At 70.2% G+C, this 55651-nt stretch carries 50 protein-coding genes, 1 tRNA gene and 4 pseudogenes (1 of these 55 cut by a window edge); 27 read left to right on the top strand and 28 right to left on the bottom strand.

Features of this window, described 5'->3' with window-relative positions:
- A pseudogene (locus ABZ434_RS24455) lies at nucleotides 1-1259 on the bottom strand (FAD-linked oxidase C-terminal domain-containing protein); it reaches 108 nt to the left of the window's first position.
- Between the two features lie 182 nt (nucleotides 1260-1441).
- Between ABZ434_RS24455 and ABZ434_RS24450 the strand changes: the two are divergent.
- Nucleotides 1442-2287 carry a pentapeptide repeat-containing protein gene (locus ABZ434_RS24450; protein ID WP_359140672.1) on the top strand — a complete coding sequence of 282 codons (846 nt, stop codon included), beginning with the start codon at nucleotides 1442-1444 and terminating at the stop codon, nucleotides 2285-2287.
- A 15-nt stretch (nucleotides 2288-2302) separates the two neighbouring features.
- On the opposite strand, the gene ABZ434_RS24445 is transcribed toward ABZ434_RS24450, so the two are convergent.
- Nucleotides 2303-2827 (bottom strand): SRPBCC family protein, encoded by a 525-nt coding sequence (locus tag ABZ434_RS24445; protein ID WP_359140669.1) that lies wholly within the window; start codon nucleotides 2825-2827, stop codon nucleotides 2303-2305.
- A 225-nt stretch (nucleotides 2828-3052) separates the two neighbouring features.
- On the opposite strand from ABZ434_RS24445, the gene ABZ434_RS24440 reads away from it, so the two are divergent.
- Nucleotides 3053-4423 carry a radical SAM protein gene (locus ABZ434_RS24440; protein ID WP_359140666.1) on the top strand — a complete coding sequence of 457 codons (1371 nt, stop codon included), beginning with the start codon at nucleotides 3053-3055 and terminating at the stop codon, nucleotides 4421-4423.
- Between the two features lie 371 nt (nucleotides 4424-4794).
- On the opposite strand, the gene ABZ434_RS24435 is transcribed toward ABZ434_RS24440, so the two are convergent.
- Entirely contained in the window at nucleotides 4795-5691 is an 897-nt protein-coding gene (locus tag ABZ434_RS24435) for a LysR family transcriptional regulator (RefSeq protein WP_359140663.1), read from the bottom strand.
- 114 nt (nucleotides 5692-5805) lie between these two features.
- Between ABZ434_RS24435 and ABZ434_RS24430 the strand changes: the two genes are divergently transcribed.
- Complete coding sequence (locus ABZ434_RS24430; RefSeq protein WP_359140660.1) at nucleotides 5806-6678, top strand: oxidoreductase; 873 nt, start codon at nucleotides 5806-5808, stop codon at nucleotides 6676-6678.
- 132 nt (nucleotides 6679-6810) lie between these two features.
- Here the strand turns inward: ABZ434_RS24430 and ABZ434_RS24425 are convergent, their stop codons facing one another.
- Nucleotides 6811-7545 carry an NAD(P)-binding domain-containing protein gene (locus tag ABZ434_RS24425; protein ID WP_359140795.1) on the bottom strand — a complete coding sequence of 245 codons (735 nt, stop codon included), beginning with the start codon at nucleotides 7543-7545 and terminating at the stop codon, nucleotides 6811-6813.
- 119 nt (nucleotides 7546-7664) lie between these two features.
- Between ABZ434_RS24425 and ABZ434_RS24420 the strand changes: the two genes are divergently transcribed.
- The 9 genes from ABZ434_RS24420 (at nucleotide 7665) to ABZ434_RS24380 (ending at nucleotide 17752) form a co-directional block, all read left to right on the top strand.
- Complete coding sequence (locus tag ABZ434_RS24420; protein WP_359140657.1) at nucleotides 7665-8216, top strand: glycoside hydrolase family 25 protein; 552 nt, start codon at nucleotides 7665-7667, stop codon at nucleotides 8214-8216.
- 266 nt (nucleotides 8217-8482) lie between these two features.
- On the top strand, nucleotides 8483-8902 hold the full coding sequence (locus tag ABZ434_RS24415) for a MarR family transcriptional regulator (protein WP_359140792.1): 420 nt from the start codon (nucleotides 8483-8485) through the stop codon (nucleotides 8900-8902).
- 35 nt (nucleotides 8903-8937) lie between these two features.
- A complete protein-coding gene (locus tag ABZ434_RS24410; protein ID WP_359140654.1) occupies nucleotides 8938-9207 on the top strand; it encodes a hypothetical protein in 270 nt (89 codons plus the stop codon).
- 422 nt (nucleotides 9208-9629) lie between these two features.
- Nucleotides 9630-10763, top strand: coding sequence for a multiple monosaccharide ABC transporter substrate-binding protein (gene chvE, locus ABZ434_RS24405; protein ID WP_359140652.1), 1134 nt, complete (start codon nucleotides 9630-9632; stop codon nucleotides 10761-10763).
- Nucleotides 10760-12331 carry a multiple monosaccharide ABC transporter ATP-binding protein gene (mmsA, locus tag ABZ434_RS24400; protein ID WP_359140649.1) on the top strand — a complete coding sequence of 524 codons (1572 nt, stop codon included), beginning with the start codon at nucleotides 10760-10762 and terminating at the stop codon, nucleotides 12329-12331. The genes chvE and mmsA overlap by 4 nt, the downstream gene beginning before the upstream one ends.
- A gap of 5 nt (nucleotides 12332-12336) precedes the next feature.
- On the top strand, nucleotides 12337-13572 hold the full coding sequence (gene mmsB, locus ABZ434_RS24395; RefSeq protein ID WP_359140646.1) for a multiple monosaccharide ABC transporter permease: 1236 nt from the start codon (nucleotides 12337-12339) through the stop codon (nucleotides 13570-13572).
- Nucleotides 13573-13600: 28 nt separating this feature from the next.
- Nucleotides 13601-14770 carry an aldose epimerase family protein gene (locus ABZ434_RS24390; protein ID WP_359140642.1) on the top strand — a complete coding sequence of 390 codons (1170 nt, stop codon included), beginning with the start codon at nucleotides 13601-13603 and terminating at the stop codon, nucleotides 14768-14770.
- Nucleotides 14771-14881: 111 nt separating this feature from the next.
- On the top strand, nucleotides 14882-16411 hold the full coding sequence (locus ABZ434_RS24385; protein ID WP_359140639.1) for a carboxylesterase family protein: 1530 nt from the start codon (nucleotides 14882-14884) through the stop codon (nucleotides 16409-16411).
- Between the two features lie 174 nt (nucleotides 16412-16585).
- Nucleotides 16586-17752, top strand: coding sequence for a S1 family peptidase (locus tag ABZ434_RS24380; RefSeq protein ID WP_359140636.1), 1167 nt, complete (start codon nucleotides 16586-16588; stop codon nucleotides 17750-17752).
- Between the two features lie 287 nt (nucleotides 17753-18039).
- Here ABZ434_RS24380 and ABZ434_RS24375 read toward each other — a convergent pair whose 3' ends face one another.
- A complete protein-coding gene (locus ABZ434_RS24375; RefSeq protein WP_359140633.1) occupies nucleotides 18040-18480 on the bottom strand; it encodes a GNAT family N-acetyltransferase in 441 nt (146 codons plus the stop codon).
- Nucleotides 18481-18630: 150 nt separating this feature from the next.
- Here ABZ434_RS24375 and ABZ434_RS24370 point away from each other — a divergent pair, with 150 nt between their 5' ends.
- Entirely contained in the window at nucleotides 18631-18918 is a 288-nt protein-coding gene (locus tag ABZ434_RS24370) for a DUF2087 domain-containing protein (protein ID WP_359140630.1), read from the top strand.
- A gap of 230 nt (nucleotides 18919-19148) precedes the next feature.
- Here the strand turns inward: ABZ434_RS24370 and ABZ434_RS24365 are convergent, their stop codons facing one another.
- Together ABZ434_RS24365 and ABZ434_RS24360 are read right to left on the bottom strand one after the other, a co-directional pair.
- On the bottom strand, nucleotides 19149-20027 hold the full coding sequence (locus ABZ434_RS24365) for a sigma-70 family RNA polymerase sigma factor (protein WP_359140627.1): 879 nt from the start codon (nucleotides 20025-20027) through the stop codon (nucleotides 19149-19151).
- 111 nt (nucleotides 20028-20138) lie between these two features.
- Nucleotides 20139-20234: pseudogene (locus ABZ434_RS24360) on the bottom strand (LLM class F420-dependent oxidoreductase); the annotation flags it as partial.
- Between the two features lie 249 nt (nucleotides 20235-20483).
- On the opposite strand from ABZ434_RS24360, the gene ABZ434_RS24355 reads away from it, so the two are divergent.
- On the top strand, nucleotides 20484-20639 hold the full coding sequence (locus ABZ434_RS24355) for a hypothetical protein (RefSeq protein WP_359140624.1): 156 nt from the start codon (nucleotides 20484-20486) through the stop codon (nucleotides 20637-20639).
- A 250-nt stretch (nucleotides 20640-20889) separates the two neighbouring features.
- Nucleotides 20890-20963, top strand: a tRNA-Met gene (locus ABZ434_RS24350).
- Between the two features lie 46 nt (nucleotides 20964-21009).
- On the opposite strand, the gene ABZ434_RS24345 is transcribed toward ABZ434_RS24350, so the two are convergent.
- Together ABZ434_RS24345 and ABZ434_RS24340 are read right to left on the bottom strand one after the other, a co-directional pair.
- On the bottom strand, nucleotides 21010-21726 hold the full coding sequence (locus ABZ434_RS24345; protein ID WP_359140621.1) for a class I SAM-dependent methyltransferase: 717 nt from the start codon (nucleotides 21724-21726) through the stop codon (nucleotides 21010-21012).
- An 83-nt stretch (nucleotides 21727-21809) separates the two neighbouring features.
- Complete coding sequence (locus tag ABZ434_RS24340; protein ID WP_359140618.1) at nucleotides 21810-22652, bottom strand: oxidoreductase; 843 nt, start codon at nucleotides 22650-22652, stop codon at nucleotides 21810-21812.
- A gap of 68 nt (nucleotides 22653-22720) precedes the next feature.
- Between ABZ434_RS24340 and ABZ434_RS24335 the strand changes: the two genes are divergently transcribed.
- Nucleotides 22721-23395, top strand: a complete 675-nt coding sequence (locus ABZ434_RS24335; protein WP_359140616.1) for a DNA-binding response regulator — start codon at nucleotides 22721-22723, stop codon at nucleotides 23393-23395.
- 112 nt (nucleotides 23396-23507) lie between these two features.
- Here ABZ434_RS24335 and ABZ434_RS24330 read toward each other — a convergent pair whose 3' ends face one another.
- The 4 genes and pseudogenes from ABZ434_RS24330 to ABZ434_RS24315 all read right to left on the bottom strand — a co-directional run.
- Nucleotides 23508-24524 (bottom strand): NADPH:quinone oxidoreductase family protein, encoded by a 1017-nt coding sequence (locus ABZ434_RS24330; protein WP_359140613.1) that lies wholly within the window; start codon nucleotides 24522-24524, stop codon nucleotides 23508-23510.
- Nucleotides 24525-24570: 46 nt separating this feature from the next.
- Nucleotides 24571-24936: a MerR family transcriptional regulator gene (locus ABZ434_RS24325; RefSeq protein ID WP_359140610.1), complete on the bottom strand. Its 366-nt coding sequence runs from the start codon at nucleotides 24934-24936 to the stop codon at nucleotides 24571-24573.
- 91 nt (nucleotides 24937-25027) lie between these two features.
- Complete coding sequence (locus tag ABZ434_RS24320) at nucleotides 25028-25213, bottom strand: hypothetical protein (protein WP_359140607.1); 186 nt, start codon at nucleotides 25211-25213, stop codon at nucleotides 25028-25030.
- Between the two features lie 23 nt (nucleotides 25214-25236).
- A pseudogene (locus tag ABZ434_RS24315) lies at nucleotides 25237-25371 on the bottom strand (helix-turn-helix domain-containing protein); the annotation flags it as partial.
- Between the two features lie 102 nt (nucleotides 25372-25473).
- On the opposite strand from ABZ434_RS24315, the gene ABZ434_RS24310 reads away from it, so the two are divergent.
- Both ABZ434_RS24310 and ABZ434_RS24305 read left to right on the top strand, forming a co-directional pair.
- Nucleotides 25474-26052, top strand: coding sequence for a DinB family protein (locus ABZ434_RS24310; protein ID WP_359140604.1), 579 nt, complete (start codon nucleotides 25474-25476; stop codon nucleotides 26050-26052).
- 308 nt (nucleotides 26053-26360) lie between these two features.
- Nucleotides 26361-27461 carry a winged helix DNA-binding domain-containing protein gene (locus tag ABZ434_RS24305; RefSeq protein WP_359140602.1) on the top strand — a complete coding sequence of 367 codons (1101 nt, stop codon included), beginning with the start codon at nucleotides 26361-26363 and terminating at the stop codon, nucleotides 27459-27461.
- 241 nt (nucleotides 27462-27702) lie between these two features.
- On the opposite strand, the gene ABZ434_RS24300 is transcribed toward ABZ434_RS24305, so the two are convergent.
- The 4 genes from ABZ434_RS24300 to ABZ434_RS24285 form a co-directional block, all read right to left on the bottom strand.
- On the bottom strand, nucleotides 27703-28176 hold the full coding sequence (locus ABZ434_RS24300) for a carboxymuconolactone decarboxylase family protein (protein WP_359140599.1): 474 nt from the start codon (nucleotides 28174-28176) through the stop codon (nucleotides 27703-27705).
- A gap of 256 nt (nucleotides 28177-28432) precedes the next feature.
- Nucleotides 28433-29005, bottom strand: a complete 573-nt coding sequence (locus ABZ434_RS24295; RefSeq protein WP_359140596.1) for a GNAT family N-acetyltransferase — start codon at nucleotides 29003-29005, stop codon at nucleotides 28433-28435.
- A 284-nt stretch (nucleotides 29006-29289) separates the two neighbouring features.
- Complete coding sequence (locus ABZ434_RS24290; RefSeq protein ID WP_359140593.1) at nucleotides 29290-32664, bottom strand: pyruvate carboxylase; 3375 nt, start codon at nucleotides 32662-32664, stop codon at nucleotides 29290-29292.
- A gap of 376 nt (nucleotides 32665-33040) precedes the next feature.
- Nucleotides 33041-34114 carry an alkene reductase gene (locus tag ABZ434_RS24285; protein ID WP_359140590.1) on the bottom strand — a complete coding sequence of 358 codons (1074 nt, stop codon included), beginning with the start codon at nucleotides 34112-34114 and terminating at the stop codon, nucleotides 33041-33043.
- A 115-nt stretch (nucleotides 34115-34229) separates the two neighbouring features.
- Between ABZ434_RS24285 and ABZ434_RS24280 the strand changes: the two genes are divergently transcribed.
- Both ABZ434_RS24280 and ABZ434_RS24275 read left to right on the top strand, forming a co-directional pair.
- Entirely contained in the window at nucleotides 34230-34607 is a 378-nt protein-coding gene (locus tag ABZ434_RS24280; RefSeq protein WP_359140587.1) for a MerR family transcriptional regulator, read from the top strand.
- 228 nt (nucleotides 34608-34835) lie between these two features.
- Nucleotides 34836-35453 carry a TOPRIM nucleotidyl transferase/hydrolase domain-containing protein gene (locus tag ABZ434_RS24275; protein ID WP_359140584.1) on the top strand — a complete coding sequence of 206 codons (618 nt, stop codon included), beginning with the start codon at nucleotides 34836-34838 and terminating at the stop codon, nucleotides 35451-35453.
- Nucleotides 35454-35503: 50 nt separating this feature from the next.
- Here the strand turns inward: ABZ434_RS24275 and ABZ434_RS24270 are convergent.
- Nucleotides 35504-35654: pseudogene (locus tag ABZ434_RS24270) on the bottom strand (GDP-mannose pyrophosphatase); the annotation flags it as partial.
- Nucleotides 35655-36163: 509 nt separating this feature from the next.
- On the opposite strand from ABZ434_RS24270, the gene ABZ434_RS24265 reads away from it, so the two are divergent.
- Both ABZ434_RS24265 and ABZ434_RS24260 read left to right on the top strand, forming a co-directional pair.
- Complete coding sequence (locus ABZ434_RS24265; protein WP_359140582.1) at nucleotides 36164-36610, top strand: SRPBCC domain-containing protein; 447 nt, start codon at nucleotides 36164-36166, stop codon at nucleotides 36608-36610.
- Entirely contained in the window at nucleotides 36607-36972 is a 366-nt protein-coding gene (locus tag ABZ434_RS24260; RefSeq protein WP_359140579.1) for a metalloregulator ArsR/SmtB family transcription factor, read from the top strand. The genes ABZ434_RS24265 and ABZ434_RS24260 overlap by 4 nt, the downstream gene beginning before the upstream one ends.
- 158 nt (nucleotides 36973-37130) lie before the next feature.
- Here ABZ434_RS24260 and ABZ434_RS24255 read toward each other — a convergent pair whose 3' ends face one another.
- Nucleotides 37131-37412, bottom strand: coding sequence for a hypothetical protein (locus ABZ434_RS24255; protein ID WP_359140576.1), 282 nt, complete (start codon nucleotides 37410-37412; stop codon nucleotides 37131-37133).
- 492 nt (nucleotides 37413-37904) lie between these two features.
- Here ABZ434_RS24255 and ABZ434_RS24250 point away from each other — a divergent pair, with 492 nt between their 5' ends.
- Nucleotides 37905-39200 carry a right-handed parallel beta-helix repeat-containing protein gene (locus ABZ434_RS24250; protein WP_359140573.1) on the top strand — a complete coding sequence of 432 codons (1296 nt, stop codon included), beginning with the start codon at nucleotides 37905-37907 and terminating at the stop codon, nucleotides 39198-39200.
- Nucleotides 39201-39335: 135 nt separating this feature from the next.
- On the opposite strand, the gene ABZ434_RS24245 is transcribed toward ABZ434_RS24250, so the two are convergent.
- The 4 genes from ABZ434_RS24245 to ABZ434_RS24230 form a co-directional block, all read right to left on the bottom strand.
- A complete protein-coding gene (locus ABZ434_RS24245; protein ID WP_359140570.1) occupies nucleotides 39336-40712 on the bottom strand; it encodes a VWA domain-containing protein in 1377 nt (458 codons plus the stop codon).
- Nucleotides 40713-41025: 313 nt separating this feature from the next.
- Entirely contained in the window at nucleotides 41026-42192 is a 1167-nt protein-coding gene (locus tag ABZ434_RS24240; RefSeq protein WP_359140567.1) for an alanine--tRNA ligase-related protein, read from the bottom strand.
- Nucleotides 42193-42525: 333 nt separating this feature from the next.
- Entirely contained in the window at nucleotides 42526-43194 is a 669-nt protein-coding gene (gene thpR / locus ABZ434_RS24235) for an RNA 2',3'-cyclic phosphodiesterase (RefSeq protein ID WP_359140789.1), read from the bottom strand.
- Between the two features lie 35 nt (nucleotides 43195-43229).
- The gene (locus ABZ434_RS24230; RefSeq protein ID WP_359140564.1) at nucleotides 43230-43844 is read right to left on the bottom strand and encodes a TetR/AcrR family transcriptional regulator; all 615 of its coding nucleotides are present in this window, start codon (nucleotides 43842-43844) and stop codon (nucleotides 43230-43232) included.
- 114 nt (nucleotides 43845-43958) lie between these two features.
- Between ABZ434_RS24230 and ABZ434_RS24225 the strand changes: the two genes are divergently transcribed.
- Both ABZ434_RS24225 and ABZ434_RS24220 read left to right on the top strand, forming a co-directional pair.
- The gene (locus ABZ434_RS24225; RefSeq protein WP_359140561.1) at nucleotides 43959-44252 is read left to right on the top strand and encodes a hypothetical protein; all 294 of its coding nucleotides are present in this window, start codon (nucleotides 43959-43961) and stop codon (nucleotides 44250-44252) included.
- Nucleotides 44253-44346: 94 nt separating this feature from the next.
- Nucleotides 44347-45882, top strand: a complete 1536-nt coding sequence (locus ABZ434_RS24220) for an MFS transporter (protein WP_359140558.1) — start codon at nucleotides 44347-44349, stop codon at nucleotides 45880-45882.
- Between the two features lie 129 nt (nucleotides 45883-46011).
- On the opposite strand, the gene ABZ434_RS24215 is transcribed toward ABZ434_RS24220, so the two are convergent.
- The 3 genes from ABZ434_RS24215 to ABZ434_RS24205 form a co-directional block, all read right to left on the bottom strand.
- Entirely contained in the window at nucleotides 46012-47217 is a 1206-nt protein-coding gene (locus ABZ434_RS24215) for an MFS transporter (protein ID WP_359140786.1), read from the bottom strand.
- A 127-nt stretch (nucleotides 47218-47344) separates the two neighbouring features.
- Complete coding sequence (locus tag ABZ434_RS24210; RefSeq protein WP_359140555.1) at nucleotides 47345-48346, bottom strand: alpha/beta hydrolase family protein; 1002 nt, start codon at nucleotides 48344-48346, stop codon at nucleotides 47345-47347.
- 60 nt (nucleotides 48347-48406) lie between these two features.
- The gene (locus tag ABZ434_RS24205; protein WP_359140552.1) at nucleotides 48407-50029 is read right to left on the bottom strand and encodes a phosphodiester glycosidase family protein; all 1623 of its coding nucleotides are present in this window, start codon (nucleotides 50027-50029) and stop codon (nucleotides 48407-48409) included.
- A 471-nt stretch (nucleotides 50030-50500) separates the two neighbouring features.
- Between ABZ434_RS24205 and rph the strand changes: the two genes are divergently transcribed.
- A complete protein-coding gene (gene rph / locus ABZ434_RS24200) occupies nucleotides 50501-53098 on the top strand; it encodes a rifamycin-inactivating phosphotransferase (RefSeq protein ID WP_359140783.1) in 2598 nt (865 codons plus the stop codon).
- Between the two features lie 220 nt (nucleotides 53099-53318).
- Here rph and ABZ434_RS24195 read toward each other — a convergent pair whose 3' ends face one another.
- Both ABZ434_RS24195 and ABZ434_RS24190 read right to left on the bottom strand, forming a co-directional pair.
- Nucleotides 53319-54323, bottom strand: a complete 1005-nt coding sequence (locus ABZ434_RS24195) for a MerR family transcriptional regulator (protein ID WP_359140549.1) — start codon at nucleotides 54321-54323, stop codon at nucleotides 53319-53321.
- A 3-nt stretch (nucleotides 54324-54326) separates the two neighbouring features.
- Nucleotides 54327-54995 carry a HEAT repeat domain-containing protein gene (locus tag ABZ434_RS24190; protein ID WP_359140544.1) on the bottom strand — a complete coding sequence of 223 codons (669 nt, stop codon included), beginning with the start codon at nucleotides 54993-54995 and terminating at the stop codon, nucleotides 54327-54329.
- A gap of 364 nt (nucleotides 54996-55359) precedes the next feature.
- Here ABZ434_RS24190 and ABZ434_RS24185 point away from each other — a divergent pair, with 364 nt between their 5' ends.
- Complete coding sequence (locus ABZ434_RS24185; protein ID WP_359140541.1) at nucleotides 55360-55530, top strand: hydrophobic protein; 171 nt, start codon at nucleotides 55360-55362, stop codon at nucleotides 55528-55530.
- The last annotated feature ends 121 nt before the right edge of the window (nucleotides 55531-55651 follow it).

Below are 55651 nucleotides of genomic sequence, written 5' to 3'. Positions count from 1 at the left end.
GCCGCGCATCTTCAGCAGCCCCACCCCGTGTTCACCGGTCACCGTGCCGCCGAGCGCGATCGCGTCGTCCAGGATGTCCTCGAAGGCGTCCTGGGCGCGGGCACGCGCGGCCTCGTCCCCGGGGGGCGTGATGATCAGGGGGTGGAGATTGCCGTCCCGTGCGCGATGTTGGCGACGAGGATGTCGTGCCGGGCGGCCGTCCGCTCGATCCGGGCCAGCATCTCCGGCACCGCGGTCCGCGGCACACAGACGTCCTCGGTCAGCACCGGACCGAGCCGCTCCAGTGCCGGATAGGCCAGTCGCCTGGCCTGGAACAGCGCATCCGCCTCCTGCTGGTCCGTGGAGACCGCAGCCCAGGTCGCACCGGCGCGCTCGAAGCAGTCCCGGACCAGCTCGGCCTCGGCGTCACCCTCGGCGCCGGGGGTGTCGACGCGACCGAGCAGCACCACGTCGGCGTCCGCCGAGAGCCCCATCTTCTTCCAGGCGTCGACGGCGGCGAGGCAGTGGCGGTCGACGAGTTCGAGCGCCGACGGAATGACGCCGGACGCGGTCACGGCGCTCACCGCCTCGCCCGCGGCCACCACGTACGAGAAGTACCCCGCCACCGTCCGTTCCTGGAGCCTGGCGGGCCGCAGACGGACGGTGATCTCGGTGATCACCCCGAGCGTCCCCTCGGAGCCCACCATCAGCCCGGCCAGGTCGTAGCCCGCCACGCCCTTCGCGGTCCGGCGCCCGAGCGAGACGACTTCGCCGAGTCCGTTGACGATCTCCAGGCCCAGTACGTAGTCGCGCGTCACGCCGTACTTGACGCAGCACATGCCCCCGGCGTTCGTCGCGACGTTCCCGCCGATGGTGGACCAGGGCGAACTCGCCGGATCCGGCGGGTACCACAGCCCGTGCTCGGCGCTCGCCGCGCGCAGATCGTCGTTGACCACGCCGGGCTGGACGACGGCCAGCCGCTCCGCGCGGTCGATGGCGACGATGGCGTCCATGTCCTCGAAGGACAGGACGATCGCCCCGTCCACGGCGTTGGCGCCCCCGGACAGACCGGTACCCGCGCCGCGCGGTACCAACGGGATGTGGTGGGCGATGCAATGGCGCACCACATCCTGCACCTCGCGGGTGTTCTGCGGGCGCACCACGGCCAAGGGCGTTCCGTACGGTGCCCATTCGGCCTCGTCGTGCTGGTACCGGGTCAGGCCCGCCGGGTCGGTCAGGACCCGCTGGGCCGGAATGCTGTCGACCGGTGCGTTCGCCACGATGGTGGCCACCTCCCAAAAGATGTATGACCCATCATTATGGTCCGCGGTACCTCCGGAGCGCGGGCGGGCCCCGGGCGCCGCGGTCGTACTCGCCCGGAGCACCTCGTGGCGGGGCGGAGTGCCCGACCTGGATAGGCTCGACCGGCCATGAACCACGCACACCAAAGGACTCTCCTCCCGTGCCCGACAACGAACGAGCCCCCGGCACCGAGCACGGCGGCCGTGCCGCCCTGCGCGCAGACTGCGGTAACTGTTTCGGACTGTGCTGCGTCGCGCTGACCCTCACCCGTTCCGCGGACTTCGCCGTCAACAAGGAAGCCGGCGACCCCTGCCGCAACCTCACGGACGACTTCCGCTGCGGTATCCACACCCGGCTGCGCACCGAGGGCTTCGCCGGCTGCACGGTGTACGACTGCTTCGGTGCGGGCCAGAAGGTGTCGGCGGAGACCTTCGGCGGACGGGACTGGCGTGCGGCCCCGGAGAGCGCCCGGCAGATGTTCCAGGTCTTCCCGGTCGTGCGGCAGCTCCACGAGCTCCTCTGGTACCTCACGGAAGCTGCTTCCCTGGCACCGGCCCGCTCCCTGCACGGAGAGATACGGCGGAGCCTCGAGGAGACCGAACGCCTCACCCGCCTCGACGCCGACGCCTTCGCGGACCTGGACGTGGCGGCGCACCGCGACGGTGTCGCGGCCCTGCTCGCGCGTACCAGCGAACTCGTGCGCGCCACCGCGCCCCGGAAGAAGAAGCGCAGCCACCGGGGTGCGGATCTGATCGCCGCGCGCCTCGGGGGAGCGGATCTGCGGGGCGCCGACCTGCGCGGCGCCTACCTCATCGCGGCGGACCTCGCCGGCGCCGACCTGCGGCTGGCCGATCTGATCGGCGCGGACTTCCGGGACGCGGATCTGTCCGGCGCCGATCTGGCCGGGGCGCTCTTCGTCACGCAGTCCCAGCTCAACGCGGCCAAGGGGAACGGCGCCACCCGGCTGCCCTCCTCGCTCAACCGCCCCGCGCACTGGGACAAGTGACAGAACGCCACCACGTCATACTTGGGGGGCCTCGTCGGCCGGCGAGGCCTCCAGGGCGGCCTTGAGCCGCCGGAGCGTGGTGCTGATGTTGCGCCGCTGGAAGTCGGCGAACGTGTGCCCCCGGGTCGCGGCCCGGTCGAAGGCGTTGGCCAGGAAATCCGGCCAGGCGCGGCGGTCGTCCATCCAGATCTCGGTGACCCTGGTGCCGGCGTCCACGGCCTCGAAGCGGTACTCCCAGGTGGCGATGGCGCCCGGCAGCCTCGGCCGTTTCGCCCCGATGGCGTGGACACGGAAGGCGAAACGTTCACCTGGGTCGGCCGCCGTCACCGTGCACCGGGTCGTCCAGCGCATGGACCCGCGCTTGTTGCGGCCCTCGAAGACCATCCCGACATACGCGCCCCGACGCTCGCCGAGCACCCTCGCGCCCCGGTTCTCCGGACTCCAGCGTCCCATTTCCGTGGGGTCGCTCAACCGGTCGTACACGAGCGAGGGTTCGGCGCGGACCACGATGCTGTCCGAGACGGACATGGTGCGGGGCATGAGGCACTTCCGTTCCGCGGCCGACTGCGGCAACCCCGGGGCGTCGGAACGGCCGCACGGCCGACGGGCTCCCGGGCACCACACCCTACTCACCGGTCACATAGGGTCCGGCGGTGGGTTCCGGCCGTTCCGGAGGGCGGGAGCGCGAACGCTTCGGGGCCCTGGTTCGTTGGAACAGGCGGCGAACCCGGAACACCCGCCACGACAGGACCCAGGAGCCCGCACATGCCCAGCCGTACCGACCCCGGCAGCACCGACACGAGCCGTACCCGCCTGATCGAGCGGCTCATGGAGCAGTTCCCGCACGTGCCGCGGGAGGCCGTCATCAAGGAGGACCTGCTGCGCGGCGGCCTGGCCTTCGACGAATCCGCGCTCAGCGACAACGAGGGCGGTGACGTCAAGCCCAAGTCGTACTTCATCTTCTCCTTCGACCACGGGACCCTTCCCGAGCTCGGTGCCGCCGCGCTGCGCCGCCCGCCCGAGGAGATCGTGCTCACCGGCGGCCCGTACGAACTACGGCGCACCGTCGTCTCCGTGCGCGTCAACCCGGCTTCCCCGTACCGCGTGGCGGCCGACGGCGACGGAGTGCTCGGCCTGTACCTCGACGGCCGGCGGATCTCCGACGTGGGTCTGCCCCCCATGCCGGACTACTACCGGCACACCCTTGGCAACGGCAAATCGGTCATGGAGGTCGCGCCCACCATCCAGTGGGGCTACCTGGTCTATCTGACGGTCTTCCGCGTCTGCCAGTACTTCGGCGCGAAGGAGGAGTGCCAGTACTGCGACATCAACCACAACTGGCGCCAGCACAAGGCGGCGGGCCGCCCCTACACCGGAGTGAAGCCCGTCGAGGAGGTCCTGGAGGCGCTGGCCATCATCGACCGGTACGACACGGCGAAGACCTCCACGGCCTACACCCTGACCGGCGGTGCCATCACCTCCCACATCGGCGGACGGGACGAGGCCGACTTCTACGGCCAGTACGCCAAAGCCATCGAGGAACGCTTCCCCGGCCGCTGGATCGGCAAGGTCGTCGCCCAGGCCCTGCCCAAGGCCGATGTCCAGCGCTTCCACGACTACGGCGTGCAGATCTACCACCCCAACTACGAGGTGTGGGACCCCAGGCTGTTCGAGCTCTACTGCCCCGGCAAGGAGCGCTACGTCGGGCGCGACGAATGGCACCGCCGCATCCTGGACTCCGCCGACGTCTTCGGTGCCCGAAACGTCATCCCCAACTTCGTCGCGGGCGTGGAGATGGCCGAGCCGTTCGGCTTCACCACGGTGAAGGAGGCGATCGACTCCACCACCGAGGGCCTGCGGTTCTTCATGTCGCACGGCATCACCCCGCGGTTCACCACCTGGTGCCCCGAACCGACGACACCGCTCGGCAAGACCAACCCGGACGGTGCGCCGCTGGAGTACCACATCCGGTTGCTGGACGCCTACCGCTCGACGATGGAGGAGTACGGGCTCACCTCGCCTCCCGGGTACGGGCCGCCCGGTCCCGGGCGCGCGGTGTTCTCGGTCAGCTCCTTCATGGACAGCCTCCCGGCCCGCCAGGAGGACGACCGGGCCGAGGCGGATGCCGCGTCATAGCGCTGCCAGGCCATGTTCCGCCTGCCCGCCTGCCCGCCTGCCCGCCTGCCCGCCTGCCCGCCTGCCCGCCGTGCGCGAGCGCCGGGGCGCCGCTCGCCATGCGGTCCTGTCCCGACGGATTCGTCCACCGCTTCCGCCCGGGCGACGAACGGCGCGCGTGCTTTGCCGAAGTGACCTGGAGTCCCTTTCACGGGATGGCTGTCCGGACACCGGCCGCATCCCCTCGGACGGACGGGAGGAGCGCCGGGTGCCTCGTCACGCAGACCGGGGGCGCCCCGATGGGGCCCGTCAGGCCGTGACGGACCGAGCAGGCCGGGGGACCCGGGCGGAGCCGCCGGCACGTCGAGTGCCGGCGGCCGTCCCGTGCGTTCTCAACCCCTGGCCGGCCCCGACGCGGAGAGCCCCCGCACCACATCGGCGAAGCCCCGGACCAGCGCGTTGTCGGTCTCCTTCGCCCAGGCGAGCACGACGCGCAGGGGTTCCACGTCCGTCAGCGGGACCCAGGCGAGATCGGGGCGCGCGTAGTACCGCGCCATACTCAAGGGCGCGAAACAGATGGCAGCACCCTCCGCCACCTGCTCCAGCATCTCCTCGACGTTGTCGTTGGTCGGCCCCCACCGTGGACTCGAACCGTCCGGGCGGGGGTTGACGGCCCACCAGTCCACCCACTCCCGCGGCGCACGCTGCGTCCAGAGCAGAGGCTCGTCCCCGACCTCCAGCACCGACACGCCGGACCTGGATGCCAGCGCGTGTGTGGAGGCGAGCCCCACGACCCGCGGCTCCGTGTGCACCAACTCGCTGTGCAGCCCGGTCAGATCGTTGGGCAGCCAGACGAAGGCCACGTCCGTCAGGCCGTCCCGGAGCGCATCGGCCTCCTGCCCCCAGTCGTAGCGCTTGGGTGCCACCCGCACCCCGGGATGACGCCGGCTGAACTCCGCCCGTGCCCGCGTGGTCAGCTCGTCGGCGCCGCTCGCCTCGAAACCCACCCGGAGGACCCCTGTCTCGCCTCGTGCGTGCCGCTCGGCCGCAGCAGTCACCCGCTCGGACTGGCGCACCGTGAGCAGGGCCTCGGTGACCACATCACGTCCCGCGGCGGTCGCCGAGACTCCACCGGCGTGACGGTCGAAGAGGCGCACCCCGAGTTCGGACTCAAGAGTCTTGAGGGCGTACGAGAGGGCCGGCTGGCTGACGAACAGCCGCTTCGCGGCCCTCCCCAGGTTCCCTTCCTCGGCGATCACGGTGAGGTAGTGCAGCTGACGCAGCTCCATCCAGCGATCATAAAGCCCGTTTATCGGTCCAGTTGGTCTTTGTCTTGGACGTCCCAGCAGGCGGATGACATAACTGGATCACTGCAACACCAGCAGGACAAACGGGAGTTGGACATGAACGCCGAACACGCAGCAGCCACCCGCGGCAACGCCCCGGGCCGGGTCTGGCTCATCACCGGGGCCTCCTCCGGCTTCGGCCGCGCCATCGCCACGGCGGCCCTCGCCGCCGGGGACAGCGTCGTCGCCACGGCTCGCAAGCCGGAGGCGCTGGAAGACCTGGTGGCCGCGCATCCCGACCGCGCCGTCGCCGTCCAGCTGGATGTCACCGACACGGCACGCATCGCGGACGTGGTGGCGGAGGCCGTGCTCCGGTACGGCCGGATCGATGTGGTGGTCAACAACGCGGGGATGGGGCTGGTGGGCGCCGTGGAGGAGACCAGCGACCGCGAGCTGCGCGATCTCATGGACCTGCACTTCTTCGGGCCGGCCGCGCTCGTGCGTGCCGTGCTGCCGCACATGCGTCGCAACGGTTCCGGCGCGGTGGTCCAGATGAGCAGCATGGGCGGCCGGTTCAGCTTCCCCGGCGTCGGAGCCTACTCGGCGACGAAGTTCGCCCTGGAGGGCCTGTCCGAGGCGCTGGCCGTGGAGGTGGCCCCGCACGGCATCAAGGTGCTGGTCGTCGAGCCCGGTTCGTTCCGCACGGGTTTCGCCGGGGGCGGCGCCCTGCGCCAGTCACCAGCCCTGCCCGCCTACGAGGAGACGGTGGGCCCGGTCCGCAGCAATCTCCCGGATTCCGACGGCAAGCAGGAGGGCGACCCGCACAAGGCGGCCGCTGCCATCCTGACGGCCCTGGCCGCCCAGGACACTCCGCTCCGCCTGCCGCTCGGCAACGACGCGACCGACGCGGTCCTCGCGAGCCTCGACGCCTCCCGCGCGGAGGTGCTGGCCTGGGAGGAGGTCAGCCGCAGCACCGGCTACGAGGACTGATGCAGGGGGGCCGCACCGGCCCGCGCCCCCCGCCTGACGCCGGGCGGACGCAAACCGCGCGGCAGGGGCGCGGGCCCCGACATCCCTGCCGGTGCGGCCCCGCACCCCTGCCGCATGTGGGCGCGGCGGGGCTCAGGCCCGCCACTCGGCGGTCCGCTCGGCGGACGCCGACGCCAGAGCCTTCTCGATCTCCGCGACATCGCCCCGATGGCCGTACACCGGCGTGCCCGGCTGCTGGCGCCACGACTCGTCGAGCCCGCCCGCGTCCACCGTGTCGAAGCCCAGCTCGTCGATGAGGTCACGGACCGTCTGCTTCGCCGCGGCGTCGTCCCCCGCGACCGGCAGCGCCTGACGGCCCGTGCTGCCCGTGGGCCGGCCGTTGGAAAGGATGTCCTGCGCGTAGGTCCCGTTGAAGGCCTTGACGACGGGGTGGCCGATCTGTTCCTGCGTCCAGCGGCTCTCCGGCAGGCCGTCCTCGATCGCCGCGATCAGGCCGTCACGCTCGCGCGGGTAGTAGTTCCCGGTGTCGATGACCACGACGCCCTCCGCGGCGCCGTCGAGGAGGCCGTCGGGCAACGCGGGGACGGCCTTGAGAGGCACCGTGACGACCACGACCTGGGCGCCCTTCGCCGCCTCCGAGGCGGTGACCGCGGTCGCGCCGGTCTCCTCGACCAGCGCGGTGAGGGTCTGCGGACCGCGCGAGTTCGCGACGGACACGTCATGGCCGAGCGCGGTGAACCGCCGGGTGAGGTTGCCGCCGATATTCCCTGCTCCGATGATGCCGATCTTCATGGTTCCAACCTTCCGCCGGTGCGAGCAATACGTGAAATGGGGTCCCGTCGGTTCACCAACTCCTGTCGGCCGGATGCTATTCCGCGCGCCGGCGCACTGGTTTTCCCGGCCCGCCGGACGGGTGGGAGCCGCGTGCTGCGGGCACGTATCAGAGGAGTAAGCGGAATCACCGGACCATGTGTGAGGCGGTACCCATGCTGCACGGTGTCGACGTCAGCGCCTATCAGGCGTCGTTCGAAACGGACGGAGTGGACTTTGTCTTCATCAAGGCCACCGAGGGCCGTTCGTACATCAATCCACGTCTGGCCTCGCAGGCGAAACGTGCCCGTGACGCGGATTGCGTGGTCGGGTTCTACCACTTTCTGTGGCCCGGGAATATCACGGCACAGGCGGAGTACTTCCTGAGCAAGGCACCGGAGCGGGCGGGCGAGCTGCTGGCCGTCGACTGGGAACAGAACGGCGAGGGCACCCATGCAAGCAATGCCGAGAAGGACCGCTTCATCCGCGAAGTCAAACGGCTGCGCCCGGACCACAAGGTCCTGCTCTACTGCAATCGCTACTTCTGGCTGAACAACGACACCACGTCGTATGCCGGGGACGGCCTCTGGATCGCCGATTACGTCACCGCCGGGAAGCCCCGGATCAAGGCGTCCTGGCGCATCCACCAGTACACCGACGAGCCGCTGGACAAGGATGTGTCAGCCTTCTCCTCGCGTGCCGCCATGCGCACCTGGGCGCGGGGGTAGCGAGAGGCGGAGCGGGTGGAGCAACGGACGAAGGGGCGAGTCGCCTCGATCCGCGCGGCCGGCCGGTGTGCGTGCCTCCGGCTGTCGCCGGGGCCGGGCGGCAGGTTCCCCGCGCGCGGCGGCATCGGTCCTGCCTGAGCGCGTGCCGGTGTGGGGAGGTGCGGGGCAGAATGATGGGTGCGTACCCATCATTGGTAAGTGCCTACGATATACAGGTGAACGAGAACGAAACGCCGCCCAGCCTCCTGGGGCTCACGACCTATCTCATGTCCAGGACGGGCAAGGCCGCGCGAAGCCGCCTCGCCGAGCGGCTGGCCGACCGGGGCCTGCGGCTCCGACACATGGCGGTACTGGCCGCACTGGTCGATTTCGGCCCCCATGTGCAACGGGAACTGGCGGCGCGGCTGACGATCGACCGCAGCGACATCGTGAAGATCATCGACGAACTGGCTGCGGCCGGACTGGTGGACCGGGCCCGCGACCTGACCGACCGGCGGCGCGTGAGCGTCACCGTGAGCCCGGCGGGCCGCGCGCTGTTCGACCGCCTCCAGGCTGATGCGGCTGCCGTGCAGGAAGACGTTCTGGCCCCGTTGAACGCGCGCGAACGTGCGCGGCTGACGGCCCTGTTGACGCGAGTTCACGGCCATCTTCAGGGCGGCGCCGGGACTCGGCGGCCAAGTCGCTGACCCATTCCGCGCCGCAGGTGCGGCAGACTTCCTCGGTGACCACTGCCGCGGCTCAGCCGCCTCGTGACCGTGCGCTCGGGCGCGGGATCTCCACCCTGATTCCGCAGGCCGCGACCGCGACGCCTGCCGAGCAGGCGGCGGCCGTTCTTACGGCCATGCAGAGCGTTCCGGTGCGGGTGGGTGTGCTCCAGGCTGCCCTCGTGCTGCTGGAGGAGCGGGTGCGTACCACGGGCGACGAGGCGGAACGCGCCGCTGCGGCGACCACCGTGGCCATGCTGCGCAGTGCCATCGGCCAGGCCGGCTGACCACCTTCGACGCCCGGCCGGGGTCGCTGCGGCCGCCGCCTCGAGGTGGTACGCGATGCCGCCGGGCGGGTGCGCCGTGCGGGCGGATGCGGTCCGCCCGCACGGGCGGGGAGGAACGTCGAGGGCCAGGGTCCGGCCGAAACCGCGGCCTGCCGGTGGGAGTTGCCGAGACGGTGCCTGCCTGACCCATTGACAGTCTCCCTGCTCCCTCACTACCGTCACGCCAACATTTCGAACGCATGACGAGATTTCGAACGACGGCCCACTCAACTGTCCTGTCGCGCAAGGGGCGTGCCCGGAGGCGGCGGGTTTTCAAGGGTTCTCAGCTGTCGCACACTTCGAACCATGTCCGAAATACCGAACCGACGATGAGGGCAGTGCGGCCCGGCCCGCCGCTCCCCTCGCACCCCGGAGGACCGACCATGCGCACCTCACGAACCGCGTCCACCCCGCGCGTAGCCCGGACCGCAACGGTCCTCACCGCCCTCGCACTCTCCGTGACCCTCGCCGCCTGCGGACAGAGCGGCGAGGGAGGAAGCAAGGACAAGAAGGAGGGCGGCAAGGGTTCGACCATCGGAATCGCCATGCCGACCAAGTCGTCGGAGCGCTGGATAGCGGACGGCAGGAATATGGCCGCCGAGTTCAAGAAGCTCGGCTACAAGACCGATCTTCAGTACGGCGAGGACGACGTCGACCAGCAGGTCTCCCAGGTCGAGAACATGATCACCAAGGGGGTTGACGTCCTCGTGGTCGCCGCCATCGACGGTCGCGCCCTCAGCGATGTGCTGCACCAGGCGGGGGAGCAGGGCATCAAGGTCATCTCGTACGACCGGCTCATCCTCGGCAGTCCTGACGTCGACTACTACGCCTCCTTCGACAACGAGAAGGTCGGCGAGCTCCAGGCCGGCTACATCATCGACAAGCTCGGGCTGAAGTCCGGCACCGGCAAGGGGCCGTTCAACATCGAGCTGTTCGCCGGATCCCCCGATGACAACAACACGCGCTACTTCTTCCAGGGCGCCTGGAAGACGCTCAAGCCGTACATCGACAAGAAGCAGATCGTCGTCCGCAGCAAGCAGACGAAACTGGACCAGATCACCACCCTGCGCTGGGACGGCGGTACCGCCCAGAGGCGCATGGACGACCTCCTCACCAGCGCCTACTCCTCGGACCGGGTCGACGCGGTGCTCTCGCCCTACGACGGCATCTCGATCGGCATCATCTCGGCCCTGAAGTCGGACGGGTACGGCACCGGCTCCAAGCCGTACCCCGTCGTCACCGGCCAGGACGCCGAGGTCGCCTCGGTGAAGTCGATCATGGCCGGGCAGCAGACGCAGACCGTCTACAAGGACACCCGCGCGCTCGCCAAGCAAGCTGTCCAGATGGCCGACGCCGTACTGAACGACAAGAAGCCCGAGGTCAACGACACCACGACGTACGACAACGAGAAGAAGGTCGTCCCGTCGTTCCTGCTCGACCCGGTCAGCGTCGACAAGACCAACTACCGCACCGAGCTGGTGGATTCCGGCTACATCAAGGAGAGCGACCTCCGATGAAGGCCTCGACCCCAGGTCCGGTGGCCGCCGCGGTCCCCGTCCTGGAGATGCGGTCCATCGTCAAGACATTCCCGGGTGTCAAAGCTCTCTCCGACGTCTCACTGACCGTCGCCCAGGGGGAGGTGCACGCCATCTGCGGGGAGAACGGTGCCGGCAAGTCGACCCTGATGAAGGTGCTCAGCGGAGTCCACCCGCACGGCAGCTACGAGGGCGAGATCCGGTTCAGGGGCGAGAGCTGCGCCTTCAAGGACATCCGGGCGAGCGAGGCACGCGGCATCGTGATCATCCACCAGGAACTCGCCCTGGTGCCGTACCTCTCCATCGCCGAGAACATCTTCCTCGGCAACGAACACGCCACGCGCGGCTTCATCAGCTGGAACGAGACCCTGCGCCACGCGGCCGTCCTGCTGGAGCGGGTCGGTCTGCGGGAGCACCCGCAGACCAGGGTCGCGGACATCGGCGTCGGCAAGCAGCAGTTGGTCGAGATCGCCAAGGCACTCTCCAAGAAGGTCGAGCTGCTGATCCTCGACGAGCCGACCGCCGCGCTCAACGACGACGACAGCGCCAAACTCCTCACCCTCATCAAGGAGCTGAAGGGCCAGGGCATCTCGTCGATCATCATCTCGCACAAGCTCGGGGAGATCACCGAGGTCGCCGACTCCGTCACGGTCCTGCGCGACGGCCGGACGGTCGAGACCCTCGACGTGCGCGCCGGATCGACCACCGAGGACCGCATCATCCGCGGCATGGTCGGGCGCGACCTCGACCACCGTTTCCCCGAACGCACTCCGTACGAAGGCGACCCGGGAGCACACCCCGCCCTCGAGGTCCGCGACTGGATCGTCCACCACCCGATCGACCAGCACCGCAGAGTCGTCGACCGTGTCTCCGTCCTGGCTCGCCGCGGCGAGATCGTCGGCCTCGCCGGGCTGATGGGCGCCGGCCGCACAGAACTGGCCATGAGCGTCTTCGGCCGCAGCTACGGCCGCAACATCAGCGGCACGGTCCTCAAGGACGGCAAGGAGATCCGGACCCGCACCGTCTCCGAAGCGGTCAGCCACAAGATCGCCTACGTCACCGAGGACCGCAAGCAGTACGGCCTCAACCTCATCGACACCATCGGCCGCAACATCAGCCTCGGCGCCCTGGACAAGGTGTCGCGGCGCGGGATCGTCGATGAGCACGAGGAGACCCGTGTCGCCGAGTCCTACCGCACCTCGATGAACATCAAGACCCCCACGGTCTTCGAGCAGGTGGGCCGCCTGTCCGGCGGCAACCAGCAGAAGGTCGTCCTCGGCAAATGGATCTTCGCGGGCCCCGACGTCCTCATCCTCGACGAACCGACCCGCGGGATCGATGTCGGCGCCAAGTACGAGATCTACTCCGTCATCGACCGGCTGGCTGCCGAGGGCAAGGCCGTTGTCCTCATCTCCTCCGAACTCCCCGAGCTGCTCGGCATGTGCGACCGCATCTACACCATGGCCGCCGGCCGGCTCACCGGCGAAGTCCCGCGCGCGGAGGCCACCCAGGAGGTCCTCATGCGCCATATGACCAGCGACAAGAGGTAGCAGGAATGCCCCAGGCACCCACCGACACCCCGCAGCGCACCGGCAAGGCAGCGCCGGCCGCGCCCCCGGCGACCGGCAGCCTCCTCCTGGACGCGGCCCGCCGCAACATGCGCCAGTACGGGATGCTCATCGCCCTCGGGCTCATCGTCGTTCTCTTCGAGATATGGACCGACGGAGTCCTGCTCAAGCCGAACAACGTCACCAACCTCGTCCTCCAGAACAGTTACATCCTCGTACTCGCCATCGGCATGATGATCGTCATCATCGCCGGGCACATCGACCTCTCCGTCGGTTCACTCGCCGCGTTCGTCTCCGCGGCCGCCGCGGTCATGATGGTCGAGCACGACGTGCCCTGGGTCCTCGCCCTCGTGCTCTCACTGATCGTCGGAGCGGTCGCGGGCGCCTGGCAGGGCTTCTGGATCGCGTACGTCGGCATCCCGTCGTTCATCGTCACCCTGGCCGGAATGCTGCTGTTCCGCGGCGGGACACAGATCCTCCTGGGCAGCCGCTCGCTCGGCCCGTTCCCCGAGGGCTTCCAGAAGATCTCCACCGGATACCTCCCGGAGCTCGGGCCCGAGACCAATTACCACAATCTGACCCTCCTCCTGGGCTGCGCCCTGCTGGCCTTCGCCCTTCTCCAGGAGGTCCGCGACCGCCGCCGCCAGCAGCGCTACGAACTCGATGTCCTGCCCCGGAACATCTTCCTCACCAAACTCGTGGCGATGGCAGCGGCGGTACTCGCCTTCACCATGACCCTGGCGAGCTACCGCGGTGTCCCCGTCGTGCTCCTCCTGCTCGCCGTTCTGCTCATCGGCTTCGGCTACGTCATGCGCAACGCGATCGTCGGCCGTCACGTGTACGCCCTCGGCGGCAACCGCGCCGCCGCGAAGCTCTCGGGTGTCAAGGACCAGCGCGTCACGTTCCTCGTCTTCGTGAACATGGGCGTACTCGCGGCGCTGGCCGGGATCGTCTACGCGGCCCGTCTCAACGCCGGCGTACCCCAGGCGGGTACGAACTTCGAACTCGAGGCCATCGCCGCCGCGTTCATCGGCGGAGCGTCCATGAGCGGAGGCGTCGGCACGGTCTTCGGCGCCATCATCGGCGGCCTCGTGCTCGGCGTACTCAACAACGGTATGTCGCTCGTGGGGATCGGCACCGATTACCAGCAGGTCATCAAGGGTCTCGTGCTGCTCGCCGCCGTCGGCTTCGACGTCTACAACAAACGCAAGGTCGGCTCGTAACTCCCCCCTCCCTGTCAAGGAGTCACCCATGCCCAGCACCACCAGACGCACCGTGCTGACGGCTGCCGCCGCCACAGGGATCGCGGCCGCCGCGGCCGGTCCCGCCCATGCCTCGGACAGCCGTCGCGGCGCCACCGGGCACGCCCCCACCAAGGAGCTCTTCGGCCGGCTCGCCGACGGCACGGCGGTGCACCGCTGGACCGTCCGCAACGGCGGGACGACCCTCAAGGCCCTGTCCTACGGCGGCATCATCCAGTCCCTGGAGACGGCCGACCGCCACGGCAGGACCACCAATGTCGCCCTGGGCTTCGACAACCTCGACGACTACGTGGCCAAGTCGCCCTACTTCGGCGGACTGATCGGCCGCTACGGAAACCGCATCGCCGACGGACGGTTCACCCTCGACGGCGCCACCCACCAGCTCCCCTTGAACGACGGCCCGAACAGTCTGCACGGCGGGGACCGGGGCTTCGACAAGCGGATGTGGGACGTCGAACCCTTCGACCGAGGTGCTGACAGGGGCCTGGTCCTCACCCGGACCAGCCCGGACGGAGAGGCCGGATACCCCGGCAACCTGGCTGTCCGCGTCACTTACACCCTCACCTCGCACGGCGCCTGGCGCATCGACTACGAGGCCACGACCGACCGGGCCACCGTCGTCAACCTCACCAGCCACACCTACTTCAACCTCGCGGGGGAGGGGACCGGTACGGTCGACGGCCACCTGCTGGAACTGGCCGCCGCCCGCTACACCCCGGTCGGCACCACCCTGATCCCCACCGGCGAACTGGCCCCCGTGGCCCGCACCCCCTTCGACTTCCGCCGGGCCAGAAGCATCGGCACACAGGCCCGCACCCCGCACGAGCAGACAGTGATCGCCCAGGGAATCGACCACAACTACGTGCTGGACAAAGGGATCACGCCCCGGCCCGAATACGCGCTCACCGTCACCCACCCCGAATCCGGCCGGGTCATGAAGATGTACACCACCGAGCCCGGCATGCAGCTCTACACCGGCAACTTCCTGGACGGCACCCTCACCGGCACGTCCGGCCGCCTCTACCGGCAGGGCGACGCCTTCTGCCTGGAGGCCCAGCACTTCCCCGACGCACCCAACCAGCCGTCCTTCCCCTCCACCGTTCTGCGCCCCGGCCGGACCTACAGGACGACGACCCTGCACGCGTTCTCCACGCGGTGACGCGCACCCTGCGGTGACGGGCAATGCGTTCGCGCCGCGGTCGGCTGCTCTGCCATTCTGATCTTTGTGCCGCCCGGTCCGGGCGGGGAAGCGAAGGACGGCAGAGCAGTCTTGACAAGTGTTTTCGGCACGGTGAGTGGCCGAGTACGTGGACGTGCGGAGGACCGGGGTGTCGTCGCCGTCCTCGGCATTCCGTACGCGGAACCGCCTTTCGGAGCAGACCGGTTCAGGGCCCCGCGTCCCCGTCGCGGCTGGGAAGGCATCCGCGACTGCGTGGAGTACGGCCCCATCTCGCCGCAGTCGGCGGAACTGCCGGGCGCTCCGAGCTGGGTGCCCGGTGACGAGGACATCCTCAGCCTCAACGTATGGACCACACGCGACCACGCAGCTGGGGGCGGCCCTTCGCCGGTGCTCGTCTGGATCCACGGCGGGGCCTACACCTTCGGGTCGAGCGCGCAGCCGGACTTCGAGGGCACGGCGCTCGCCCGCGCCGGTCTCGTCGTGGTCACCCTCAACTACCGGCTCGGGTTCGAGGGATTCGGTCACATTCCACCCGGTGCCGACGGCGTCTGTCCGCCGAATCGCGGGCTCCTGGACCAGGTGGCCGCTCTGGAGTGGGTGCGCGACAACATCGCATCCTTCGGTGGAGACCCGGGCAACGTCACCGTGGCCGGGCAGTCCGCCGGAGCGACGTCCGTGGCCTGCCTGATGACCATGGACCGGGCGCGAGGGCTGTTCCGGAGGGCGATCGCGCACAGCGCCGTCGGCCCGGTCTTCGCACCGGCCCTCGCCGAGCACCTCACACAGAGGATCGCCGCTGAGGCGCGGGTACCGGCGGCGCACGCCGGGCTGGCAGCCGTCCCCCCGCGAGCGCTCGTGCAGGCGTCCGACGCGGTCGTCGAGGGATACCGGCAGGATCCGCACTCGGGTCGCATCTCCTGGGACCCCGTCATCTTCGGCCCGGTCGCCGACGGCCACGTCCTCCGCGGGGACCCGCTGGACCTGATCGGGGCCGGCGGGGCCCAGGACATCGGGCTCCTCGTCTGCCACACCACCCAGGAGTACCGGCTGATGGATGCCGTCGGCAGCTGCGCCGAGGTCACCACCGAGGAGGAACTGGTCCGTTTCGCGAAGGACTTCGGTCTCCCGGACTCCCTGGCGGCGGGCTATCGCCGCCTGGCGCCCGAGGCGACCGTGCGCGATGTCCACCTGGCGCTGTACGGGGACCTGTCGTTCGGCGAGTACAGCAACCGGCTCGCCGCCGCGCACGCGCGGTCCGGCGGGCGCACCTTCCTGTCGCGTTTCGCCCGGCAGCGGGGTGGCTCCGGGCCGAGGGTGTACGCCTGGCACTGCGCGGACGTTCCCTTCGCGTTCGGGAACCTGGCCGAGGAGAGCGTCCAGTTCCTGATCGGTGGCACGCAGACGCCGGCGGACCACCGGCTCTCGGAGCGGATGGTCGCGGCGTGGGCCGGATTCGCGGCCACCGGCGATCCCGGGTGGGGCCCGCTCGGCGGCGCCCCGCACGAGGCGATCAGGATCTGGGGAGAGGCGGGCCCTGCCGCGGGGCCCGACTTCTGGCAGGACGGCGACGCGCTGCGAGCACTGTGGAGTGCTTTCGCCTACCGCCCCGGGCACCCCTGACGCGCCTCGCCGCCCCACAGGGCGTCGACACCCCCGCGTCATTGGCATGGACCTGCAAACGGCTCTCGGCTACAGTCCGGATCGGCACACTCTGAGAGCGCTCTCAAGCGAGACGTCTCCCGGACGCCTGCTGTTCCTCCCCCACGTCGCCGGAACAACAGAAGGGCCAATACCTTGAGACGCACCACGGCTTTACGCACCGCCCTGTCCGCCGTGCTCCTCGTCGGAGCCTGGGCGGGGGCGGGCTTCCCGTCCGCCTCGGCCGCGGACACCCCCACCGCCGGCACCCGTGCCACCCCCGACACACGTCAGGCCTCCACCGGTCTGCTGGCAGCCATGCAGAAGGACTTCGGCCTGACGGAGAGCCAGGCCAAGGCCCGTCTCTCCGCGGAGAAGACGGCGACCGCCATACAGCCGAAGGCTCAGCGTGCCGCAGGGGCCTCGTACGGTGGTTCCTGGTTCGACCCGACAACGGGCGGCCTCACGGTCGCCGTCACCAGCGAGAAGGCGGCTGCTTCCGTACGGGCGACAGGCGCCGCCGTGCGGCGGGTGACCCACTCGGCACGCAGTCTCGACGCCGTCAAGGCGAAGATCGACCGCCTGCGGGCGCCCGCGGGTGTCAGCAGCTGGCACGTCGACCCCGCGGCCAACGAGGTCGTCGTGAACGTCGTCTCCTCGGCGCGGTCCGACAACGATGTCCTGGCCTTCGTCGAGCAGGCGAAGAACGTCGGCCCCGTCTCGGTCCAGCAGACCGCCGAGGCACCGCGGACCTTCTCCGCCGGGACCGTGGGCGGCGACCCGTACTACACGGGCAACGTCCGGTGCTCCATAGGCTTCTCCGTCCACGGCGGCTTCGTCACCGCCGGACACTGCGCGCAGGCGGGAGCGTCGGTCAGAGGGTGGGACGGATCAGGGATAGGCAACTTCCAGGGGTCCACCTTCCCCGGTGACGACTACGCGTGGGTCAGCGTGGGCAACGGCTGGTGGACCGTCCCCGTGGTCCTCGGCTGGGGAACCGTCTCCGACCAGCTCGTCCGCGGCTCCGCCGTGGCTCCGGTCGGTGCCTCGATCTGCCGCTCCGGATCCACCACGCACTGGCACTGCGGAAGCGTCCTCGCCACCAACGAGACGGTGAACTACAGCCAGGGCGCGGTCTACCAGATGACCAAGACCAGCGTGTGTGCCGAACCCGGCGACTCGGGCGGATCCTTCATCAGCGGGGACCAGGCACAGGGCGTCACCTCGGGTGGCTGGGGCAACTGCAGCTCCGGCGGCGAGACCTGGCACCAGCCGATCAATGAAATTCTGAACCGGTACGGGCTGACGCTGCACACGGCCTGACGCGGGACGACCGATCCAGAGGGCCTGTCGCGCGGGAGCACACCGCTCCCGCGTGGCAGGCCCGGCGCGCGTTCAGGACCGCCGCCGCCCGAGCCTGCCCTTCCCCGCCACCAGCACGATGTGGCCGGGACGGGAGTGCGTCGCGCGACGGCGAGTGAGCCCTACCAGATCGTCGGCGAACAGCTCATCCCCTTCAGTGACATGGCGACGGTGCGCGAACTCGCTGCTGCGACGGACTGACGGCCCCCGCCCCACGGCCGTCGCGGAGCGCCGCCCCAGCATCGGCGTCAGACCAGCCGCAGATCGATGAACGGCACGCTGTCACCCGGCAGCAGATAGCGCTCGGTCTCGACGAACCCGCGACCGAGCGCGAAGCGCAGCCCCTCCGGGTTGGACTCCAGGACGCAGGTCTCGATGACATCGGCGCCGAGTGCCCGTGCGTCCGCCAGGCCACGCTCGTACAACTGACCGCCGAATCCCTTGCCGCGGTGGTCCGGCAGCACCCTCGCGATCACCGTGGCCACCGAAGCGCCGTCGGACGGCGGTCGCACGGTGGAGCAGCCCATCGGGACGTCGCCGAGATACGCGACGGTGAGCTGGTTGCGGCCGGCGCGCTCACGCACCTCCGCGAGCGACAGCACAGCCGTCGGGATGATCGTGTTGTGGACGTACTGCCAGTCCTGGAGCATGGCGTCGCCGTCCACCCGCCCGATACGAAGTTCAGTCATCGCAGCAGGAAACCGTGAGGTCGCCCGCGCGTCAACTCGCCGACCCCTGGCAGGCGTCGGGCAGCACGGCAGCTCGCCGCCGCTGCTCCGTCCGCATCTACCGGAGAAACCTGTTGCAGGGTTCCGAGGGCGGCTGAGAGGCTCCGGGCCATGTCCGACAACCGATCGAACTCCAGCCACGGCGTGGCGGCCCTGTTCTCCCAGGGGCGACTGACGTCGATCCCGCGCAAGACGGCCCGTCGCGAACAACTCCTCGAACACCTCGCGCAAACGCTGTTCCAGCCCGACCGGACGTACACCGAACGCGAAGTCAACGACGCCCTCCGCACCGTGCACGAGGACTGCGCCGCGCTGCGCCGTTATATGGTCATCGGCGGCAAGCTCGCACGGACCAAGGACGGCGTCAGCTACCGGCGTCTGCACCCCTCGGCGGTGTGACGACGGACGGCCGTGAGCCGAGTCCCTTCAGCTGGGAGCGGATCTCCTGGGAGCCCTCCTTCCAGTGATGAGCGCACCTCCGGCAGCCGGGCGACTGCCTCGAACAATGAGGTCAGGAGACCTCGTTCGGCCCCTGGACGCCCTGCCGCAGGGGTACGAGAACGGGCCGGGGAGCGGTGCCACAGCCGCCGACGGTGACGACACGTCGGCGACCGGGCCCCCACCCCACGTCAGTCGTCGAGGATGCCGATGTCGAGCACGCCGACCCGGTCCGGGTCCGCGACGACGTCGATCTCCGTGATCAGTCCGTCCACGATGGTGAAGCCGAGGACGAGGCGCAGCCGTCCCATCGGCGCCATCGCCAGCGCGGGCTTCCCGTCGACGAGCGCGACCCCGGTGAACAACGCGCGGCCGGTCGCCGCCATCGCACCCTCGGCCACGGTGTGAGCGCCCCGGACCACGACGGGTTCGGGGGTGGGGATGACCGACCGGTCGGCGTGCAGCACCACGTCCGGGTGCAGCAGCGCCACGAGAGCATCGAAATCCCCACCGCGGGAGGCGGACAGGAAGGCGTCGACGACCAGGCGGCGTCGGGACAGGTCCGCGTCCGCCGACGCGGTTCTGCCCTTCACCCGGCGGCGGGCACGGCTTGCGAGCTGCCGGGCGGTGTCCGGGGACCGATCGAGCAGCGGGCCGATCTCGGCGAAGGGCACCGCGAACATGTCGTGCAGGACGAAGGCGAGACGCTCCGCCGGTGCCAGCCTGTCGAGCACCACCAGAAGGGCGAGCCCCACGGAGTCGGCGAGCAGCGCCTCCTGCTCCGGATCGCGCCCCTCCGCACTTCCCTGGGCCCGGTCGTACGTGTCGAGGGGTTCCTCACGGCGCGTACGGCGGCTGCGCAGCATGTTCAGACAGACCCGGCCCACCACCGTGGTCAGCCACCCGCTCAGGTTCCGCACGTCACTGACGTCGGCCCGCGAGGCCCGCAGCCAGGATTCCTGCACCGCGTCGTCGGCCTCACTCGCCGAACCCAGCATGCGGTACGCGACCGCCGTCAGATGGCTCCTGTCCTCCTCGAACCGTTCGGCCAGCGCAGTGCGGTCATCCATGGGTCACGTTCCTCCGTCGGTCTCCACTGAAGCGGCCCACGTCAGAACCTACTGGTGTGCCGGCGCCGCCCCTTCGTCGGCCCGGCTCCGGGCCCGCGCACGTCCTGCTCGGACCCCGGCCGCCCGCGCTGCCTCGTACACCTCGGTTGCCACATCCACGAGTTCGGAGGCATCACGGAGCGAGACCTGGAGGTCGATCATGGTCTCCGGCGTCCCCGCCGGTGAACCTGCGTATGGGATTACGTAGTTCTACCGACGCCGCGGGAAGACGGCGTGGGGACACTCACCCCATGAGCTTCCTGGCGGATTCGTGGTGTCACGCCGGGGGCTCGTCGACTCCCTACTGGGCAACCGCCGCCGGCTGTCCAACGGGTAGCTCATGCAGTCTGGCCGATCGAGCCCGCCTGAACATTGGAGAGTCCTCCGTTGGTTTCCAAGACTCGTGTCCTTCTGGGCATGCTTGTGCTCCTGGCGCTGGCCCTCGGTGCCATCGCCCTGCTCGCGGCCATGAAAGCCGATGCCACATGGTTCACGGTCGTTCCTCTTGGCATCCTCGTCATCGGCGCGTCCGTCGTCCATTCGCTCGGATGGTTCAACAAGAAGGTCCGGTGACCGGCCTGGCGGCTCGCAGCCGCACAGCCTTCACTACGGCTTCCTGCTCGCGGGGCATCGTCAGGCCCTTCCGCCCCGAACCCAGCCGCTCGAGCAGTACAGAGCCCTCGCCACCCGCATGACAAAAGAGCCACCCATTCCCACGCCATGGTCACCCTCGCCCGGCTACAACTCAGGCTCCCATGACTTCGCGGACACGCCCTGTGGTCATGGGCATCACCGGGATGGCATAGGCTGGGGATCACGACGACGCGGGGTGGAGCAGCTCGGTAGCTCGCTGGGCTCATAACCCAGAGGTCGCAGGTTCAAATCCTGTCCCCGCTACTACCGGTCAGGGCCCGGAACCACATGGTTCCGGGCCCTGACTCGTTCAGTCGTCCGCCGGTGTGTAGTACGACACGACCGCCGGTTGCCCCGTGTAGTTCGGGCCCGCCCCGGGATCGGCTCCCGCGTAGCGGAAAGGGAGCCGGACAGCCCGTGGGCCGCGGAGCGTGAGCCGGTGGTGGCGCGAGTCGTAGGAGAATCCGGCAGCGCGCAGTGCTGCCAGGACCCGGCGCGCGGCCGGCCTGCCGTCCGTCCACCGCACCGAGTCCGGGTCGAAGTGTGCGGCCAACAGCCCGGCGGGAGTCAGCCAGGAGGCCGCGCGCGTGAGCATGCGCAACTGGTCACCGAGGTAGTGGAGACCGTGGACGCACGTGATCAGGTCGTAGGCCCGCGGAGCCTCCCAGTCGGTGACGGAGGCCGTGACGAGGTCGAGCCCCGGCGGCAGGGGCGCCTCAGCGATCGGGCCGACGAGGTCGACGCCCGTCAGCACGGCGGATCCGGGCAGTTGAGAAGCGGCCTGCCGCAGTGCACGGCCCTCCCCGCTGCACAGGTCGAGCCAGCTCGGTGCCGTCGAGCAGGCCGACAGGTGGGTGAGCAGGTCGAAACCGAGCTCGCGGGTGTAGCTGTTGACGCCGGTGAGGCCCCGCTCGCGGTTCATGGTGTTGTTGGCGACCACGGTGGACGCCCGCAGGGCTTCGCCGGTACAGAGGCGGAGCGCCGCCTCCCGACCGGCTGATGTCGACGGCGTCGAGGTGGTGGGCACCTCGCCATTGTCCCTTGTGCCGCCGGGCGAGCCCGGTGTTTCGTCCAACGGTTCACGCCATGAAGGGGCTGGGTCCGCCGGGGTCACGCCCGAAGGGCGCCCAGGTCCTCCTCGCCGAGCGCGAGACCGTCCGCCGCCAGGTTCTCCTCCAGGTGTTCCAGGGAACCGGTGCCCGGAATAGCCAGTATCGACGGCGAGGTGGCCAGCAGCGAGGCGATCTGTACCTGAGCAGTCGTCGCGCCCAGTCGGGCCGCGACCTTGGCGAGCCGTTCGGTGTCGAGCGGGGTGCGACCACCGCCCAGAGGGAAGTACGGCACGTAGGCGATACCTGATGCCTCGCATTCCGCGAGCAGCTCCATGTCGTCGCTGTGATGGTTCTGCACCGCCGAGACCGGCGCGACGGCCCGGGCCTCGGCGAACTGGCCGGCGTCGACGTTGCTGACGCCCAGGTGCCGGATCAGCCCTTCCTCCTGGAGGCCGGCCAGTACGGCGAACCGTTCCGCGATCGATTCGCCACCGGGCCCGGTCATGCCGCCCACCCGCAGGTACACCAGATCCAGCCGCTCCAGCCCCAGTGTTCGCAGATCCGCCTCGACCAGTGCGCGCAACTGACCGGGCGTCGCCTGTCCGCTCGGCACTCCGTCCGGGCCGGGCAGCGGCCCGACCTTCGTCGCGATCACCAGATCGTCCGCATAGGGGGCCAGGGCCGCGCGGATCAGCTCGTTGGCCCGTACCGTACCCCTGCCGTAGAAGCCCGCCGTGTCGATGTGGTTGACGCCCAGCGCCACAGCCCGTCGGAGCACCGCGATGCCGGTGTCCGGCTCGCGCGCCGGGCCGTCGAAAGTGCCCATCGCCAGGCGCATGGCGCCGAAGCCGAGCCGACGGATGGTCAGGTCTCCGCCTAGGGAGAAGGTCTTGATCGTCATGGGATTCATGGTGTGCGCCGCGGGTAGGGCGGGGCGAGCGCGTGGCAGCTTGCTGCCAGACTGGCGGAGTGCGGAATGAACAGATGTTCTCGGTCCTGGGGGACGCGGAGCTGATCGCGCGCGCCGGCCACCTCTTCGAGTCCGTGCGCGCCGAGTTCCTGTGCGCCGCACGGGACCTCGACACCTGGTCGCAGCCCACGGCCAGGGCGGCGGTCCGCAACCGTATGCGAGCCAAGGGATCACCGGGCCTGACCTCCCGCAAACTGCTCAGCCCGATGGCGCTCGCCGACGAGGCGACCCGCGCACATGTGCGGCTGGTGCAGAGCCGGGGCGCCCTCGTCCGGGTCAGCGGCTCGCCGCTGCCTCACGAGACGATCATCATCGACCGGCGGGTGATGATCCTCGCGGGCCGGGTGACACCGACCGGGCGTCAGTACACCGTGACGACCTCGCCGACCATGGTCGACGGGGTGCACTCACTGTTCTCGGCGATCTGGGACAACTCGGCCGACTTCGACAGCTATCTGCGGGGTGACGTCCCTCATCTCGACGCCGACGGCCGTACGATCCTCGACGCTCTTGGCTCGGGGCTCACCGACGCGTCCGCGGCCAGGCGGCTCGGCGTCTCGTTGCGGACGTACCGCCGGCGAGTGGCGGAGCTCATGGCCGTGCTCGACGCCGGTTCACGCTTCCAGGCAGGGTTGCGGGCGGGCGAACTGGGACTGCCCCGCCGGACGGAGTGATCGCCTCGACACGGGCTCCGCGCACCGGGCGAGAGCGCGGGAACCTCCATGGCTTCCTCGCGCTCGGCGGCCGGCCGAGGGGCAGGTGCCGGTACGGGCCGCACGGGTGCTCCTATCGCCAGGGGTCCAGGGCGAGCTTGCCCCGGGTCCGGCCCGCTTCCAGTTGCTGCAGCACCATCGCCCCATCGGCCAGGGGGTGAACCTGTGGCGTGCCGGGCGTGTACACACCCTGGGAGACCAGGGCCTCGATCTCGATGAGCAACGCCTGGTAGAGGGATGGCGCCGCGGCGGCCAGCGCACCGATGTGCAGCCCCTTGACCTGGACCGGGTGGGTGAAGACCAGGTCGTGGGTGGTGAGGGTGGCGTCGCCGGAAGCAGCGCCGAAGACGACGACGCGTCCGGTGAAGGGTTTGGTGACCGACAGGCTGGTCTTGAACGTCGCCTGTCCCACCGATTCCAGGACCAGGTCGACACCGCCGGTCAGGCGGGTGATCTCCTTCGCCAGATCGGGGCGTCGGCCGTCCAGGACCTCGTCGGCGCCGAGTGCCGTGACGGTGTCGTGCTTCTCCGGTGAGGCTGTGCCGATCACGCGCGCACCGTAGTGGTGGGCGAGCCGGACGGCGGCCTGTCCGACGCCTCCTGCAGCGGCATGTACGAGGACGGTCTCGCCCGACTTGATCGCACCCAGCGGCTTCAGTGCCGCCAGGGCGGTGGCCCAGTTCAGCACCATGCCGAGGGCTTCGGTGTCGCTCCAGCCGGACGGCACGGGAAGCACGCCTGCGGCCGGCATCGTCATGTATTGCGCGAAGGCGCCCGGGCCGGCTCCGACGACGTGTGTGCCGAGCCGCAGCGGGCCCTCGACGTCCGGACCGACGGCCACGATCTCGCCGGCGGCCTCGAAGCCCGCCACATAGGGGGCCTGCGGACCACCCCCGTACGTTCCGTATGTCTGCATGACATCAGCGAAGTTGACCCCGGCGGCACCCACGCGGATCAGATACTCGCCGGGCCCGGGTTCAGGGCGGCGATGATCGGTCGTCAGGGTCAGGTCCTTCGGCCCCCGGTCCGAGTGCTGGACCAGGGCTCGCACCGTCTGTTCAGCGAGGTTCCGCTGCTCGTTGATCTCCATGCACCGAACGTAGGAGCCTGACACTTATGTCAAGGTCAAGCAGCTGTCAGAGATCAGCACGGCGGGCCTCGCGCAGGTAGGCGTCGAGCGCCTCTTGCTGACCGCTGAGAACCGCGATGCGGGCAGCGAGCCGATCACGATGACTCTGCACCTCTTGGAGGAACTCCGCGCACACAGCATCCGTGCCGGCATCGGAGCCGTCAGTGAGGCGGGGCAGCAGTTCCCTGATCAATCGCACGGGCAGTCCGGACTCCAGCAGCGAGCGAATGACGAGCACCCGGTCGACAGTGGACTGGCAGTAGTCGCGGAACCCGTTGCCGAAGCGACCAGGGACGATCAAGCCCTCTTCCTCGTAGTACCGCAACGATCTCGCGCTCACACCGCTGGCTGTGGAGGCTTCACCTATCTTCATGCCTTGATGCAACGCCCGGGAACACCGCGATCTTCCGGCCTTCGCCTACGGCGAGTTGATCAGGCGTCAGTAACCCCATGTCCCGCAACAGTCAGTCGGGCGCCTCGCCGCTTCCGGCGCCGCCCGTGGTGGGTGCGTCGTCCGCCGCGGCACCGGTGAACCGGCGGGCCAAGTACGCGAAAGCCTCCCTGAACTCGGGCGGGCCGATGACCGTGATGTCCGCGTCGAACCGGCCGATGGCGGAGGCCGGGCCGGGCGGGCTGGGCTGTCCCGTCATCGCCTTCAAGGGGCCCGACGGCGTCGCAGGCGGTCCACATCGCGGCGCACCGTCCGCGTACTGATGTTCAGCCGCTCGGCCAGCAGCCCGCCCGGCCAGTCCCGGCGTGCCTGGAGCAGCGAGAGCAGGGCCAGCAGTCGCGTTGATGTCTTCGGCATGCCTTCCATCCTGTCTCGTGAAGCGGACATGATCTGACCGCTTCCCCTGCGACTGTTGTCTCGTAACCGAAGGACGAGACCCACGGGAAGGGCCTGATCACCATGACCGCCCCCGCCACACCCCGCCCAGCAGCCGATGCCGAGCGCGACGATCTCCTCGCAGCGCTCGCGACCGCGCGCACGGCTCTGATCGCCACGACCCTGGGACTCGACGACGAACAGGCCGGGGAGAGCCCCACCGCCAGCGCCCTGTGTCTGGGCGGTCTGATCAAGCACGTCGCCTCCACGGAGGAGAGCTGGATGCGATTCGTGGTCTCGGGCCCGTCGGCCATGAGCCACGACCTGCCCGAAGGCGTCACCTGGGCCGACCTGGCGGCCGGTACCGCCCGAGAGATTCCGCAGTGGATGATCGACCACGGCAACGAGTTCCGGATGCTGCCCGGGGAGACCCTCGCCGGAGTCGTCGCCCGTTACGAGCGGGTAGCGGCCCGGACCGAGGAGGTCATCGCCGCCGTCCCCGACCTGTCGGCGACTCACCCGCTGCCGGAGGCACCGTGGCACGAAAAGGGGGCGGAGCGCAGTGTGCGCCGGGTCCTTGTGCACGTCATCGCCGAAACCTCCCAGCACGCCGGCCACGCCGACATCCTGCGGGAGACGATCGATGGTCACACGGCCACCTGACCTGACCGAGGGCTGCCCCGCCACCACCTGGCCGGTGAAGCAACCGGGCCGGTGCCCGCGGGCCGACGCGCTCTCTGGACCCACGACTGACGAGTGACAACGTTCGAGAACGGAATGACTGTGAAACTGCGCGAGCCGGTGCCGACCGACGTCCGGACGGGCCCGCCCTGCCCGGTCGCCCACCCCCTCGGCCAGGAAACCGAATGCGGCGGGGCCGGCGAACGCGTCCGGTGGTGCCCCCCGGCCACGGGCCGCCGGGCGCGCACACCCACGACCACCAGCAGGCGGGCTCGACCCGGTGAAGCCCGATGACCGTCCTCGGCGTCCGGACGCTCAACCGGGCGACGCTCGCCCGGCAACTGCTCCTTGACCGTGCGGACGTTCCGGCCCTCGAAGCCGTCGCGCACCTGGGCGGCCTTCAGGCCCAGGAACCGCAGGAGCCCTTCGTCGGACTCTGGTCACGGCTGCGCGCGTTCGACCCGGCGGAGCTCTCGGGGCTCCTGACCCACAAGGGCGTGGTCCGGACGCACCTCATGCGCCGCACCGTTCACCTCGTCACCGCCGACGACGCGCTGGCCTGGCGGGCCCGCCACGACGCCATGCTGCGCCAACGCGTACTGGGGACGTACCGCCGGGAGCTCGACGGGGTGGACCTCGGTGAACTCGCCGCAGCCGGCCGGGAGGTCATGGCCGACGGCGAGCCGCGCTCGATGTCGCAACTCGCACGCGAGCTGGCTGATCGCTGGCCGGCACCGGGGCCGCGGGCCCTGGGCGAAATGCTGGTCGCCGCTCTCATCCCGATGGTGCAGCTGCCGCCGCGCGGACTCTGGCGAACGAAGGGAGGAGTGCGCAACGTTCCGATGGCCTCATGGCTGGGCCGCCCGATCGACCCGCCCGCTCCGGACGGGGCCGATCCCGTCGGCGCGGCATTGGTGCGGCGCTACCTGGCTGCTTTCGGGCCCGCGGCCTCTGCCGACGTGCGAGCCTGGAGCGGCCTCGCCGGACTGCCGGCCGCGATCGCCGCGATACGCGAGGAGCTCGTGACCTTCCGCGACGAACGGGGCCGCGAACTGCTGGACCTGCCGGAAGCCCCGCGCCCCGACCCCGATACGCCTGCCCCGGTTCGCTTCCTCCCGGCGTTCGACAACGCGATTCTCGGCTACCAGGACCGCACCCGGATCATCGACGACGCCCACCGCGGCCTGTCGGTCTCCGGTGCTCGGGTGGTCCTCGTCGACGGTCGGCCGGCCGCGACCTGGAACGTCGAGGCCGGCACCGTGAGGGTCACGCCGCTGAGCCCCCTCTCCCGCACCGACCGCGAAGCCGTCGCCGACCAGGGAGCGGCGCTGGCGGCGTTCCTCTCCGACGATGACAGCCGGCGTGTCGAGGTCGCCGGTCCGCCCCGCTGACTGGAGCAGCGGAGCTCGCCCGGGGCCCCGGTCCGCGGGTGGCGCGGTGCGGTACAGGACCGAGAGCGTGTCGCCCGGCGCGGCACGGTGGATCGGTCGGGCGAACCGCACCGAGGCGTGGGCCGCAGCCCACGTGGGCTGCCCCCTGCCCGCGACCCCGCACCGGGCCGACGGGTTCCTCGGGGGCCACCCGAGGGCACGGCAGCCCCCGGGCCCGGCCTCCACATTCCGAGGCTCGCGGCTACCCGAACTGACCGGGCTGGTAGTCGCCCGCGGGCTGCTGGACGATCACGTTCAGCCGGTTGAAGGTGTTGATGAACGCGATGGTCGCCACGAGCGCGACGAGCTGATCCTCGTCGAAGTGCTTGGCGGCGTTGGCCCAGGCCTCGTCCGAGACACCTCCGGCGGCGTCCGCGATGCGGGTGCCCTGCTCGGCCAGCTCCAACGCGGCGCGCTCGGCGTCGGTGAACACCGTCGCCTCCCGCCAGGCCGCCACGAGGTGGAGACGGGTCGCGGTCTCCCCGGCGGCCGTGGCGTCCTTGGTGTGCATGTCGGTGCAGACACCGCAGCCGTTGATCTGACTTGCCCGGAGCTTCACCAGCTCCGCCGTCGCAGCCGGCAGGGTCGAGTCCGCGAAGGCCCGGCCCGCCGCGACCAGGTGCTTCAAGGACTTGGCCGCCAGCGGATTGGCGAACAGGTTGAGACGCGCTTCCATGGTGTTCTCCCTGGTGATGGTGACGGGTACACCTCTGTGACGGGCCGGATCGGAAGAATGTGACAGGGGCGTACGTGACGTGCGTCTCCCCGCTGATTTACGGGCGGGGCACCAGCTCCGACACCCGGGTGCCCGAGCCCTCACCGAGCAGAGTGGGAAGTGGCTTCCGGCCGGGCCATGGTGGCGACGTCGAGGGCGGTCAGCCGCGCCCAGGGCTGCGGCGGCGGTGAGCATCGTGTCCCAACGGGCGGGGCCGTCACCGCAGGTCGAGGCGCATCAGGACCCGGGGATGCCCGGCCAGTACGGACGTGGTGTCGGCAGCGTGGGTGAACCCGGCGCGCTCGAAGTTCTTCCGGATCCCGGCGAACGCCATCGTGAGGTCGACCTTGGCGTCACCGCTGTCGAGCGGGTAGGCCTCGATCGCCGGCGCCCCGTTGGACCGGGCGAACTCGACGGCACCGGCGATGAGGGCATGCGAGATCCCCTTCTTCCGGTGGCCGGGGCGTACGCGGATGCACCAAAGGGACCACACCGGCAGGTCGTCGACGTGCGGAATCCTGCGGCTGCGTGCGAACGAGGTGTCGGAGCGCGGTGCCACGGCGGCCCAGCCGACCGGCTCGTCGCCGTCATGGGCGAGAACCCCGGGCGGGGGCTGCTCGCGGCACAACCCGGCGACGTACTCACCGCGAGCCGGACCGCGCAACTCGTTGTTGAGGCCGGCCGGGACCCGGTGGCTCAGGCACCAGCACACGTTTGCGTCGGGTGACTTCGGGCCGAGGAGCGCACGTACGTCCTCGAAGTCCGATGCCGGGCGAACGTCGATGGTCATGGCACCACAGTGGCATGCGGTCCGAGCCGGCGGGCGGGCTCCACGCCTGAGCTCGGCCCATGAAGATCACTGTGCGGCCGATGCCCGTGGGGTCCTGCGCGCGCCCCGCGCCGCGGCAGGCGTCGACCCCCGACTCTCCGCCTCGGGCCGGTACTCCGGCGCGAGCAGGCCTTCCTGAACCCGCAGGGCGCCTCGTCGCCGTTCCCACCACGCGGCCCGGTGCTCCGGCTGACCCGGGACCGGACCGGCGGCCCGCCCGCAGGTGTGCGGGCGGGCGCGGAGCCTCAGCCGACCTCGATCAGCAGATCACCGGCTTCGACCTGCTGCACCTTGCCGATCGCCAGACGGCTCACCACCCCTGCGGCCTGTGCCGTGATCGACGCCTCCATCTTCATCGCCTCGATGGTGGCAACCGTCTGGCCGGCCGACACCGAAGCGCCCTCCTCGACCTGCAGCGTCACCACGCCCGCGAACGGCGCGGCGACATGGCCCTCGTTGCCGCGGTCCGCCTTCTCCGCAGCCTTCACATCGGTCGCGACGGACTTGTCCCGCACCGAGACCGGCCGCAACTGGCCGTTGAGGGTGGCCAGTACGCTCCGGAAGCCGCGCTCGTCGGGCTCGGAGATCGCCTCCAGCTCGATCAGGAGGGTGACGCCGGGGTCGAGCGTGACCGTGTGCTCGGTCTCCGTCTCCAGGCCGTACAGGAAGTCCTGCGTCGGCAGCACGGAGGTGTCCCCGTACGCCTCGCGGTGGGCGTCGAACTCCTTGGTCGGGCCGGGAAACAGGAGCCGGTTCAGCGTCGCGCGCGGGGACTCCCGCAGGGCCTCGAGGTCCTCGTCCGACAGGTGCGGCGTCTGCGTCTTCGCCGGCCTCCCCTGGAGCGCACGGGTACGGAAGGGCTCGGGCCAGCCGCCGGGCGGGTCGCCGAGTTCGCCCCGCAGGAAGCCGATCACGGAGTCCGGGACGTCGAACTTGCCGGGGTCGGACTCGAAGTCCGACGCTTCGACGCCCGCGCCCACCAGATGCAGCGCCAGGTCGCCGACGACCTTCGACGACGGCGTCACCTTCACCAGCCGGCCGAGCATGCGGTCGGCGGCCGCGTAGCAGTCCTCGATGAGCTCGAAGCGGTCTCCGAGACCGAGCGCGATGGCCTGCTGGCGCAGATTGGACAGCTGCCCGCCGGGGATCTCGTGGTGGTAGATCCGCCCGGTCGGCGAGGCCAGCCCGGACTCGAAGGGGGCGTACACCTTGCGGGTCGCCTCCCAGTAGGGCTCCAGGTCGCCGACCGCCTGGAGGGACAGACCGGTCGCCCGCTCGGTGTGATCCGTGGCGGCCACCAGTGCCGACAGCGGGGGCTGGCTGGTGGTTCCGGCCATGGAGGCGACGGCCGCGTCCACCGCGTCCACGCCCGCGTCGATCGCCGCGATCAGTGTGCCGAGCTGCCCGCCTGCGGTGTCGTGGGTGTGCAGGTGCACGGGCAGGTCGAAGCGTTCGCGCAGCGCGGTGACGAGGGTACGGGCCGCGGGCGGACGCAGCAGCCCGGCCATGTCCTTGATGGCGAGCACATGGGCGCCGGCCTCCACGATCTGCTCGGCGAGACGCAGGTAGTAGTCCAGCGTGTACAGGGTCTCGCCGGGGTCCGAGAGGTCCGCGGTGTAGCAGAGCGCCACTTCGGCCACCGAGGTGCCGGTGGCGCGGACGGCATCGATCGCCGGACGCATCTGGGACACGTCGTTGAGGGCGTCGAAGATCCGGAAGATGTCCATTCCGGTGGACGCCGCCTCAGCGACGAACGCCTCGGTGACCTCGGTGGGGTAGGGCGTGTAGCCGACCGTGTTGCGTCCGCGCAGCAGCATCTGCGTACAGATGTTCGGCACGGCTTCCCGGAGCTTGGCCAGGCGCTCCCACGGGTCCTCGGCCAGGAAGCGCAGCGCCACGTCGTAGGTGGCCCCGCCCCAGCACTCGATGCTCAGCAGCTGGGGCACGGTCTGCGCGACGTGCGGGGCGACGGCCAGCAGGTCGCGGGTACGCACCCGGGTGGCCAGCAGCGACTGATGGGCGTCGCGGAACGTGGTGTCGGTGACGGCGACGGCGGACTGGGCGCGCAGTTCGGCGGCGAAGGCCTCCGGACCGATGGCCGCGAGGCGCTGCCGGGACCCGGCCGGCGGTGTCCCGGCCGGCAGGGCGGGCAGCTTGTCGGCGGGCTCGATGACCGAGGGCCGGGGCCCGTACGGCCGGTTGACCGTGGTCTCCGCGAGATAGCCGAGCATGCGGCTGCCGCGGTCGGCCGACGGACGGGCCCGGATCAGCTCCGGATGCTCCTCGATGAAGCTGGTCGTGATGTGCCCCGCCCGGAAGTCGGGCTGGTCCAGCACAGCCCCCAGGAACGGCAGGTTCGTCGCCACCCCACGGATACGGAACTCCGCGATCGCCCGGCGCGCACGACGCGCCGCGTTGGTGAAGTCGTGCCCGTGGCAGGTCAGCTTGACCAGCATCGAGTCGAAGTGGGCCGACACCTCGGCGCCGGTGTGCACGGTTCCGCCGTCCAGCCTGACGCCCGGCCCGCCCGGCGAGCGGTACGCGGAGATGGTGCCGGTGTCAGGCCGGAACCCGTTCGCCGGGTCCTCCGTCGTGATGCGGCACTGCAGCGCCGTGCCGTTGAGGGTGATGTCGTCCTGCGTGAGATGCAGATCGGGCAGCGTCATGCCGGCGGCGATGCGCAGCTGGGCGATCACCAGGTCGCGTCCGGTGACCTGCTCGGTGACGGTGTGCTCGACCTGGATGCGCGGGTTCATCTCGATGAACACGTGGTTGCCGCGCTCGTCGACGAGGAACTCGACTGTGCCCGCGTTCACGTACCCGATGTGACGCGCGAAAGCGACCGCGTCGGCGCAGATCCGGTCCCGCAGTCCAGGGTCCAGGTTCGGGGCGGGCGCGATCTCGACGACCTTCTGGTGGCGGCGCTGCAAGGAGCAGTCACGCTCGTAGAGATGGACGACGTTGCCCTCGGCGTCGGCGAGGATCTGCACCTCGATGTGGCGGGGGTTGATCACCGCCTGCTCCAGGAAGACGGTCGCGTCTCCGAAGGCGGACCCGGCCTCGCGCATGGCGGCGTCGATCGCCTCGCGCAGATCGCCCGGTTCCGCGACCCGGCGCATGCCGCGCCCACCGCCGCCGGCGACGGCCTTGACGAAGACCGGGAAGCCGATGTCGCCCGAGGCTGCGACGAGAGCGTCGACGTCCTCGGAGGGTTCGGACGACTTCAGTACCGGAACGCCGGCGGCCCGGGCGGCCGCGACCGCCCGGGACTTGTTCCCCGTCAGGTTCAGCACCGGCGCCGGCGGCCCGACGAACGTGATCCCGGCCTCGGAGCAGGCAGCCGCGAGGTCCGGATTCTCCGACAGGAAGCCGTACCCCGGGTACACCGCGTCGGCGCCCGCCTTCCGGGCGGCCTTGATCACCTCGTCGACGGAGAGGTAGGCCCGCACGGGGTGCCCGGGCTCCCCGATCCGGTAGGCCTCGTCGGCCTTGGCCCGGTGCAATGAGTTGCGGTCCTCGTGCGGGTACACGGCCACGGTGGAGATTCCGAGCTCGAACGCCGCGCGGAACGCCCGGATCGCGATCTCTCCGCGGTTGGCGACCAAAACCTTGTCGAACATCAAACTCCCCAGTCGTGTCACGGGCGCGTGGCCTCAGGACAGGCGATGTCGCACGGGATACACGGATGGCATCCGGTGGTCACGTGGCGGTGGTGAAGTGCTCCGGGGTTCTCGGGCCCGGAGCGTTCGACACCGTACCGGAGACCTTCCCAGAGATCGCGGGCGCAAAGGATGGCGTGCGTCACGTGCCGCGAACGGAGTTCGCCGGCGCTCGGAAGCACGGCTCCGGCACACCCTTGCGACGGCTCCGCTCGACGAGGCCGAGCGCCCTGCACATCACGGGTGCGGGGTTCACCGCGGTGCCCTGACGCCCCGTCCGGACGCGTACCTGCGGCCTTTCGGAAGCAGGCGCGGCCGGCGGTGCGGGGCGGGGGAGTCAGGCCGTGTACTGATGGGCCGGATAGGTCAGGTAGCCGGCGTCACCGCCCTGGTAGTACGTGGCCTCGTCGACGGGGGCGATCGGCAGTCCGCCGCGCAGCCGCTCCACGAGGTCGGGATTGGCGATGAAGGCGCGGCCGAAGCTGATCAGTTCGGCCCCCAGCCCGAGCCAGTGTTCGGCGTCGTCCCGGCCGGTCTGCTTGGGGCCCATCGGCAGGGTGGGATTGATGATCAGGGTGCCCGGCCACGCACGGCGCAGCGTGAGGAGGGCCTCCTCCTCGACAGTGGCCTCAAGGTGTACGTAGGCGACGTCGAGGCGGGCCAGTTCGGTCAGGAGCGCGGTGTAGAGCTCGATGGTGTCGCTGTCCTGGACCCCCCAGAACAACCCGCCCGGTGAGAGGCGGATTCCGGTCCTGTCACCCCCGACGGCGTCGACGGTGGCGGCGACGGCCTCGACGGCGAAGCGAATCCGGTTGGCGACCGGGCCGCCGTAGCGGTCCGTGCGCAGGTTGGCGTTGGTCGAGAGGAACTGGGATATCAAGTAGCCGTTGGCGCCGTGCAGTTCCACCCCGTCGAATCCGGCGTCGACGGCGCGGCGGGCGGCCAGGGCATACGACTCCGCATGCTCGGGCACCTCTGCGGTGTCCAGCGAGCGGGGCATGGGGGCGGGCTGCGGGCCGGTCGGGGTGAACACGTCGCCGACGGCCGGGACAGCCGAGGGTGCGATCGGCTGCATACCGGTGGTGTCGGGATGCGACACCCGGCCGCCGTGCATGATCTGGGCGAAGATCCGACCGCCGTTGGCATGGACGGCGGCGGTCACGGGGCGCCAGGACGCGACCTGCTCGTCCGTGTGCAGCCCCGGCGTCCCAGGATTGGACTGACCGATCACGCTCGGCTGAACTCCTTCGCTCACGATCAGCCCGGCGCTGGCCCGCTGGGCGTAGTAGGAGGCCATGGACGGTGTCGCCAGCCCGCCGGCGGCAGCCCGGACCCGGCTCATCGGGGCCATGACCACCCGGTTGGGCAGCGGCAGCCCGGCGAGACGGTAGCCGGTGAAAAGGGATGTCACGGCAGGACTCCTTCGCGTTCAGCGGTGCCCGAACGTCGGGCATGCAGTTACGCTAAAACCTCACATTGATGTCAGAGGCAAGTCCTGTGGCGCAGGACACGATCGGGAGGGTGCCGTGCGCATCGGTGAGCTCGCGTCACGGGCCGGGGTGAGTGTCCGGTCCGTGCGCTACTACGAGGAGCAGGGGCTGCTCGTCGGCACCCGCAGTTCCAGCGGGCAGCGGCACTACACGGAGGACCAGGTCGAGCGGGTCGGGTTCATCCAGGGCCTCTACGCGGCAGGCCTGTCCAGCCGCACCATCGTCGAGCTGCTGCCCTGTGTCGACGCGCCCAGCCGGGAGAACTCCGACTCCGCGCTGGAGCGGATGGCCCAGGAGCGCGACCGGCTCTCCGCGCACATCGACGACCTCGTACGGACCAGGGGCACCCTGGACGCGTTGGTCGCGACGGCCCGGGCACACCGGGAGCAGTTGGGGTCGCCGGTGGCCGGCTGACCGGCGCACCCGGTCGACGGCCGAACGGGTAGGGGCGGGGCGGGCGGTGTGCGGCTGCTGCCGCGTCGCCCGCTCGGCTCCTTCACGGTGTCGTCCTTGACGATGCGGCTCGCTCGTCTCCGTGAACGGAACCGCCCATGCCGGTGGGAAGGGGCCGGCGGGGTCTGCCTCGCGACCATCCGCGGAAAATCACTACCGGGGGAACAGGCTGGGGCGGAGACTCGTTCCGTGGCTGACATGGAACTGTTCCGGGAGAGTGTCATCGCGTGGGCGGCGGGCGGTCCCGGTGATCCCGCGCGGGAACTGGCCGCACGGCTGCCCGTCCGGGCAGCGGTCCTGCTGGAGGGGCCGAGCGATTCCGCAGCGGTGAACGCCCTGGCAGCGCGCCGGGGCCGGGACCTGGCGGCCGAAGGGATCTGCGTCCTGCCGATGGGCGGTGCCATGAGCGTCGGGCGCTTCGCCCGCCTGCTCGGGCCACCCGGACTGGGCCTGCGGCTCACGGGGCTGTGCGACGAGGCCGAACGGCCCTACTACACACGTGGTCTGGAGCGCGCGGACGCCGCTCAGGAGGAGTTCTACGTCTGCGCGGCAGATCTGGAGGATGAGCTCATCCGCGCCCTGGGGGTGACGCGTGTGGAGGAACTCATCCGGGCCGAGGGCGACCGGCGCGCCTTCCAGACCTTCCTGCACCAGCCCGCCCAGCAGAGCCGTACCCCGCAGCAACGCGTCCGGCGCTTTCTCGGTACGAAGAAGGGGCGCAAGATCCACTATGGCCGCGTCCTCGTCGAGGCACTCGACTCCGACCACGTACCCGCCCCGCTCGACGGCCTGCTCGCAGGCCTCTGACCGACAGGCGTCGTCGGCCGCCTGACCATGGGCTGTCCCGGGCAACCGTCGTCGAACGTGGTCCTGCGCAGGGCGTACCAGTCGCGGGAGACGACCTTTACGTCGTGGATCCGGAGGCGAGGGTTGCCGGTCAGGTCGAGGCCGTGGCCGGTCCAGTCCGGTCCGGCCACGGCGGTCGGGTGTGTCGATTCCCGCGCTCATCGGGCGGCCGGGACGTCGGCGGGATCGGTGTAGACGGCCGTGCCCAGACGCGGGCCCGGGTGCCCATGCGGTCCGCCCCCTCGGACGCGCCGCCGATCCGCAGAACGGCGTCGCAGCGGTCGAGGAGCTGCTCGGCGACCGGGTGGAAGATCTCGTCGAACAGCGGGTCGCCGGGCCGGGCGCTTCCCGCGACGTCCAGGAGCGGCAGAGCGAGGGCCTCGCCGGTGACGGGCAGGTGCCCGTCGCGGAAGAGGCTGAGGGCCGACTCGTTCATCGCGCGGACGTCGGCCTCCAGCTCGTCCGGGTCGTCTCCGGTGCCCTACCGGTAGGGACCGGCGACGAGGATCATCAGCGAACGGGAATCGGTGGCCATGACGGCACACTCCTGTGGATCCGTGGACCACCCCTGCGGCCACAGGCTCGTCGTGCAACTTGCAGGTTGCGCGTGATCTCCTGTTGTGCAACCCTGGAGTTGCAAGTCACACGGATTCGAGAGACGGAGTCACCTCATGAGCGAGGACCGGATCGAACGCGAGACGTTGATCGAGGCGCCCCTGGAGCGGGTCTGGTCACTGGTGGCCCAGCCCGGCTTCTGGGTGGCCGACAAGGCGAGCCTGCCGGGCACCGTGGCGAGAGAAGGCGAATCGATGGTGGCGAAGCACGCCGAGCACGGCGACTTCCCGGTGCGTGTGGAGAAGGTGAGGCCGCCGACGTACCTGGCGTACCGCTGGACCAGCGCGTTCCCGGGCGAGGAACTGAGCGAGAACAACAGCACCCTCGTGGAGTTCACCTTGGCGCAGGAGGGCGAGCGGACGCGGCTGCGCGTCGTCGAGAGCGGGTTCGCGGCACTGGCGGGATCCGAGGAACTGCGCAGTCAGAACCTCAAGGACCACACCGGCGGCTGGCCCCTGGAGCTCGACGCGCTCAAGACGCGTGCCGAACAGCCCGGCGCATGACACAAGAACAACCGGGCGCCGCCGAGGCCGTCAGCAGCGTTCTCGGCGCGCTGGCCGATCCGACGCGACGTCAGTTGCTCGATCTGCTCGCGGCGCAGGGGGAGGCCACCGCGACGACGCTGGCCGAGCGGCTGCCCGTCTCGCGACAGGCGGTGGTCAAGCACCTCGCCGTTCTGGGTGCCGCCGAGCTGGTTTCCGGCACCCGGGTCGGGCGCGAGGTGCGGTACGCGGTACGCCCCGCGGCGCTCGACGCGACGGCACGGTGGATGACCTCCCTGGCTGCCGACTGGGACCGGCGGCTGGCGCTCATCAAACGCGTCGCCGAGTCGGCGGAGCGGGAGCGTACGACAGGGCCCGCGTGAAGCCGGCTTCGGTCCCTGCCCGGGTAGCCGGCCCCCGGCACACCTGAGGGGCCGGGCCCGGGTGGTACGCGGTCGAGGTTCCGCACACGACGGGCGGGATCCGGCCGTAGCATGCCGTTCCCCCTGTTCCCTCCCCCGTGCTGCCGCGATCGTGTGACCTACACGTCGTGCCTTCCGGTGCGACCGGGGGCGGGGGAGGGGAAAAGCCGTGCCGTCCGGGACTTCGGCGGGCTCGCGTTCGAGGTCAGCTGCCGGCGGCAGTATCGCGCGCGGGTCTCCTCGTCGCTCAGGACCTCGCAGGCATCCGGCCACTGCGCCAGGACAACTACCTCGACGTCTCGTGAGCCGATGCGCTGATCGATCAGCGCATCGACCTGTTCGGGCTCGGCGCGCTGGCGCCGGGCGGCGACGTCCGTGAAGCGGCTGAGAGCTCCTGACACCTGAACCGGCCGCACCGTACGCGACCTGAGGCGACGTCAGGCGACGGGGATCGGCGTACACCGTGGCGACGGCCGGATGATGCCACGCGAGGCGTGGCGGCCGGTCGCGGTCGGGGAAGACCCTCGGCCGCCCCGTGGCAATCGCGCATGCCGCCGACCGCTTTCCATGCGCAGTTCATGTTCACGAACATGACTGTGTTTCATGTACATGTTCATTGACGTGAACATGATGGCATTCTATGGTCAGTAGAAAGCGCTTGTGCGGCTCGCGGGGGGGGATCCTCTCCGCGTGAGTTGTTCAAGGACTCGAACACTCACGGTGCCACGACTGGGGTTTCGGAAGAAGAGGGTGCCCCGGTCGTGTCGCGCCGAAAACGTCTTCCCCGCAACGCAGTTGCTCGATCTGCCACCCCACTCAGAGGCGGACCGAGCGACCGCACGATTTCGCCGCACGAACTCGTCGAACGAACCAACCCCACCTGGAGTCGAACGATGCAGATCAAACCCGTTATCGCATGCGTCAGCCTGCTGGCCGGCTCGCTTGCCGCCGTGTCGGGCGCGACCGCGCAGGCCGCCCCCACCCTGCACCGGGCCGGAGAACCGACCGCCGCCTGCACGAGCTCCGGCGCGGGCTCGGGGACATGCCTGCCCGTCCTCGGCGCAGCCGGCAGCGAGACGGTGACGGCCTCCGCCGCCCTGGACGCCACAGCCCTCTACGTGGCACCCGACGGCACCGACGACGCAGCCGGAACAGAGGCGGATCCGACGACGCTGGCCTCCGCCATCAGCCGCGTCGACTCCGGCGGCACGGTCTACCTGCGCGGCGGGACGTACCACTACGCACAGACGGTCACCATCCCGCCGGGCAACAGCGGCTCGTCGGGTGCCCGCACGACCTTGGCCGCCTACCCGGGGGAGACCCCGGTGCTGAACTTCGCCGAGATGAGCGAGGACCCGGCCAACCGCGGGCTGGCCGTGAACGGGGACTTCTGGCACATCGACGGAATCATCGTCGAGCACGCCGGTGACAACGGGATCTTCGTCGGCGGCAGCAACAACATCGTCGAGCGAGTCGTGACGCGCTTCAATCATGACTCGGGGCTGCAGATCTCACGGATCGCCTCGACCACCCCCGACGACGAGTGGCCCGCCAACAACCTCATCCTGAGTTCGGAGTCGCACGACAACGCCGACTCCGACGGTGAGGACGCCGACGGTTTCGCCCCCAAGCTCACTTCCGGCCCCGGAAACGTCTTCCGTTACACGGTGTCCCACAACAACATCGATGACGGCTGGGACCTCTACACGAAGAACGAGACCGGCCCCATCGGCCCGGTGACCATCGAGGACTCCCTCTCCTACAGCAACGGCACGCTCTCGGACGGAACCGTGAACGCCGATGGAGACCGCAACGGCTTCAAGCTCGGCGGCGACGGCATCGAGGTCGACCACATCGTGCGCCGCAACATCGCCTACGGCAACGGGCATCACGGATTCACGTACAACAGCAACCCCGGCTCGATGACGGTGTCGGACAACGTCGGCATAGACAACGAGGAGCGAAACTTCTCCTTCGACAAGGGCACCTCCGTGTACCGGAACAACACCTCCTGCCGCAGTGGCAGCGGGTCGAACGACAAGACGGTCGGTGACGCCGACGGCTCCAACCAGTTCTGGACCGGGGCGAACGGCTCCCGGTGCTCCTCCTACGACGGAGCCCTGGGCTGGTCGTTCGCTGCGGACGGCCGCCTCGTCGTGACGTTCGGCGGCACCGTCGTGAAGCCGTAAGCGACCGGCGGACGGTGCCGCTCACGCACGTACGGGAGGCTCCGGGGCCGGAGGCCGCGCGCGCGGCCTCCGGTGGCGCCGTCTCCGGGCGGCGCCTCGTCCTTCCTCCAGGGGCGAGCGGACCGGCACGCACGTTCAGCGCAGGATGCCGAGCTGCCGGGCCTCCCTCAGCCAGGACGGGAACTCCGACAGGAGCCGGTCGTACAGCTCCGCGTCCGGGACCTTCTCGATGTCGTCCGCAGCGAAGAAGCCGACGTTGTCGACCCGTCGGCCGGGCAAGGTGTCGAAGCGTTCCAGCACACCGTACTGCGACCTGCCGAGGCCGATGAACTGCCAGAAGACGGGCTCCTCCACCGCCGCACGCAACTCCCGCTCGATCTCGTCATTGCGGTACACCCCTCCGTCCGAGAAGAACAGGACGAGGGTCGGGTCGGGCACCGGGTTGTCGCGCACGAAGGCACGCACTTCGGCAATGACCTTCTGCTCCTCGTTCTGGATCCCGACCGCTCGCATGTCGACCTGTCCGGGACGCAGCCCTTTCGGCGGCTTCTTGCGGCCGAAGAGGCTGACCTGACCCACGCGCACGTGCATCTCCAGCCACGTGGGCAGTTCACCGATCAAGAGGTCGGGCAACCGGGCAGGATTGCTGGCGAACGTCCAGGCCTGCATCTCCCCGTCGTCGTCGAGCTGGGCCGCGACGGCAGCCATCCGCTCGGTGACACCGGCGACGGTGCCGCGCGTGTAGAGGCCGCCCATCGATCCGGACGCGTCGAGAACGAGGATGACGCGTGCCGTCAGCCGGGTCAGACCGTGCTTCGTCAGACTGACGGCGACCTGTTGTTTGCGCAGGGACAGCCGCTTGCGCATGTCGACCGGAAGATTCTCCTCACCCTTGGTGAGCCGGATCGACGGTTCGTCCCGGCCGGGTGCGGACGGCGCGGCGACTGGGGACGGGGCGGGCGAGGGACGGGGTGACGGCGGCACAGCGGCAGGCTGCTCCTCGTCGACACTGATTCCGAAGTCGGTCGCCAGACCGGCCAGTCCGTTTGTGTAACCCTGGCCGACGGCGCGGAACTTCCACCCGCCGTCGCGCCGGTAGAGCTCGCCGCTCACATAGGCGGTCTCCGCGCCGGCCTCCATGTCGAAGCGGGCCAATTCGACACCGGACGCGGCATCGAGCAGCCGCAGGTGAAGGCCGGGCACCTGCCCGAACGTCCCACCGTCGACCGAAGCGCACAGCGCGACCCGCTCGATGTCTGGCCCCACCGCACCGAGAGCGACCTCCAGCGCGTCGGACGACGCCTGCTTGCCGAGATGACGCACGGCACCGGACGCGTGCCGCGGCTGGTTGTAGAAGACGAAGTCGTCGTCGGAGCGGACCCGTCCGCCACTGGTCAGCAGCAGCGCGGAAGCGTCCACGTCCGGCACGCCGGAACCGGGCGACCAGCCCAGGACGGCTCTGACGGTGGAGGCCGTCACCGGCATGTTGGCGCCCTTGCTCAGTGTCGTCACACGGACAGTGTGCCTGTCCCCGGCGGGACGTGGCCCTCCCGGGTCCGACGACGTACGACGACGTACGCAACGGCCGTGCGCCGGATGGCAGTCGGGCCGATGCCGAGGGGCTGTGCCCGCCGACTGCTGAGGCGCGAGGGCCACCGAGGGCCACGGCAGCCGCGCCGTTTCCGGGCGGGTCACGAGCGTGCTGCCGGGCGAGGCGCACGGTGCGCAGCGCTGCGCACTTCCGGGCCGCTCCGGACGTGCGCGGCCCGCGGCACCGGGTGGGGGACGGCTGCCTGGATGCCCTTCCCACCCGGTGCCGTGCTCGTCAGCCTCGGCGCAGGCTGGTGATCAGGTCACGAGGCAGACCATGGGTGTCGTGGAGATAGTGGAAGTCGTCGTCGGTGAGCAGTCCTCGGAACCGCGGGCGGGCGAGAACCTGCCGGCCGCGCTCCATGAGCAGCTTGAACCGGCGCTCCTCGTCCAGCAGCACCTGTTGTACGTCGGCCTTGGGAAGCTCCTGCCGGAAGTGGTCCAGGGTGTGCCGGACCAGGTCGTCCGGCAGGTCGGCGAGACCGTACGAGGGATCCTCCCGCCACAACACGGTGAGGACCCGTCGTACCAGGCGGCGCAGTACGTAGCCCCGTCCGGTGTTGGCCGGGCGCACTCCGTCGCCCAGCACCACGACGGCTGAGCGCAGATGATCGCAGACCAGACGCAGCGACGGTTCGTCCAGACGCCACAGGGGTGGAACGAGGCGACGCCACGGCTCGAACAGGTCGGACTCGAACACGGACGACTTGCCCTGGAGCAGGGAGGCCAGTCGCTCCAGGCCGAGCCCGGTGTCGACGTTCCGCTGGGGAAGGGGGCGAAGGGAACCGTCGTCGAGCCGGCGGTGCCTCATCATCACGTGGTTCCACACCTCCACCCAGCGGTCGTCCTGGGTGGGCGTCGACCGGGGCGGGCCGTCACCGTTCCACAGGAAGATCTCGGAGTCGGGGCCGCACGGTCCAGTGGCTCCGTTGGACCACCAGTTGTCCTCCACGGTGAGCTCGACGGGGACTCCGCGGTCCTGCCACAGCTGGAGGGAAGGGGTGTCCTGTTCGCACTGGCTGTCGCCGGCGTAGACGGTGGCGTGCAGGAGGCTGCGGTCGATTCCCAGGCCTTCGGTGAGGAGCCCGTACCCCCAGTCGAGGCTGAGCGGTCCTTCGTAGTCGCCGAGCGACCAGGTACCGAGCATCTCGAAGACCGTCAGGTGAGTGGCATCGCCGATCTCTTCCAGATCCGTGGTGCGCAGACAACGCTGTACGTTGACCAGCCGCCGGCCCAGCGGGTGGGGGCGGCCCTCCAGGTAAGGAGTGAGCGGGTGCATTCCGGAAGTGGTGAACAGCACCGGGTCACCCGGTGGCGGCAGCAGCGTCGAGCCGACGATCCGGTGATGACCGCGCTCTTCGAAGTACTCGACGAACGTACGGACCAGTTGTTCCGTGTTCATGGGATGGCTCCTTCGCGAAACAGCGGGGGAGGCACCGGAGAACGGAACCGTTCAGTCACCCGGCCGGGGCCCAAGGCGCCACGGCACTGCCGACGGACCGTTTCCGGTCGCCGGGGGAGGGGAAGTCAGACGGCGGCAACCGGCGAGCTGGTCGCTCGCGCGGTCGCGGTGATGGTGAGGCCGGTGACGTTCATGTGATCGACTGTAACGCGGGCCGCACTCCGAGGCACACTCATTTCCCCCGGGGCGCACCGGCCGGCACGGTGACCGGCCGGCGCGGTGACCGGACGGCACGGTGACCGGCTCGGCCGCTCCGGCTTCCGGATTCCGGGCTCAACCCTCGTGTGCGCTGCCCGCGGGCGGGTGCGCCGAATCGTGTCCGTCCATAGCAGGCCGAGGTGCTGAAGATGTGTCACCGCGGTCGCCGGCGCCGAGGGGCCACGCCGTGATGTCGCGATAGTGGATCGGCCCGCTGCTCCGGGCGGCGTTGCTGCCGACCAGGTGCAGACGCTCGGCGGCCCATGGGCGGCCGGTGAACCCGGCGAGCCCTGCCGCGATCTCCGACACGGAGGAGCGGTCTCCTCGGCGGGCGCGGGCAAGCGTGAGGTGCGGTCGCAGGGGCCTTTCCTCGAACACGATTCCGCAGTCCCTGACCGCGGCGCGCACATCGGCGGCGAGCTCGTGCAGCCCGCCCAGGTCTCCGTCGATTCCGGTCCACAGCACCCGGTCGTCGAAGCCTCCGCCGCCCCGCAGCGTAAGGCGCGGCGAGAGGTGCGCCGCTGCGACACGTGCGAGTGGCGGGCGCAGGAGAGGGACCGTGCCGACAGGTAGCTCACCGAGGAACGCAAGGGTGATGTGCCAGTCCTCGACGCGATTCCACCGCATGCGCGGATGCGTGCCGTACGCAGGCCGAAGTTCCCGGACCAGCTCTTCCTTCGCGGGGTCGGGCGGGGCGAGGGCGATGAACACGCGAATGCTCGCCGACAGCGTCTCTTCGGGCACGTGCGACTTCGTCACGTCTCCGGTCCCGGGGCCGGTCAGCCGGACTCGCCGCCCGCGGTCAGGGGGCGGCCGCCGTCCGTGCCGTAACGGAGGCCGTTGACGAGCAGGGTGATCATGCGCTGCGTGTAGCCCTGGTCGTCCGGCGAGACGAGATCACCGATGGCGCGCAGGAGGTCGTACGGGGGGATGTCGGCGCGGATCGCGCCGGTTGCGGCGGCGGTGTCCAGCAGCTCCGTCACGACGGGGAGGAAGCGCTGCTGGAAGTAGGCGGGCAGACTCTCGTAGGCGGGGTCGCCGGAGTGCAGAGCGCTCTTCAGGCCGCGTTTGGTCGCGACGAACTGTGCGAAGCGCTGAAGCCACAGGGTGAGGGCCTCGACCGGCTCGTGCTGCTCCGCGAGGGAGGGGGCCGCCTCGGCGCAGGCGTCGACCTCGTGGCGGAACACGGCGGTGATGAGGTCGGAGCGCTGCGGGAAGTGGCGGTAGAGGGTGCCCGCCCCCACCCCGGCGCGGGCGGTGATCCGCCGCACGGGGGCTTCCACGCCGTCCGACGCGAAGATCTCGGCGGCTGCGGTCAGCAGGGCGTCGAGGTTGCGTTGGACGTCGGGTCGCACGCGGCGGGCGACCGGCGCCTCGGTGGGGCGATCAGACATGGAATGGTTTCCCTTTGCGCTCCGGAACAATGTTCCGTATTGTCGTTGCTGAACGGTGTTCCGGTTTCATTCTAGCCGGAGCCGCGAGCGGCAGCCCAGGGAGGGAGAGGACGCATGAAGTACCGCACGCCGGGCCGGACCGGCATCAGGATGTCGCACCTGGCGGTGGCCCTCGCGATCACCCATCCCGGGGTCACCTCCAAGACCATCGGCCCGCGCACGACGGACGACCTCCAGGACCTCCTCGAAGGCATCGACGCCACTCTCGACGGCGCGATCCATGACCGGATCGACGCCGGGGCGGCCCCGGCAGGCGGTACCGGCCCCCTCGATATGGCATACGGCCCGCCCGCCCTCACCGAGACCGCTCGATGCCGACACCCCGTCACCGCCTGCGACGCGGCCTGACCCAGCACCGCCCGGAGCGCGCGGAAGCAGGCTCCGCAGGCAGCCCCCGTTCTCCTTGTTCAGTCCCGAATTGAGTCCCGAAGTGGGTACCCCCATGTCCGAAACACTTGTCTCCGCCCAGAAAGCCGGGCCCGACCCGAGGCGCTGGAAGGCGCTGATCTTCATAGCCCTGGCGCAGCTGATGGTCGTGCTCGACGCGACCATCGTGAACATCGCGCTGCCGTCCGCCCAGCAGGACCTGGGAATCTCGGACGGAAACCGGCAGTGGGTCATCACCGCCTACGCCCTGGCCTTCGGTGGCCTACTGCTCTTCGGCGGGCGTATCGCCGACCTCTGGGGCCGGAAGCGGGCCTTCCTCGTCGGCCTGACCGGCTTCGCCACCGCCTCCGTGATCGGCGGCGCCGCCCAGGGCGAGGCCATGATGCTCGGCGCCCGGGCCCTGCAGGGCGTCTTCGGCGCGCTGCTCGCACCCGCCGCGCTCTCGCTGCTCGCCGTGACGTTCACCGAGGCCAGGGAGCGCGCCAAGGCGTTCGGTATCTACGGTGCGATCGCCGGCGGCGGCGGCGCCGTTGGCTTCATCCTCGGCGGCACCCTCACCGAGTACCTGAACTGGCGCTGGACCTTCTTCGTCAACGTCCCCTTCGCGATCGTCGCCGCCCTGGGCGCGTACTTCGTGATCCGTGAGCCGGCCGGTGGCCGCAACCGCTCGCCGCTCGACATCCCCGGCGTGGTGCTCTCCAGCCTGGGCCTCGTCGCCCTGGTCTACGGATTCACCCGTGCGGAATCGGCCGGCTGGTCCGACACGCTGACGATCGGCATGTTCGTCGCCTCGGCGGTGCTGCTGGGCTCGTTCCTGGTCACGGAGGCCAGGGTCAAGGCTCCGCTGCTGCCACTGCGCGTACCGGCCGACCGCAACCGCGGGGGTGTCTACCTCTCGCTCGGCCTCGCGGTCATCGCGATGTTCGGCACCTTCCTGTTCCTCACCTACTACCTGCAGATCGTCCAGGGCTACTCGCCGATCAGGACCGGCCTGGCCTTCCTGCCGATGGTCGCCGGCATGATCACGGGCTCCACCCAGATCGGCGCACGGCTGATGACCAGGGTTCCCCCGCGCCTGCTCATGGGCCCGGGCTTCCTGACCGCCGCGGCCGGAATGCTGTTCCTGACCCAGATGGACATCGGGAGCTCGTACGCCGGTCTCGTGCTGCCCGGCCTGCTGCTGCTCGGGCTCGGGATGGGCACGGCGTTCATGCCCGCGATGTCGCTCGCCACTCATGGCGTCGAGCCGCGTGACGCGGGGGTCGCCTCCGCGATGGTCAACACCTCGCAGCAGGTGGGCGGCGCCATCGGCACAGCGCTCCTGAACACCATCGCGGCCTCGGCCACGACCGCCTACCTCACGGCGCACGCGGCGGGTGCGACGACTCCGGCCGCACAGAAACTGGTGCAGGCACAGGCCATGGTGGAGGGATACTCCAGCGCGACCTGGTGGGCAGTCGGAATCCTGGTGCTTGCCGCGGGCATCGCACTGACCATGATCAAGGCCGGCCACCAGGGTGGCCCGGCGGCCGCCTCGCACGCCACGGAAGGCACTCAGGAGGAGTTGAAGATCCCCGCCGTCGCGCACTGAGCCGCCGGGCACCCCCGGCAACCGGAAGGCCGCGGTCAGCATGTGACCGCGGCCTTCAGCGTCCCGGTCACCGCTGTGGCACGTGTACGCGAAGGGGGCCACGGCCGAGGCTTCGCCCACCGGATGCGGCTACGCGCGCGGCGGCGGCCGCAGGGCGGAATAGGTTCCCGCACCCGCCGCCAGCAACATGACGCAGCCGGTGAAGATCAGGCCGGCCTCGCGCAGGCCCAACCCCGTGGCCAGGGCGCCGACACCGACGACCGGCACCGAGATGCCGGTGTACGCGACGACGAAGAACGCCGAGATGGTGCCGCCCCGATGCGTGGCGGGAGCGGCGTCGCTGACCAGCGTGAGTGCCGCGCGAAAAGACAGACCCTGGCCGGTTCCGCCGAACAGGGCGCCGAGGACGAGCAGCGGCAGGGATTCCGCGATCAGCGAGGACGCCACCAGCAGCAGTCCGACGACGAGAGCGGCGCATCCGAGCGGCAGGGCGGAGCGCGGGCCGATCCGCCCGCTCAGTGACTGTCCGAGGGTCGAAGCCAGAAATACGGAGAACACGACTGCTCCGGTCACCGCCAGGTTGTCCACGCCCAATGTCTGCGTGGCGAAGCTCGGCGCGACCGCGGTGAACAGCCCGAGCAGGGCGAATCCCGCGAACGCGGCCAGCGAGGCGCGGGCGAATACCCCCTTCACCTCGGGCGGAACCGCCACGCCCTGGGGCGACGGCCGTGGCCAGCGCCGAGGGTGCGTCACGGTCTCCGGCAGACGCCAGGTGATCCCGCATGCGACCACCACCAGGCCCAGGTGAACCCAGAACGGCAACGCCAGCGGCCACGGTGTGTACTCGGCGAGCAGACCGGACAGCAGCGGCCCGCAGCCCAGCCCTCCCATGTTCGCCGCGGTAGCGGCGAATCCGGCCCGCGCCTTCTGCCCCGGGCGGGCAAGTTCCAGAACCGCCGCGGTTGCCGCGCCGCTCAGCAGGCCGGCCGCGCCACCGGACAGCAGGCGTCCCGCGAAGAGCAGCGGCAGCCCGCTCTCCAGCAGGAAGCATCCCGCGCTCGCTGCCGACAGGGCCATGGCACACAGCAGCACGGGCCTGCGGCCGACCGTGTCGGAGTAGTTGCCCACCAGCATCAGCACGGTGATCACCGCCAGGGCGTACACGGCGAACACGACCGTCACCATCAGCTCGGAGAAGCCGATCTCTTGCTGATAGAGGCCGTACAGGGGAGTGGGAAGTGTGGTCCCGGCCATCCCGATGGCGAACACCACAGCCGCGGACAGGTAGCCGGGGCGCCGGCCACTGCCTGTTCTCACCGCACCCTCACGAACGATCACCCGCGTCACCCTACGATCGGCCACCCGCCCGGACCGTGCACGGCGCGAGGCGCGACCGGTGTGCGTCGTGGCCGACGGCGGGGCGCCGGCCGCTACGGGGGCGGGCCCAGGCGTCCGAACCGGCTCACCGGCCGGCCGCCAGGGCGTCGAGCAGCATCGGCAGCGACGCGTGCAACTCACGCTCCCAGTAGGGCCAGCCGTGCGTGCCCGGACCGTAGAAATGGGTGACCACGTGCCGTGCGCCACGGCGTTCCAGCTCGCCCGCAAGGGCCTGGTTCTGCCGGCCGAAGTCGGCCTCCAGAGCGCTGGTGCTGCCGGGCGCGTCCAGGGGGCCGGTCGTGCCGTCCCCGCAGGACAGGTAGACCGGGATCGACCTGAGGCGCTTGGCCAGGTGGAACGGGTCGTGTGCCTCCCACACATCGCGCTGCGCGACCGGGTCGCCCCAGACCCTGAGGGGGTCGTTGTCCTGACCGGCGAAGAACCCCATGATGCGGTTCACCGACTCGTCGTCGAGCAGCGGGTGCACGGAGCCGGAGTACGAGGCGGCAGCCTTGAACATGCCGGGGTGCCGGGCGGCGTACAGCAGGGCGCCCTGGCCACCCATCGAGAGTCCCGCCACGACGCGATTGCTGCTCGCCCCCCAGTCGTGTTCGAGCAGGAGAGGCAACTCCTTGGTGTGGAAGGTCTCCCATGCCGGGTCACCGCCCAGGCCGTAGTTCCACCAGTCGCTGTACCAGCCGTTCCAGCCGGCCTCCGGCATGACCACGAGGACGTCGCGCAGACTCTCGGTCCGGGCGACGTCGGTCCGGGCGGTCCACGACGTGTAATCCCCGCAGCAACCGTGCAGCAGCCACAGGGTCGGCCGGCGCCGGCTCCGGTCGCCCGGATCCCAGCCGTCCGGCGTGAGCAGCCGCACCTTCACCGTCCGGCCGCCGAGCGCCGGTGAACGAACCGACAGGTCGACCTGCCGGTCGGCCACCTGAGTGACGCCGACGACCTCGGCACCCCGGGACGAACCGGGGCCGCTCGTCCTCGCGGCGGCCGGCAGCGGATTGGACACCAGCGCGAACAGCAGTGCGCCAACCATGAGCAGGAGGCGTGCTGTTCGGATCGGAACGACGGTCATGGCGACTCCTGTCATGGACTGTGGACGGTCGCGGGCCGGGGTTTCCCGGTCCCGGCCCGGTCAGTCGCGGTCGGGAAGGATCAGCAGTGCGTCTCCAACGGGACGTTCACCCGCCGCGTCGGACGGATCGTTGATCACGTCGCCGTCGGCCACCATGGTGGTCGACCCTCCGCCGTCGAGATTGACCGCGTCACGCAGGCCGAGCGCCCGCGCCACCGTGGCGCTCTCGGGGATGCTCAGCCCCAGGGCGTCGGTGGCGCGCCCGTCCGCCGTGACCAGAACGGTCCTGCCTGCGGCGTCCACCCCGGCCAGCGTGCGTGGATTGCGCTTGTGCATCCAGCCGTAGTAGAAGCTCGGGTTGCCGGACTGCACCATCCCGTCGGCGGCGGGCGTCACGTGCGGGCGGCCGTCGCGGACCAGTTCGGGGCCGCCGTTGAGGATGCCGGTCGTCGGCGAGGGCACGACCTTGCGGCCGTTGCCGTCCCGCAACGTCTTCTCGACGCGCAGGGGCCGGCCGACCTGAGCGAGGGCGGTCAACTCCGCGACACGGCTGCCGGTCGCCTGAACGGAGCCGCCGCCCTCGGGCAGCGGCCCGCCACGTGGTGACCGCACCTCCAGGACCCGGCCGCGGGTGTCCAGTACGGCCTCGGCGCCCTCGCCACTCGGCGTCAGGCGTCCGTAGTCGGGGGTGAAGGCGACGAGTTCGTCGTGGTCGGAGCAGGTGACGTCGTGCAGGGGCAGCGAGGTCGGGGTGTCGTCCTCCGTGCCGCCGCAGTTCCTGATCAAACCCGGAACGCGGTCGATTCCGTCCAGCGCCTGCGACGCCTCCCGGCCGACGACCCTTCCCTCCCAGGTGAGCCGGGCGACCGTACTGTGCCGGCCGTCGCGGCGTATCACCAGACCGGGGCGCCCGTTCGCCGGTTCGCTCAGCAGCCGGCCGTCGTAGACACCGACACCGGCCGGATCACCCGGTGCGCCCGCTTTCGGATCGAGTACGAAGAAGCCGGCGTTGATCCCCGCGGTCGCGCCGGCCGCGGCCGCCAGCTCACTGGTCCTCTCACGGTTCTCCAGATCGGGACCGTACGACGCCTCGAGTCCGCCGCGGAACCGGGCCGGGTCGATGGTGAGCACGTCGATCCGCCACGGACCGCGGTCCGTGGGATCGCCGTCCCAGCCGGTGTACACGGCGGATCCGGCATACCCGGCTCTTCTCAGCCGGCTGAGTTCGGCCGTTGCGGCGGACTGGGAGTCGAACTGCCCGACCCGGACGCGCCACCCGAGCGACCCGCCGGCATAGTCGGCGACAGCCGGCGTCATGACCTGCTCGGACCGGGCGTCGAAGCCGTCCCCTTCGATGTCTGCGGCCAACTCATCCGCACTCGGCCGGTCCTTGAGCGCCGCGGGCGGCGCGTCGGGGTCCGGCGAGGTGGCGCCGCCGGGTATGGACATCTCGACCGTCCACGGGAGCGCCGGGGCGTCGGCACCGCGCACGATCCGGGTGAGGGTGACGCCGGGCTGCAGCGTCCGCGCGCTGCGCGTCTCGGTCAGCCCGACAGCGCCCAGCGGCAGGGCGCGAACGGGACCCGGCGCCGGACGCGGCTCGGAGGAAGCGGGCGCCGGTGATGCGCCCACCACAGCCAAGAGGGACAGGACCGTGGCCGCGCCGAGGACCTTGCTGTTCATGTACCCCCCTGGGAAAGATCCGCCCAGCAAAGGTGCGGGGGAGAGCGGGCCCCAGTCAAGGCGTGTTCACGTCAATACTCGGTGGAGGAACGCACACCGCGGAAACAGACAGTGGCGAGAAGAACCCTCTCCTCGCCACTCCTAACGTATAGCGCACTGGGGGGCTTGCGGCAAGGCCCGGGTGGTGACGCACAATCGTCGGCCGAGGCCACAACCTGCGGAAATGGGGCACGACGTGCGTGTGTCGTTGGTGTATGGGGGACGCGGTGACACCGGAGGATCGGTGGGTGCGGCAGTACGGCAGAGAGCGCTCGGGGCGGCCGTGCGCGGGTGCGCGCCGCCCTGGACGGCAGAGGAAGGAGAGCCGGTGACGAGGTCGCGGCTGACAAGAGGTTCGACGCGTGTGGAGGCGCCTGTGATTCGATCGGCACATCCGGTGCGGTGCGACGAGGCTGCTTCGGAGGCATGGCAGTGACCGAGCAGTACGTGCGGACACTTCAGGAGGTCGACGAGACGCAGGTCGCGCTCGTCGGCGGCAAGGGTGCCCAACTCGGCGCGTTGTCGCGTATCGAAGGCATCAGCCTGCCGGACGGCTTCTGCGTGACGACGGACGCCTTCCGGCGAATGGTGGCGGAAGCGCCGGAGATCAATGACCGGATCGACCAGCTGTCGCGCCTCGGCGCGGACGACCGGGAGGCGATCCGCACGCTCAGCGCGCAGATCCGCCGGAGCATCGAAGAGGCCGCCGTTCCGGGCGATCTCGCGGCAGTGATCACCCGCACGCTCACCCGGCTCGGCCAGCAGGCCGCGTACGCCGTCCGGTCCAGCGCGACGGCGGAGGACCTGCCGACGGCTTCTTTCGCCGGGCAGCAGGACACCTACCTGAACATCGTCGGTCCGGCGGCGATCCTCCGGCACATCAGCCGGTGCTGGGCCTCCCTGTTCACCGAGCGGGCCGTGATCTACCGCCGACGCAACGGCATCGACCACCGAACGGTTCACATGGCCGTGGTCGTGCAGCAGATGGTCTTCCCCCAGGCGTCCGGCATCCTGTTCACGGCCGACCCCGTCACAGGCAATCGGAAGGTCGCCACCGTTGACGCCGGCTTCGGCCTCGGTGAGGCCCTGGTCTCCGGCCTGGTGAACCCGGACGTCTTCAAGGTGCGGGACGACGAAGTCGTCGACCGGGCGATCGCCGCCAAACGGCGTGCCGTTCTCGCTCTGCCCGCCGGTGGCACGCAGGAGGTGACGATCGACGCGCAGCGGCAGGAGCAGCCCGCGCTGACGGATGCCCAGGTGCTGCACCTCGTGCGGCTCGGACGACGCATCGAAGCCCACTTCGGCTGCCCCCAGGACATTGAATGGTGCCTGGTCGACGACGGCTTCCACATCGTTCAGAGCCGGCCGATCACGACACTGTTCCCCGTCCCCGAGAGCGACGACGAGGAGAACCACCTCTACGTCTCCGTAAGCCATCAGCAGATGATGACCGACCCCATGAAGCCCCTCGGGTTGTCGATCTGGCAGCTGACGGCCATGGTGGCCATGCACGAGGCCGGCGGGAGGCTGTTCGTCGACGTCACCAGGCGCCTGGCCTCACCGGCGAGCCGCGCCGCGCTGCTGGACCTCATGGGGAAGGGTGATCCGCTGGTCAGGGACGCGCTGGAGACCGTGCTCGAACGCGACGACTTCGTCCCGTCGCTCCCGGACACCGTGCCCGGCGGGCCGTCGGCCGGCGGGGCACCCGCCCCGATCGAGACCGATCCGGCCATCGTCACCGAACTCATCGAGCGCAGCCGGGCATCCGTCACCGCCCTGGAGCGCGGCATCCGGACGAAGACCGGACCGGCGCTGTTCGACTTCCTGCTGGAAGCCTTCGACGAGCACAAGCGAGTCCTCGCCGACCCGCTGAGCATTCAGGTGATCATGGCGGGGATGGAGGCCACCTGGTGGCTCAACGACAAGCTGCGGGAGTGGCTGGGCGAGAAGAACGCAGCTGACACGCTCACGCTGTCCGCCCCCGGCAACGTCACGTCGGAGATGGGTCTGGAGCTGCTCGCCGTCGCGGACGCGGTACGCCCCTTCCCGGAGCTGGTGGCGTACTTGCAGGACGTCGAGGACGAGGACTTCCTGGACGGGATGGCGAAACTCGCGGGCGGGGCCGGAGCGCGCGACGCCATCGAGGCCTACCTCGACCGCTACGGCATGCGCTGTGTCGGCGAGATCGACATCACGCGGCCACGCTGGCGCGAGTGCCCGGCCACACTCGTGCCCGTGATCCTCGACAACGTGAGGAACTTCGAGGCGGGCGCCGCCGAGCGGCGCTTCGAGGAGGGGCGGCAGAAGGCCCGGAAGAAGGAGCAGGACGTGCTGTCACGCCTGCGGACCCTGCCGGACGGTGACCGGAAGGCGGCCGAGACCGAGCGGATGATCGACCGGGTCAGAACCTTCATCGGTTACCGGGAGTACCCGAAGTACGGCATCGTCAGCCGGTCCTTCGTCTACAAGCAGGCCCTGCTGGGAGAGGCCGAGCGCCTCGTCCAGGACCACGTGCTCCGTGAGAAGGAGGACGTCTTCTATCTGACGTTCCAGGAGTTCCACGACGTCGTGCGCTCGAACCGGGCGGACGACCAGCTCATCCGGCGACGCAAGGAGGCGTTCCGGTCGTACCACGCGCTCACCCCGCCCCGGGTCCTCACATCGGACGGCGAGGCCCTCACCGGGGCGTACCGGCGCGACGACGTACCGGACGGTGCCCTTGTCGGCGTCCCCGTTTCCGCCGGGACCGTCGAGGGCAGGGCCCGCGTCATCCTGGACATGGCGGAGGCCGACCTCGAAGCGGGCGACATCCTGGTCACGGCCTTCACCGACCCCAGCTGGTCGCCGCTGTTCGTCGGGATCACCGGCCTTGTGACAGAGGTGGGCGGTGTCATGACCCATGGAGCGGTGATCGCCCGGGAGTACGGTCTGCCCGCCGTCGTGGGCGTGGAGCAGGCCACCCGCCTGATCCGGGACGGGCAGCGGATCCGCGTGCACGGAACGGACGGGTACGTCGAGCTGCTGTCCTGAGCCGCGCCCCGGCGCACGGGGCGGCCGGGAAATCGACCGTCACCGCCCCGACACCGGGAGGGTTCGCACCGGGCGACGCCATCGCCCGCGAGCCTTCCCGGCGTACGAACCGGTCTGCGACGAGGTCGTACGCCGCACGCCGGGGGCCTCTTGACGTCGTGGTCGACCTGCGCCGCGCTTCGCCCGAACGGGACGGTGGCGCCGAGCGAGTCCTCTGGCGTCACCGCGCGTCGCGCAGCCGAAGGAGGTAGGCGGCGGTCATCGCGACGGCACGGTCACCGTCACGCGACAGCTCCACGAGGGCACATGACGCCGCCGCCCCCGGCACGCCGGCCAGAGCCTGGGTCAGCCGACCGCGTGCGGGCGCTCCGGTGGCCTCACGAGCGAGGTGGTCGACGAGTCCGGCCGCGATCCGGTCCGCCATCACGGTGTCGCTCGCCAGCACGCTCAGGGCATCGGCCGCGTCGGTGTCGTTCCTTCCTTCCACGATCATGTCGATGAGGGTCGGGACGGCAGCCGTCTCCCCACGTGCCCCGAGGGCCAGAGCCGCATACCCCCGGACCGCGCTGTCGGAGTTCGCGAGGGCGTGCCGCAGCTCCGCGATCGCCTCATCACCCGGCATCTCGGCGAGCGAACGGACGGCACGCTCCCGTACCTCCGCCACCGGCGAGCCGAGGCCCCGCGCCAGCAGCGCGGGACCGCCGTCGCCGGACCGGGCCAGGGCCCAGCGAATGGCTCCGGCCACGTTCGGCTCGGTCTCCCGCAGCGCTGCCTCGACCAGGGCCTCCACCGGCAACGGAACTTCGTCGGCCGAGGCCAGGGCCGCCCGTTGACGCGCGTCGGCGCTCGTCGAACCCAGGGCCTGGAGAAGCGCGACGACCTGGAGGACGCCGTCCCAGCCGACGGGGCCCGCCGCATCGATCCGGCGCAGCCGCGTGAGCAGCTCGGCCTCGGCCGCGATGCGTTCGCGTGTCTGACGCATCAGGTCGCCGACGAGCTCCGACGGTGTGAAACCGGGATCTTCGAGCGCACGTCTGACCTCACGCAACGACAGCCCCAGCGACCGCAGACTCTCGATGTGGAAGACCCGCCGGATGTCCTCCCCGGAGTACTCCCGGTAGCCGGAGCCCGTACGACCGCAGGGCCGTACCAGACCGAGCGACTCGTAATGCCGGAGCATCCGGGCACTGACCCCGGACCTTCTTGCCACTTCACCGATCAGCACGTCCTATTGTCTCTCGCCGTGCTCGCCGAGGACCAGGACGCGCTTCGCCTCCTCGATCGCGAACTCGAATCCGGCGTCCGGATCGCGCAGCAGGCGCTGGGTGGCGAGGGCGTGTACGCGCACCTTCGGGTCGGCATCCGTCGCCCGTGCGTCCAGGACCGGAACGATGACGTCGCCCAGTGCGCCCAGTGCGCGGCTGAGACTCAACTGTGTCTCCCGGTCACCGCGCCCGAGCTGCGTCGCGAGCACCGCGGACACGGCGGATTCCTCACCCTCCGGAACGAGCACGACCGCGGCCCGCCAGGCGGCCCGGGCCACCCCGTCGTCGGCGTCGGACAGCAGTGCACGTGTGAGGGCAGGCCAGGCCTGCCGGTCCCCGATCTTGGACAGGGTGTGCAGCGCCTGACTTCGGGCCTGCGCATGTTCCGAACGGACCTCGCGGACCAGCCTGGGGAGTGTCGTGGACACCGGATGGCGGGTGAGCGCCCAGGTCAGCATGTCGCGGACGAAGAAGTCGGGCTCGATCCCGCATCGCCGGACGAGCGTGTCGACGTACCGTGGGTCGGGCGTGGAGCCGACGGCCATGGCAGCCCGCAGCCGCACGGACGAACGGCCGTGATCCAACTCCTGCAGCGCTTTCGACGTGCCCGCGTCCTGTCTCATGGTCGTCATCCCGACCACCTCCTCGGCATCAGTGAAGGGCCTGCCACCGTGTCAAGGTCAAGCAGCGGAACGGCCGCTTCAGGGAGATGCCTCAGCTCTGCGGGAGCGCCTGTGGGCTTGTCGCCCGCTGTTGAAGCGGTGACGCGTTCTCCGGGATCTCCTGGCTCGCTCCGAAGTCCTGGGCGTCCCGCTCTCGGCGCGTTCGCGCAACGGAATGTGAATAGCGACGAGGTGAGAACAAGAAGAATGGGCGGCCGAGGTGGAACGCCGGTCAAATGATAGGTCGTTCCCGCATTCCCTGTGAACAAACTCGATATCTCGGATACATGGAAGGCGGCGGCCGGGGCACACGATGTTCTGGAGGTTGATAACTATGGTTCCCCTGATTCTCGTTCTTCTGCTCGCGCTCATTCTCTTCGGTGCCGGATTCGCACTGAAGGCCTTGTGGATCGTTGCGGTGATCGTGCTGGCCGTCTGGCTGCTCGGCTTCGTCATGCGTTCTGCCGGAGCGGGTGGCCGCCGTGGCCGTTGGTACCGCTGGTAGTCGTCCGCAACCGTTCCAGCAATGCGGGGTGGCGGCCCCGCGGGGGCCGGGGGGCCCCCCCCAGGGGGGGGTTGTTGGGCGCGCGCCTGGGGGAGGCTCTCTTTTTGTACTATCTATTCTA

It is taken from the genome of Streptomyces sp. NPDC005761, assembly GCF_040630635.1.
In the GTDB taxonomy this organism is placed as follows: Bacteria; Actinomycetota; Actinomycetes; order Streptomycetales; family Streptomycetaceae; genus Streptomyces.
This window is presented reverse-complemented; position numbering and strand designations above follow the sequence as displayed.

Excerpts from the sequence above, each read along its gene's own strand:
- ABZ434_RS24445 (WP_359140669.1), bottom strand. The coding sequence starts at position 2,827 with ATGCCCCGCACCATGTCCGTCTCGGACAGCATCGTGGTCCGCGCCGAA.
- ABZ434_RS24440 (WP_359140666.1), top strand. The coding sequence starts at position 3,053 with ATGCCCAGCCGTACCGACCCCGGCAGCACCGACACGAGCCGTACCCGC.
- ABZ434_RS24435 (WP_359140663.1), bottom strand. The coding sequence starts at position 5,691 with ATGGAGCTGCGTCAGCTGCACTACCTCACCGTGATCGCCGAGGAAGGG.
- ABZ434_RS24430 (WP_359140660.1), top strand. The coding sequence starts at position 5,806 with ATGAACGCCGAACACGCAGCAGCCACCCGCGGCAACGCCCCGGGCCGG.
- ABZ434_RS24420 (WP_359140657.1), top strand. The coding sequence starts at position 7,665 with ATGCTGCACGGTGTCGACGTCAGCGCCTATCAGGCGTCGTTCGAAACG.
- ABZ434_RS24415 (WP_359140792.1), top strand. The coding sequence starts at position 8,483 with ATGTCCAGGACGGGCAAGGCCGCGCGAAGCCGCCTCGCCGAGCGGCTG.
- chvE (WP_359140652.1), top strand. The coding sequence starts at position 9,630 with ATGCGCACCTCACGAACCGCGTCCACCCCGCGCGTAGCCCGGACCGCA.
- mmsA (WP_359140649.1), top strand. The coding sequence starts at position 10,760 with ATGAAGGCCTCGACCCCAGGTCCGGTGGCCGCCGCGGTCCCCGTCCTG.
- mmsB (WP_359140646.1), top strand. The coding sequence starts at position 12,337 with ATGCCCCAGGCACCCACCGACACCCCGCAGCGCACCGGCAAGGCAGCG.
- ABZ434_RS24390 (WP_359140642.1), top strand. The coding sequence starts at position 13,601 with ATGCCCAGCACCACCAGACGCACCGTGCTGACGGCTGCCGCCGCCACA.
- ABZ434_RS24375 (WP_359140633.1), bottom strand. The coding sequence starts at position 18,480 with ATGACTGAACTTCGTATCGGGCGGGTGGACGGCGACGCCATGCTCCAG.
- ABZ434_RS24370 (WP_359140630.1), top strand. The coding sequence starts at position 18,631 with ATGTCCGACAACCGATCGAACTCCAGCCACGGCGTGGCGGCCCTGTTC.
- ABZ434_RS24365 (WP_359140627.1), bottom strand. The coding sequence starts at position 20,027 with ATGGATGACCGCACTGCGCTGGCCGAACGGTTCGAGGAGGACAGGAGC.
- ABZ434_RS24355 (WP_359140624.1), top strand. The coding sequence starts at position 20,484 with ATGCTTGTGCTCCTGGCGCTGGCCCTCGGTGCCATCGCCCTGCTCGCG.
- ABZ434_RS24340 (WP_359140618.1), bottom strand. The coding sequence starts at position 22,652 with ATGACGATCAAGACCTTCTCCCTAGGCGGAGACCTGACCATCCGTCGG.
- ABZ434_RS24330 (WP_359140613.1), bottom strand. The coding sequence starts at position 24,524 with ATGGAGATCAACGAGCAGCGGAACCTCGCTGAACAGACGGTGCGAGCC.
- ABZ434_RS24325 (WP_359140610.1), bottom strand. The coding sequence starts at position 24,936 with ATGAAGATAGGTGAAGCCTCCACAGCCAGCGGTGTGAGCGCGAGATCG.
- ABZ434_RS24320 (WP_359140607.1), bottom strand. The coding sequence starts at position 25,213 with ATGACGGGACAGCCCAGCCCGCCCGGCCCGGCCTCCGCCATCGGCCGG.
- ABZ434_RS24310 (WP_359140604.1), top strand. The coding sequence starts at position 25,474 with ATGACCGCCCCCGCCACACCCCGCCCAGCAGCCGATGCCGAGCGCGAC.
- ABZ434_RS24305 (WP_359140602.1), top strand. The coding sequence starts at position 26,361 with ATGACCGTCCTCGGCGTCCGGACGCTCAACCGGGCGACGCTCGCCCGG.
- ABZ434_RS24300 (WP_359140599.1), bottom strand. The coding sequence starts at position 28,176 with ATGGAAGCGCGTCTCAACCTGTTCGCCAATCCGCTGGCGGCCAAGTCC.
- ABZ434_RS24295 (WP_359140596.1), bottom strand. The coding sequence starts at position 29,005 with ATGACCATCGACGTTCGCCCGGCATCGGACTTCGAGGACGTACGTGCG.
- ABZ434_RS24290 (WP_359140593.1), bottom strand. The coding sequence starts at position 32,664 with ATGTTCGACAAGGTTTTGGTCGCCAACCGCGGAGAGATCGCGATCCGG.
- ABZ434_RS24265 (WP_359140582.1), top strand. The coding sequence starts at position 36,164 with ATGAGCGAGGACCGGATCGAACGCGAGACGTTGATCGAGGCGCCCCTG.
- ABZ434_RS24260 (WP_359140579.1), top strand. The coding sequence starts at position 36,607 with ATGACACAAGAACAACCGGGCGCCGCCGAGGCCGTCAGCAGCGTTCTC.
- ABZ434_RS24250 (WP_359140573.1), top strand. The coding sequence starts at position 37,905 with ATGCAGATCAAACCCGTTATCGCATGCGTCAGCCTGCTGGCCGGCTCG.
- ABZ434_RS24240 (WP_359140567.1), bottom strand. The coding sequence starts at position 42,192 with ATGAACACGGAACAACTGGTCCGTACGTTCGTCGAGTACTTCGAAGAG.
- ABZ434_RS24230 (WP_359140564.1), bottom strand. The coding sequence starts at position 43,844 with ATGTCTGATCGCCCCACCGAGGCGCCGGTCGCCCGCCGCGTGCGACCC.
- ABZ434_RS24225 (WP_359140561.1), top strand. The coding sequence starts at position 43,959 with ATGAAGTACCGCACGCCGGGCCGGACCGGCATCAGGATGTCGCACCTG.
- ABZ434_RS24220 (WP_359140558.1), top strand. The coding sequence starts at position 44,347 with ATGTCCGAAACACTTGTCTCCGCCCAGAAAGCCGGGCCCGACCCGAGG.
- ABZ434_RS24210 (WP_359140555.1), bottom strand. The coding sequence starts at position 48,346 with ATGACCGTCGTTCCGATCCGAACAGCACGCCTCCTGCTCATGGTTGGC.
- ABZ434_RS24205 (WP_359140552.1), bottom strand. The coding sequence starts at position 50,029 with ATGAACAGCAAGGTCCTCGGCGCGGCCACGGTCCTGTCCCTCTTGGCT.
- ABZ434_RS24190 (WP_359140544.1), bottom strand. The coding sequence starts at position 54,995 with ATGACGACCATGAGACAGGACGCGGGCACGTCGAAAGCGCTGCAGGAG.
- ABZ434_RS24185 (WP_359140541.1), top strand. The coding sequence starts at position 55,360 with ATGGTTCCCCTGATTCTCGTTCTTCTGCTCGCGCTCATTCTCTTCGGT.